Genomic DNA, 57296 nt, shown 5'->3' with positions numbered 1-57296 from the left:
GGAGCCCGAGCTCGCGGAACCGGTGGGCGACCTCGGCAAGGGGGCGTTCGCCGAGGACGGCGGTCTGGAAGACGCGGTACAGGTCGACCGACGGCTCCTCGTCCAGCCACTGGTACCCGTTCTCGTAGTCGTCGAGCATCCGCAGATCCTCGTACTCGATCTTGGCGAGCCGGTCCGCGCCGTCCGCCAGGCGCAGGCCCAGTGCCTCGAACCGGGACGCCACCTCCGCCGGCCGACGCCGCAACTGGGCGGCCGCGTTGAGCACATGGCTCAACGGCACCGGTTCGGCGTCGTCAAGCCAGGGCGCCACCCGGTCGATGTCCTCGCTGAGGATGGCCGCATCGTCCACTCCGACGGGCTCGGGCAGCACCGTCCCCTCGGCGAGGCGCAGCCCGAACTCCGCGAGCCGGGCGACCACGTCCGCGGGACGACGCTTGGTCCGCTCCGCCGCCGCCAGCACATGCCCCAACGGCACCGGTTCGGTCCCGTCGAACCACGGCGGGTCCCGGTCGAGCCTGCTGCTGAGGATCAGGAGGTCGTCGGCCCCGATGTCCTCGGGCAGCGTGACGCCGTCGAGGAGGCGCAGTCCGAGTTCTGCGAGCCTGGCCACGACCTGTGCGGGGCGACGTCTCGTCCGCTCGGCCACCGCCAGCACATGCCCCGGCGGAACCGGCTCGGTGAGACTCATCCATTCCCTCGCCCGGGTGGAGCCATCGGCGTCGAGCAGGCCGAAATCTCCGGGGTCCACGGCCTCGGGCACCACGGCACCCTCGTGCAGACGCAGGCCGAGCCGCACCAGCCTGTCCGCCACCTTCGGCGGTTCCCACCCGAGGGTGTGGGCGACCACGAGCACGTGTGCCAGGGGCACCGGCCTGTCGCCGCTCCACCACCTGGGAGCTTTCTGGGTGCCGCCTCGGCGCAGGATGACCAGGTCCTCCGGCTCCACGAACGCGGGCGGCACGGCCCCGTCCTGAAGGCGCAGTCCCCATTCCGTGAGCCTGGCCACCACGTCCGCGGGCCGGCGCCCCCATCTCTGCGCCACGGACAGCACACGGCCCAGGGGCACCTGGTCGCCCGGACCCAGCCACGGCGGCCTCCCCGGGAACTGCCGCTCGTCGAGGAGTTGGGAGTCACCGGGTTCGGCGGTCTCGGGCAGCGCGCCTGCGTCGGCGAGCCGCAGCCCGAGTTCCGTGAGCCTGGCCGCCACCTGGGCGGGGCGGCGCTTCGTCCGCTCGGCCACCGCCACCACATGCCCCAGGGGAACCGGGTCGGCGCCCAGCCACGGAGGCTCCCCGTCGACATCGCGGCTGAGGATGAGCAGATCGGAAGTCAGGACGTCGTCGGGCAGCACGGCACCGGCCGGCAGCCGGAGGCCGAGTTCCACGAGCCTGTCCGCCGCCTCGCGCGGACGGCACCCCACGACGCGCGCGAACTCCAGCACATGCCCGAGGGGCACGGCTGCCTCGGGCTCGAGCCACCCCGCCGAGTAGCGCGCGCTGGCGAAGCGTGCGGGGCCCTCCGAGGTGTCCGAGACCCTCAGCAGACCGGCGTCCGTGGGCCTCGCGCGCACCACCGGCTCCGGGGCCGTGGGCGTCACCCCCGCGAACGCCCCCGCCGCGGCCCAGGCCCCGACCCGCCATCCGACGACGGAACGCGGCACGTTCGCGACGGTGTGATCCGTCCAGATGGCGCCGGACATGATCTGCGGGTCGGGCGGGAAGCACCCCACCGCGGTGATGTCCAGCTCGTGCCCGCCCGTCTCCCAGGGGGCGTAACGGCAGGCCACCGCCGCCTCGGCGATCGTGTCCGCCAGCGCGGGATGGTGGCCTACGAGTTCCGACAACCAGTCATGGCCGAAGACCGGGGAGTTCGGCCGCAGCAGCGCCGGGATCTCCTCCGTCAGGCGGCGCGTGACATGAGCCGAGACATCGCTCAACGCGCGTCTGCGGTCGACGGTCAGCTTCGGCGTCTGCTCCCCGGTGAGGTTGACCACGGCTCCGAACAGCGGAACACCGATCCACACACCGTCCGCGAGGACACCGCCATCGGTGTTCGTCCACCACACGTCCGGGCGGCTCGCGGCGTCGACCACCGTGTCGGCAAAGCGCGACGCGTTGCCGTCGTGCGGGTCGGCGCCGCCCAGCGGCGCAACCGGCGACAACACGTCCGGCTCCCACTCGAACCGGTTCTTCGCGTCCTCGGCGACCACCGAGTACTCGGAGATCCACAGCAGCCGCCGCAGCAGATCGGTGCACGACGGCACCTTGGCGGACGGGCGGAGGTACAGGCGTACGGTCGTCTGCGCCTCGTGCCCCCGTCCCAGGTCCCGGATGCGGAAGAGGGAACCGGGACCGGCGATGTCCACCTGGAGGCGCCGGCCGGGGTGGCCCTCGCGGTCCATGCGGCAGGTGATCACCGAGATGTCGTCGGCGATCATGAAGTAGCTGAGCACGCCGATGCCGAACCGGCTGTTGGGATGGATCTCGATGTCCGCCTTGCGCCACTCGGCGCGTTCGTCGAGGTACTCGGGGAGGTCGGCGAAGCTCATGCCGGCGTGCGAGAAGACCTCCCGCAGCTCGCGTTCGCCCATCCCGATGCCGTTGTCCGTGCACTCGATGTACGCGCGCCCGCTGTCGTCGACGTCCTGTCGGAAGGTGATGCGTCCCGACCAGTCGGGCAGCTCGGGGTGGCACCGCCGCAGGTACGCGGTGCGGGCCTGCCGGTAGCGGCAGGCGTCCAGCGCGTTCTGGTACAGCTCCCGGACCGCCAGCGCGGGATCGCCGTACAGCTGCTCGCCCATGAGCAGTTCCTGGATGCGGTCGTCGGCGAGCCGGAAGCGCAGATCGGTCGACTCGTACGCGGGCTTGCCCGCGGCGTCGACGGCCGGCCGCACCTGGTCGGCGGTGGCGTGCGCGGGCAGGTCCTGGAGCGGCTCCAGCTGGGGTTCGCCGCCGGCCTGGATGTCGACCGCGCCGAGCAGCGCGTCCAGGGCGGCGGCCTGCTGGCGCAGGGCCAGGCCGATCGCCGGATGGTGGCAGTCCGCGTCGAGCACCCGGGTGCGGCCGTGCTGGTGCCAGCGTGCCGACCTGAGGGTCCGGTGGAGCTGCTCCATGTCCACCGAGTAGCTGATGCCCAGGTGTTCCACGACGACGTCCGGCAGCAGGATCGGGTCGATCGCCAGATGGTGCGCCACCGTCAGCAGGACGACCAGCAGCTGCTCCCGGACCTGCTGTTCCACCTCGGCGCCGCCGGCCAGCTGGCGCCTGGGCCGGATGGTGGTGGTGTCGAAGGAGGTGCGCAGCGAGCGCAGCAGCATCGGCAGGGTGTCCAGCTCGAACAGCTCGGTGATCAACGCGCGGTCGTCGTCGGCCTGGACGTCCTCCAGCAGGCTCTCCACCGGGCCGATCAGGCTGTTCAGGAGTTCGTCCTCGAATCCGCCGGGCTTGCGGGTCAGCCAGCGGCGGAACAGCCACCAGGCGATGCCGGCCGCGTGATCGTCCCCGCGGGGCGGCCGGGCCGCGAGGACGGCGCGGCGCGTCAGCCGCTGCCGGTTGTGGAAGAACTGCTCGTAGCTCGCGCGGGCCGCGCTCGGGCAGGTGACGTGGCCGAGATTCGTCGGTTGGACCTCCAGCGCCCGCACCGCGGCGCGGTTCGCGCAGGCCACGTAGAGATAGGGCACGGTGACCAGCAGGACGGCCTCGGCCGGGGACAGGGCCAGTTTCTCCGGGTTGAGGACCTTCGTCAGCAGCCAGCCCACCCCGCCGGCCATCCGCTCGGCGAAGCCGGTCGGCCGCCAGGGGTCCTCGGCCAGCAGGGCCTCGTCCCGGGCCGACTGCCGCGCGATCCTGGCGACGAGGGCCATGGCTGCCGCGTGCATGGCCTCGGCACCGTCGGCGTCGCCGACCTGGTGCCACGCCGGATGCTTGCGGGCCGCCTTCACCCAGCCGTGCTCGCCCGCGGCCCCGTGGGCGGTGCGGTCGGGGCGGACGAAGACGACGAAGTCGTCGGTCTCCGTCTCGGTGCGCACCCTGATCTGCTGGCGGTACAGCCCGTGCTCGGCCGTCAGCGTGTCGGTCGCGCTCTGCAGCCGGTCCTTGAGTTCCCGCAGCGTGCTCGGGCCCGCCTCGTCCGCCACCACGGTGCTGAGGGCACGCGAGAAGATGCTGAAGGTGCTGTTGCCCGCACGGGTGTAGTGGGCGCGCTCCCCCGGCGAGCAGGCGTACACATGGCAGTAGTGGCGCTCGCCGACCCGTCTGACCCGCATGTTGGACCAGCCGACGGTGTTGCCGACCGACATCGCGCCCTGGTCGACCCCCTCGCGGCAGGCGTCGACGAACACGACCACGTCTCCCGCGTGGCTGCGTTCGACGTAGTCGCTGAAGTCGAGCGAGAGGCACTTGCCGCGGAAGTCGTGGGACGCCAGCCGCGCTCCCTTGGGGACGAGGAAGTCCTCGCCGCCGTGGTGGATTCCGTGACCGCTGAGGTAGAGCAGCAGCGTCTGGCCCTCGGCGGCGCTCTGGAAGAACGCCTCGACGGCGTCGTCGATGCTCTCCCGGTCGGTCTCGCCGACGTCGTGCACCTGTACCTGGTACCCGACGGCGGTCAGCGCCTCCGCGAGTTCCGCCATGTCGTCCGTGACGAAGGGCAGATCGGTGATGCCGGGGTCGCGGTAGGCCGGTACCCCGATCAGCAAGGCACGGTACGAGCCGTTCATCGCGCCCTCCGGAGGGTCAGGAGCCGAAGGTCAGCGTGATCGCGCCCTTGGCGCCCACCTGCGCCGAGGTTCCCACGACGGCGATGCCCCCGGTCGCGGTGATCTCGAAGGAGACCTGTGCCTGCCGGAGCCGCATCCCGTCTTCGGGCACGGTGAGGTTGGCGAGCACCTCTTGCAGGGCGTCCACCGTGCGCTGGAGGTTCTCGCGCAGGACCGTGGTGGGGATCCGCCGGACCGAGGTGTCCTCGCCCCGGTTGCCGAAGATGCCCATGTCGCCCGAGCCCGGGGCGGGTTCGGGGCCGTCGAGCGACACCAGTACGTCGAGCCCCTCCAGACCGGCGTTCCGCTCGGCACCGACGGCCTCGGCCGACTCGAACATGGCTCCCCCTGTGTCTCGACCATGGAAATCGCAACATCATAGAGCAGCGGGTCGCCCGGCTGTCATCTACTGACTGGTACTCAACTCCTTTGATCGGCCGACGATTTCGTACTCGCTTCCCGCATGTCCCGGTAGGGGTGCGCACGCGCCCGCACCTGTCCTGTCCGCCACCGGCCGGCCGCCCGCACTTGTCCGCCACCGGCCGGCCGCCCGCGTCGTCGTACGACCGGACACCCACGCGACGGACGGACCGCGGCTCGCGCCTCGGATCCGACCGCCGGTCAGACGGGTGATCGGGTGTGTCGCCTCGGATCCGACCGCCGGTCAGACGGGTGATCGGGTGTGTCGCCTCGGATCCGACCGCCGGTCAGACGGGTGATCGGGTGTGTCGCCTCGGATCCTGCCGCCGATCAGACGGGTGATCGGGTGTGTCGCCTCAGATCCGCCCGCCGGTCAGACGGGTGATCGGGCCGTGCGTGCGGCGCCCCGCACGGTGACCCGCCAGGTACGACGTGGCACCCAGCACGGACAGGCCCGCACCCACCCCGGCGGCGAGCAGCTTGCGCTGGGCGATCGCCGTCCATGCCGTCCGGGCGAGGGTAGCGGCCTGCCCCGAGGCGGCGACGACGGCCTGGCGGCCCGCCTGGACCCGCTCGGCCGTGCCCCGTACCACCGCGCTGCCCGCCTCGGCCGTACGCTCGCCCGCGTCGCGGGCCGCTGCCGCCACGTCACCGGACTTCTCGGCCGCCTTGTCCGCTGCCTGCGACGCGGGGGCGGTCACCTTGGCCGTGACCTGCCGGGCCTTGGCGGACGTACTCCGGTCGTTTGCGGAATCTCGATTGGTGCCGCTGTTCGCTTGGCTCATGGACTTCGCGTTGCCGCTCGCGCGGGCGGCAAACACGCTCCGCGAGGAAGGTGCGCGTTTCCGTGTTCGGTCCCGGCGCTCGGTCCGCTGCGTCGCGCGGCCCGGTGGCGGACGATGGACGGGTGCCATGCGGTCGGGCCGACGTGGTGAGGAGGCGCGGTATGGCGAAACCGGTCGTCGTGGGGGTCGACGGTTCACCGTCCAGCCTGGAGGCGGTCGAGACGGCGGCGCACGAGGCGGCGCTCAGCGGGGTCGGGCTGCGGCTGGTGCACGCCTTCGGGTGGTCGTCGATCCATCCCCCGCGCGGTGGGCCGCCCTGGAACCGGGCCGAGGCGGGGGTGCGCGAACTGGTGGACGGCACACTGGTCGAGGCCGAACTCCGGGCACATCGGATCGCACCGGACACCGACATCACCCGGGAGGTCACCGCCGGCGAGCCGGTGGTGGTGCTGGAGATCGAGTCCCGTACCGCCTCGCTCGTCGTGGTGGGCAGCCGCGGGCTGGGCGCGTTCGGCGGCCTGCTCCTCGGCTCCACCGCCGTACATCTGGCCTCGTACGGCCGCTGCCCGGTACTGGTGGTGCGGGGCAGGCCGCATCCGACCGGTCCGGTGCTGCTGGCGGTGGACGGCTCCCCGGCGGGCGAACGCGCCGTCGAGTTCGCCTTCGCCGAGGCGTCGGTGCGCGGCGCGGACCTGCTGGCCCTGCACGTGTGGAACGCCTGGAGCGAAAGGTTCCCCGAGGGGCCGGACGACCAGCTGCGCATCGTGGTCGACGTCGACCGGCTCCGCGAGGAGGAGCAGCGGCTGCTGGACGAGACCCTGTCCCCGTGGCGGACGCGCTATCCCCGGGTCGCGGTGGAGCGTCGCCTGGTGCGCTCCCGGATCCGCCCGGCGCTGATCGAGGCGAGCCGCGACGCGCAGCTGGTCGTGGCCGGCGCGCGCGGCCGCGGCGGCTTCAGCGGCCTGCTGCTCGGCTCGGTCAGCCAGGCCCTGCTCCAGCACGCGCACTGCCCGGTCGCCGTGGTCCGCGGCGGCGAGTGACCACCACGCCCGTCCGCCGGGTGGCGGCCCGCAAAGTTTTCCACACCCCTGTGGACAACGTGCCGCCACGGTGACGGCCCGCAAGGGGCGTGGCAATGGGCATGGCACCCGGCAGGATCGATGCCATGGACTATCGACGTGCCGTTGCGGCCGATGCCCCGGCCATGGCCGAACTCTTCGCGGCGAACCACTATGACGCGCTGACGGAGCAGGAGCGTGCGACACAGGGCTTTGTACAAGGGAGTCTCGACGTCGACACCCTGCGGTCGATGGCCGAGGACGGCGGCCTGCTCGTCGCGGACGACGACGGACACCTGGCCGGCCTGCTCGGGCTGGCCTCCCCGGAGAACCTGCCCAGCCCGCCCCCGCCCGTCCAGGCACTGCTGGCCGCGCAGGACTCGCTGGAGTGGCAGGGACGCCCCCTCCGTGACACCCCCTTCCTGCTCTACGGACCCGTGGTGGTCGCCGGTGCCTACCGGGGGAAGGGCGTGGCACGGGGACTGTTCACCGCGGCGCTTCGGACAGCCTCAGGACGAGCCGATGCGATGATCGCCTTCATCGAACTGGCCAACCGGGCATCGTGGAAAGTCCACGTGGACGGCTTCGGCATGACCCCGCTGGGAGAGTTCACCCTCGGCGACCGTGCCTACGGCGTCGTCGGCGCATCCACCCGCCCGACGACACCGGGCACCTGAGTCGAGCATCCGGCCGAGGGGCGCGTGCGGGACCTTCTCCCGCGACACGGTCAACGTCTGCCTCGCGCTCCTCCTCCTGCCGCTCAAGGACCAAGTCGTGGCCCCCCGCTGGTCGCTGTCAGCATGGGTGGATTGTGGCGACCGGGTCTGACGGCGGGTGCCGGGGAATGCCGCTGCTCCACCACCCTCGGCGCCCTCGGCGATGGCTGCGCCGAGGGCCGACAGCCAACGTCGATGGGCGATCAGGACGACGACCCAGGTGCGCACTTGACCACGGCCCGGGACCGCCACGTGCCCGGACATCCGCGCGGGTGAGCTGAGCACGCCTTGCCGGTGGTGTGTGCCACGAGCGGCCGGGGTACTCGGCGGTGCACCCACGTGCGGGGCGCCCAGCGGGAACCCAGGCCGTCACGGACCCAGGCCGTCACGGCTCGACGGCAGAGGGGCGCCCGGCCTCCCACATCGCTTCCTGCGAGGCCTCCGATGAGCCGTCTCTTCTCGCCGCTCACCCTCCGCGGCACAACCTTCCCGAACCGCGCCTGGGTGGCCCCCATGTGCCAGTACAGCTCGGTCGACGGCTATCCGCGCGACTGGCATCTGGTCCATCTCGGCTCCCTGGCACGCGGCGGGTCCGGCCTGGTCATGCAGGAGGCCACGGCAGTGGAACCCGAGGGCCGGATCACCCCTTCCGACGCCGGCATCTGGGATGACGGGCAGGCCGCCGCGTACAAGCGGATCACCGACTTCGTCCACGGGCAGGGAGCCATCGCCGGCATCCAGATCTCCCATGCCGGCCGCAAGGCGTCGACGGCACCGCCCTGGGAGGGCGATGTGTACGTCGAACCGGAGGCCGGAGGATGGCAGACGGTCGCACCGTCACCGCTGCCGTTCGGCGACTGGCCGGCCCCGCGGGAGCTCGGCGCGGGCGACATCCGCGCTCTGGTCCGGGCCTTCGGCGACGCCGCCGCGCGGGCACTGTCCGGTGGCTTCGAGGTCCTGGAGATCCACGCCGCGCACGGCTATCTGCTGCACCAGTTCCTGTCACCGCTGTCCAACCACCGCAGCGACGAGTACGGAGGCGATCTCGACGGGCGCAGCCGTTTCCTGGTCCAGGTCACCGACGCCGTACGGGCGCAGTGGCCGGAAGACCGCCCGCTGTTCGTACGCTTCTCGGCCACGGACTGGGCCGACGGCGGCTGGACCCCGGAGGAGACCGTCGAGCTGTCGCGGCACCTGGTGGCCCACGGCGTCGATCTGGTGGACATCACCAGCGGCGGGCTCGTCCACAACGCCCGTATCGAAGTGGAGCCCGGCTACCAGGTGCCCTTCGCCCGAACCGTCCGCGAGGGTGCGGCCCTGCCCGTCTCCGCGGTCGGCCTGATCACCGCACCGGAGCAGGCCGACCAGATCCTCGTGGACCGCTCGGCCGACGCGATCATGCTCGCGCGCGAACTGCTGCGCAACCCGACCTGGCCGCTCCACGCGGCCCAAGTGCTGGGTGACGACGTCCCGTGGCCGAAGCAGTACCAGCGTGGCCGCCCACGTCATCGCTGAAGCCGCGATCAATGCACCAATGCAGCTTCCGCGGCGCCCGGGGGCGGGTCGATGCGGGCGCGGCTCACGGCCCGACCGCGTCGGCACGCTGCACCGGCCACGGCTGAGGGCGGACATCTGGCGATCTGCTGCGGGTCTTCCATCCGTACATAGACGCCTGGGTGGTGACGCCGACGTAGTGTCACGGCGCCTGGAACGGCGAAGGGCCAGCCTGGGAGGGGGATCCCTCCTGAGCTGGCCCTTCTCTCTGTGCCCCCGGCAGGATTCGAACCTGCGACACCCGCTTTAGAGTTCATCTCATTTGGCTGAGTAGGCTGTCGGCTGTGGTGGGGATCATTGAGCGGCTGGTGCCGGACGAGCTGTGGGAACTGTTCCAGCGGGTCGCGCCGGAGGCACCATCACGGCCTCAAGGTGGCGGCCGGCGCCGGCACGGCGACCGTGAGGTGCTGGCGGCGATTGTGTTCGTGGCGACGTCGGGCTGCACGTGGCAGCAGCTGCCGAAGTCGTCGTTCGGACCGTCCGGAGCGACAGCTCACCGACGGTTCACCGAATGGACGAAGGCTCGCGTGTGGGCCAAGCTGCACCGCCTGGTCCTGGACGAACTCGGAGCCCGCGGAGACCTGGACTGGTCTCGCTGCGCGATCGACTCGGTGAACTTGCGGGCCCTGAAAAAGGGGAGCTGACGGGTCCGAATCCTGTCGACCGGGGCAAGTACGGCTCGAAGATCCACCTGATCACCGAGCGGACCGGTCTGCCCCTGTCTGTCGGCATCTCCGGTGCCAACGTCCACGACAGCCAGGCTCTGATCCCGCTCGTGAAGGGCATACCGCCGATCCGGTCCCGGCGAGGCCCCCGTAGGCGTAAGCCCGGCAAACTGCACGCGGACAAGGGTTACGACTACTCCCACCTGCGGCGATGGTTATCCCAGCGGGGTATCCGGCACCGCATAGCCCGCAAGGGAGTCGAGACCTCGCAACGGCTCGGCCGACACCGCTGGACCATCGAGCGCACGATGGCCTGGCTCGCCGGCTGCCGCCGACTCCACCGCCGCTACGAGCGCAAGGCCGAACACTTCCTCGCCTTCACGAGCATCGCCTGCACCCTCATCTGCTACCGCAGACTCACCAAATGAGATGACGTCTTAAGGAGTTCGATGCGAGCCCGATCCGACCGCTGCTGGCGACTGGTGCGACGGTCAGACAGGGGTGCTCGTGTGCGTACCCGTCCGGCGTCGTTGATGTCAGCCGTGGATGTCAAAGGCTTCCTGATCCGTAGCTGCATGTGGATCGGTCAGCGGGAATCACTCCGGTCGCTTCACGGCCCCGGAGGGACGCTACCGGCCGGGCATGGCCTCTGGGTCTGCGACACTTCGCCGCTGTGCGCTGTCCTGGGGGACGGCCCTGGGCGCAACCAGGTCTACTTTCCTTGGGTGGACGAGCCCCTTGCTCTTGCCTCCTCTGTGCCCGACGGAATGGGGTGGCCCCGTATGGGAGGAGCGCGACAGCCGTGTTGTCGCCAGTCTCTGAAAAATGACCCTCAGCCAGTTCCTGAAAACTGACCCCTCTGATCATCCTGCGCGGCTCTATCGCGGCTCACAGCCGCGCAGGATGGACGCGATCAGGTCGTCCAGGCCGTGCTCGGCCACCTCGGTTGGCAGTACGCCGCTCACCGTCAGGTCGGCGTAGCCGTGCAGCGCCGCGAAGACCGGTAGCGCAACGGTTTCCAGCTGCCCCTCGCGCACTTCGCCGCGGCGTTGTCCGTCGCCGATCAGCTCTAGCAGGTGCTCGGACCACCGGTGGGCGGTCGCGCCCACCGCCTCCGATGCCTCCGGGCTGTGCTTGACCGAGAACATCAGGTCGAGCAGGGCGGCGTTGGCCGTGGCGAAGCCCACGTAGGCGCGGGCTGCAGCATCCAGCCGGTCGGCGAACGCCTCACCAGCGCCTTCCTGTGAGGCTGCGATGGCCTCGGCGAGTCGCTCGAACCCGGTCAGTGCCAGGGCGTCCAGCAGTGCCTGCTTGGACTTGAAGTGGCGACTCGGTGCGGCGGGGCTCACCCCGATCTCGCGGGCCAGCTCCCGCAGGGACAGTGCGCCCGATCCCTTCTCGCGCAACGTCTGCTCGGCCCGTGCGAGGAGCGCGGCGGGGAGGTCTCCGTGGTGGTAGGGGCGGTTCGTCATGCCCTCAGCCTAGCCGGGTGTGAGCGACGCCCACATTGTTAATGTTGCATACATTGTGATCAGTGAATACATTGGAGTCATGGCAAAGAACACGCACACCCAGCCCTGGAACACCACCGACATCCCCGACCAGACCGGCCGCACTGCCGTCGTGACCGGTGCCAACAGCGGCCTCGGACTCGCCACCGCCACGGCCCTGGCCGCCGCGGGCGCCCACGTCGTCCTCGCCGTACGGGACACCAAGCGCGGCGAGGCCGCAGCCCAGGCGGTGAACGGCAGCGTCGAGGTCCGCCGGCTCGATCTGGCCGACCTCGCCTCCGTGCGCGACTTCGCCGCCGGCTGGCACAGCGACCTGGACCTGCTCATCAACAACGCCGGCGTCATGAACGTCCCCGAGGGCCGCACCAAGGACGGCTTCGAGACGCAGTTCGGCACCAACTACCTGGGGCACTTCGCCCTGACCAACCTGCTGCTGCCACACATCACCGACCGCGTGGTGTCCCTGTCGTCGACCGCGCACAAGGCCCCGGGCAGTCCCCGCATCCACTTCGACAACCTCGACCTGACCGGCGAGTACGACCCGATGACCGCCTACAGCCAGTCCAAGCTGGCGATGCTGCTGTTCACCCTGGAGCTCCAGCGACGGCTTGCCGCAGCCAGCTCGCCCGTCCGCGCGCTGGCCGCCCACCCCGGCTGGGCCGCCACCAACCTCCAGGGCAACGACGCCAGCACCCTGCGGCGCCTGCTCTTCCGCCTCGGCAACAAGTTCATCGCCCAGGACGGCCAGGCGGGCGCGCTCAACTCCCTCTACGCGGCCGTCCAGGACCTGCCCGGCGGCAGCTTCGTCGGCCCCGACGGCATGTTCGAGATGCGCGGCAACCCCGCCCTGGCCGGCCGCTCGGCAGCGGCCAGCGACCCGGCAACCGCCCGCCGCCTGTGGACCGTCTCCGAAGAGCTGACCGGCGTCACCTTCCCGGAGCCGACCACGGCAGTTCAGTCCTGAGCCTCCGGGAGCTCGGTTGAATTCGCGAGGTGGCTCGAACTCGCTGATCACGTGGCTCCCGAATTGCCTGCTCAATACAAGAGGGTGCTGAAGGTGGAGGACTGGGCGGAGATACGTCGGCTGCATCGAGCAGAGGGCGTGCCCATCAAGGAGATCTCACGGAGGCTGGGGGTAGCCCGGAACACGGTGCCGGCCGCGTTGAACTCGGACCGGCCGCCGAAGTACGAACGGGCCCCGCGCGGACGGGTGGCGGACGCCTTCGAGCCGCAGATCCGAGGCTTGTTGAACGAGTGGCCGAGGATGCACGCACCGGTGATCGTCGAGCGGATCAAGTGGCCGTACTCGATGCCGCCGCTGACGAAGAAGCTGGCCGAGATCCGGCCGGGGTACGTCGGCATCGACCCGGTCGATCGGGTGGCCTACGAACCCGTCCAAATGAGATGGCTGAGATGGTTCGGCGGGCTCTCCGAGAAGCACACGCATGCAGTCGTCGTGGCGAATGGGGCGAAGGCCCGAATGCGTTCTTCGTGCAAGATCCGCTCCAGCCGCTGCTGCCCGGTCATCTGCCGTATCTCCTCAGGCACGCACGCGGGCCTGTCCCCGTTGCGGCCGGTAAAGTGATACAGACCGTCGCTCTGTGCGGGGCCGACCAACCCCAGCTCCCACTGCGTCAAAGCCTCCCCTCAGGTCGTTCCAGCGCTGCAGCTGCGCTGTCGCGCGAAAAAGCCCGCTCACTGGACTTCTGATGGTGCTACGAGACCGGGCTGGGGCTGAGCGGGCACAGACGGGCTGGTGGAGCTTGCTGCCGTCTGTTCGGCGAGTTTGCGGTAACCGGTCACGGTCAATGCGCGCCATGCCCGGAAGAAGCCGTAGGCGATCACGAGGCCGAGCACTGTGACAGTGCACAGAATGAGCAGGCGGTGGTCGAAGGAGTAGCGCAGCATGGCCAAGTCTGCAGTCAGTACCAGAGCCAGGCAATTGAAGAGCCAGCCGCGGCAGATGCGCATGCGGGAGCGGGCGTAGTCGGCTCGGGCGACCAAGACAGGGAAGGCGGCCAGTTGCAGGCGCGCCGTGGCATAGGCACTGTTAGTGGAAAAAAAGCGACTGCGCAGGCGGCGGCGGTACGGGGTAAGGATCGTGTCCGCAGCTCGGTCGAGAAGGATGCCAAGAGCGTAGGCCGCGGCGAGTGCCACTCCTGTGGCCGCTGACGAGCCAGCTACGGGCGCAAGTTTGGCTGTTGGTGCCGGCCCGATGAGGGCAATCAGCACAAGTACTGCCGCGGCGAGGCCTCCGATACCGATCACGAGGACCTCTACGAACATAGCAGTGGCTGCGACCAGCGCAGGAGATTCCGGCTGCGCAGAGTTCGTCATAGGGCGACCCCCCAAACCTGTGCCATGTCGGTGAGCATGTTGTCTGGTAGCTCGCTGCCGTCCCAGACACTGCGAAGACGGTAGCGAGCATTGTTGGACAGCCGTTCAAAAATGATCAGGCTCTCCGGCTGGCTGGCCAGCAGGTAGCGACCGTGCCTCAGAAAGTGAGCACTGTTGGGCCCGTAGTCGGCGTAGGCCCGCTCGATCCTGTCGCGGAAGCGTTCGGCGAACTGGGTCAGGTGTTCTCTGTAGCTGTCGAGGTCATCGATGGTCCGCGACAGGACGTCGATGACGTTGTAGGACAGCTCTGTGCTGAATGGGTGGCTGGTGAAGGTGCGGTAGACCTGCTCGACGACGTCGAGAAGCTGGCTACCTTGGGCGAGATCGGGGTGCTGCGCCATGGCTTCTACCCCCCGTTGAACCTCGAGGTCGAACAGTTCGACCAAGGCGATCAGACGGTACAGCGAACGACTGACATCGGCTGGAGGTGCGGCTCCGGGCTTGTAGAGAAGCTTGTGAGACATACGCGACCACAGGTCGACTGCTTCAGTACGTAGTTGGATCTCGCACTCGTAGGGCGTACCGTCGGGATCCGCCTCGTTCCCGACCATGATGGCCTGGATGTGAAGGCGTGGGTAGCGCAGACGGTCCTCATGACCGGGTGCGTGCCGGTCATCCTGAACCTCGACGACGAGAAGACAACGTTTGATCTCGTCCAGGGCAGGGTCGAGGAGACCTCCATGGGGCACGACGACACGCACGCCAGCTTTGTCGGTGATCTGCTTCCAGGGGTCGGTGTAGTTCTTGCGGTACACCTTCGTTTGGAAGCTGCTGACTTCCTTGGCGCGGGCGGCCACCTGACAGGCAATCCGCCGACGAGCAAGGTGCTCCTCAAGGTGGGTCTTCGTCGCCTCGACTGCCTCTTTGATCCTCGGCCGCTCCCGCTGGTAGCGCTGGAAGGCCTCCTCGACACTCAGAGGCATGTGGACTCCGCTGCGTAGGCTAGGAAGATGCCGTCGCTGATACCCATGCCTATGCCGACGACTGCTGGTTGCCCATGGTCGTCTGCATCGCTTGGGCCGACGCAGGGAGGACCCACTCAAGCCCCGGAATCATCTCTGCACCGGAAAGGGGACCTTCCGCACGGTTGACGAGTTTGGGCCGGCGGCCCGCCGCGGCACCGCTGCTGGCTTTGTCGAGAGTGGCGGTAACGGTGACTGTGGTCCGGCCGTCCCCGAGATCCTCCACAGTTACTGAGCCGTCCCTCACCGCCTCCAACGGCGCGACTAGGAAGGCCCCGTTGGACAGGTCCACCCGCACCTTCTCCATCCGGTTGCCGATGAGATCGGTGTTCTTGTCGAAGGCACGGATCGGTACGTCGTTCTCCGCCAGGAAGCCGGCAAAGTCGTCGCGGTGCGCTTCCTGCAGATGCGTTTGGATGAAGACGTTGGGGTCGAGCGTCGGAGCAGCGCTCTGAAGCTCAACCATGACGGCCATGACGTAGTCAACACGCACATCGGAGCTGGCGAAGCGGCTGTTGACCCAATCCATGGCTGTGTCATGGAAGCGGCGTGTGAGTTCCCTGGGGTCGTTCTGGTGCCGGCAGCCGAGGAACTTCTCAAGGAAGAAACGGGCCACGTCCTTGCCCGATGTCTGGGGGTCGGCGGCCCAGCCCTGGAGCCTCGGCTCGGCGATCCCCTCCTCGGAGAAGAGGGCCACTTTGTACACCTTAGACTTTTCGGTGAACAAGAGGTTGGCGAAATACTGCATGTCAAAGGTCCGCAGCCCGTCGGCGAGAATCCCGTTCGCCTGCATGCCGGTTTCCTGCTCCAACTTGACCATCAGAAGAGCTGGGTGACCGTCCAGGCGGGCTGCGGCAACGAGAAGCAGCCCTGCCGGGCTCTTCCCCGTCTGGCTGTCACGTAGGGCATGAGCGAGCTCACCGGATACCTGCACGAGATCCTGTTCACCACTCAGAAAGGCTCGAACAGCGTCTGGCAGGGGCGACTTCAGCTCAGGGTCCTCCACGACCTCGCGTCCCAGGCGGTCGAGCACGTCACGGAGCTTCGACTGCAGAGCTGTACGCACGTCATCGTCGAACCGGCATACCGTCTCGCTGAGCTTGAGGGGAAGAGATTCCTCGTCTTTGGCGCGCTGAGGCACCTCGTGCACGATGGCCTGGTCAACGACAAGGTCTCCGAAATCAGTCCGCACTTCCCACCCTACGTATCCCCGCCCGTACACCAGTGACGGACGTCCTGTCGCCAGGCGTAGTCCGGGGCGCTGAGGTCCCTGTCTGGCGCACACCTATGCTGCACTGCCTCGCACGAAGCACGACAGAGACCGCCGATTGCCGTGTCCGTGTCCGTGTCACATGTCGCAAACCGTGTCGCACATGGTAACGGGGCAGGCGGCAGATGCAGATGAACTATCAAGTCAGTGGCTGAATTCCAGCGGGCGACTTGTCCGGGCGAGGGCGCACACCAGCGACGTCTGGATCCCCTTGGCGGACACCTTCGATGCGGGTCGTCTGAACCTCGGCCGACGACAGCCAGCCACGACGGTGGGTGAGTCGACCGACCATGCGCGCGTATGCCCCGCTGCACCCCCATCGGTCAGCCACGCTGCCCTGCCGTCGACCAGAGTGAGGCCCGCCGACGGAGGCGTGACCGTGAGGCCTTTGGTGATGACATCTTCGTCCCGAAGCAACTTGGGTGGGTGTGCTGCTTGATGTGGCGTGCCTCTGACCTGCGCCGGTGGTTCATAGGTCTGAGCGCTTGTCCAGCGTTTGTTCGTGGGCGTTCTCACACGCTCACCTCGTGTCGCTCTGGGTGCGTGGGCTGGCGCGCCACAACTGTTCGCCAGAGGAGCCACCATGCTTCGCTGGCTGAGCGCCAGGCGCTTTTTATCCTAGCTTTTCGAGTGACCACGGAACTCGGCGTGCCTCATCTTAAATTTAGGGTATCTGGCTTCTTGGTATTTTGGGCTATGGATGGCCAATGCGTTGCGAGCTAGTCCCACATCTCCGAATCTGGAGGAGCCGGCCGGTGGATACTTTTTCTCATACTTAAGCACCGCTCCATGGTTCTCCTGAAGAATGCGCGCCAAGTCTCGAAGATCATTGAGGTTAATCAGTGAAAGCTCGGATATGAACTCTGCGATGAGCTTCTCTGACGCTCGGTCACGGTCGGGGTATTGGCGACGAAACAGGGCTGCGACCGTATCGGTATTGATTGCCGAGCTGAGAATCTCTCGGCTCTTAATGATATCTTGCTCTGCTTGGATCGCGGAATGTACAGCGCCTCGATTCAAATTCTGGAATTGTCTGTCTGCGACATACAGTAGGCCACTCAGGGCGTGAAAGTCACGGACCAAATCAGCTGGGATGCTCTCCTCGTTTTTGTATGCGAGATAGTGAGATATATTCGCCCAAGCGTCCATCAAGATCGTCCGGACCTGAATTTCGAACTTGATCTCCTTTATAGTGTCGTACCTTGGGCCTGAGTGGGCTGCAGAAAGTCGACAGATGAAATGATGAGACATATACCCGAAGGATGATGCCTCTCCTTCGTTCACTTTATCTTCCTCTGAGGCGACGTCGAAGGTGCTATGGAGTACGTCCTTAATGCCTGAGAGGTCGGCTATAAATAGGCAGACGACTCGTGCCCCTACTAAGTCCTCGGTTTGCTCGAATGGGGAGGTGTATGACTTCCTCGTTACCTTCTCGACGAAGCTGTCGATGGTCTTGACTCGGGCGGTAATGGAGTGAATCTTTATAGACTGGGGTGCCGAGAACGCCTTTTGTAGGCAGTAAAGTATTTCAGTCCTGAGATTTTGGTACAGTACTTCATTCTCCACGAAGCGCTTGCGAATTTCTGCTTCATCCTCACTCGTCATAGCCCCATGGTAGAGACTTGTTTAGGTCGGCGTGGCAACTTTGGGCGGGAGCTGTTTGGCGCGAGTGATCATGCCCCCGTAAAGTCGTGAAGTCGACTTGACCGCCCCGACCATGACGTACCTTCTCTCACGTCAGGCGGCTGGTTGCTGTGTGGGCGCGGCACGGGCGCCGGCCGGGCTGGAGCGGGACGAAGGCAGGAGCGCAGGCCCGGCTGGGGGCCGGGCCGCGCGCGGTGAGCGGAGCGAGCCGCCTTGAACCAGTAGAGAAAGTTGTAACTCAGTCTGTTGGGCGGGGCTTGAAGTCGTGCGCACACGCTGGGAGTTCGGCCGCCTGGCGGTGCGCGAGTGGCAGAAAGAGCACCGGTCAGTGACCCACGTGGGCGTCCCCAAGGGAGCTGAGACCGCGACGGGCGCCCTCGACCGCCCGCTGAAGTTCGCCGCCGAACTCGCCCAGCTCGACATCAGCGACCACGTCCGCCGCCTCATCCGAACCGCCTGGACCCTCGGCGCCCGCAAGGACCACGGAACGGCCACGCTCCTCACGGCGGCCGGAGTCGCGCCCCGCGTCGTGATGGAGATCCTTGGGCGCTCTCAGATCAGCATCACCATGGACGTGTACACGCACGTCCTCCAGGACACCCAGCGCGAGGCCATGAGCCACATGGACCGTCTGCTGCGGAGGCGCCCGGGTCGTCAGTGACCGCCGCCGTTGATGTCAGAAGTAGATGTCAAAGGGCCCTCACATACGGATCTCCGTATGTGAGGGCCCTTTTCCCTTGTGCCCCCGGCAGGATTCGAACCTGCGACACCCGCTTTAGGAGAGCGGTGCTCTATCCCCTGAGCTACGAAGGCGGGGAACGCCACCGGAGTGGCGGTCCATGACAGGGTAGCGGATCGGCGTGGGGTGCGGGTCGGCTGTCAGGCCGCGCTGGGCAGGGCGGGGGATGCCAGCAGGGTCCGGTAGCGGGCGGCCTCGGCCGCCAGGTCGGCGTCGGTGAGGGTGCGGGTGCCGTGGACCACGAAGGGTGCGGGGAAGTCCATGCCGCACAGGTTGGCCGTCGCCTCCAGCGGGCGCAGCAGTTCCCGGATGGTGAAGCGGTTGTAGCCGTCGGGGCCGTAGGAGGAGGCGGGGCCGCCCGTCGTCGTGACCACCTGAAGGGTGCGGCCCCGCAGTGCGGTGCCCTCGCTGCCGTAGGCGAAGCCGTGTTCCAGGACGTCGTCCAGCCAGCGCTTGAGCAGCGGCGGGACCGAGTACCAGTAGAACGGGAACTGGAGGACGATCCGCCGGTGCGCGGTGAGCAGTCGCTGTTCGGCCGGTACGTCGATGACGCCGTCCGGGTGGGCGCGGTACAGGTCGTGCACCCGGACGCCGGGTACGTCCCGCGCCGCCCGTGCCAGGGCCGCGCCGACGCGTGAGGGCTGCTCGCCCTCGCCGGCGCCGTCCCGGTTCGGGTGTGCCCACACCACCAGCGTGCCGAACCCGTTCATGGCTGTCTCCTCCATACGGCCGGGGCGGCGTGCGGCCGCGGTCCGTGCGGACCCGGCCACGACGGCCGCCGTCGTGTCCTCGGCGGCCGCCGGCGGCACCCGGCGCGCCGGCGGCCGCCTTCAGTGTCGGTACGGCGGGTCCGGTATCAGGAGTCGTTCGGGCCGGTTGGGGCCTACATGGCCAACTGGGGCAAGTCGTGACGGCCGGGGGCGCGTGGTTCGGTGGGCCTTCGTGGTGCTGTGCGGGGAGGGGGCTCCCGCTTGGGGGAGCGGGTTGCTTTGCGGTAGGGATCGTAGGGAGGGGGAAGGGGATCGGGGGCGTACCGGCGGTCCCGGGGAGGGGGCCGCGCCGTCTGCTCCTTCCCGGGGCCGTCTCCAGTGCGGCCGGGATCGTGGGAGGGCGGGGGGCACCGGAGGTCGCGAGGGCGGCGCCGCCGTGGTCCCGGCCCGCCGGTCTAGCCCGCCGCCCCGTCCAGTGCCTTCGCCAGCAGGGCCGGTTCCGGGACGCCGTGGAAGCCGTCCAGGCGTTCGCCCGCGACGGAGATCACCGGGACGCCGGTGATGGCCTCCCGGTCGCGGGCGTGGTCCAGGGCGTCGAGGTGGCGGCGGGTGTAGCGGGGGGAGAGGACGGCGTCGCGGAAGCGGCCGGGGTCCAGGCCGGCGTCGGCGGCCAGGCGGGTCAGTTCGACCGGGTCGGAGATGTCCCGCCACTGGTAGTAGTACGCGGTGAACAGCCGGTCGTTGTAGGCCTGCCCCGCCCCGCAGTCCAGCGCGTACTGGTAGCCGACGAAGGCCAGGCGCGCCCGGCGCAGCGGGTTCTGCGGCGCTCCGGCGAGCGGCACGTCGTAGCGGGCGGCGAGCGGGGTGACCAGCCGGTTCCAGGCGCCCGGCGGGTACTCCCCGGCCTCCTCGACGCAGTGCGGGTTGGTCTCGAACGGATGCCAGACGCAGGTGACGTCGCGCCCGGCCACGGCCTCGGTCAGCAGTTTCCGCGCGATCAGGCTGAACGGGCAGATGTAGTCGAACCACACGTGCACGGTGACGCTCACGGCACACCTCCCTGGGGCCGGGCAGTCCCTCTGCCGGGCCGCGACGGTACGCGCCCCGTCGTGGGACCGGTGTTCCGCGCGCGGGGCCGCGCACCCGCACGTGAGCATGCGGTCTGTCCTCGTCGCCGTCCCAGTCGAACGGGCATTCCCGTGCCCAGAGTCGGGAGATAGCAGAGTCTCGCGGAGCCGCGGTGCGCACTTTTAATTCGTTCTTGAGGGTATTATTTTTTGGATGTCTTCGCTCCTGCGATGACGCACCACAGAGCAACCGGCGTCCAGCAAGCTGACCTGGAGGGGACGTGCTTGACGAGCACCTGCACCACACCGTGTCAGTGCCACCGTCGTCCGTGTGGACGGCTCGGCTCCCGGGTGCGCCGCACGGGCCGGGCCGCCCGCTCACGGTCGCGGACTTCACCGAGGAGGTCTTCGCCCATCTGCCACGGGCCGACCAGCGCCGCTGGGCCGAGGTCTACCTCGCGGGCCTGCTCACCACCCGGGGCAAGAAATCCATCCGCAACCTCGCCCTGACCGTTCCCCGGTCGGCGACGGCGGCCCAGTCGCTCCAGCAGTTCATCAACTCCAGCCCTTGGCCGTGGGATCCGGCGCGGCGCGCGATCGCCGCCCAGGTGGTGGCCCGGATGCCGGTGGCGGCCTGGGCGACCGGTATCGCGGTCATCCCCAAGCGCGGCGAACACTCGGTGGGCGTGCACCGCCGGTTCGTGCCGGAGGCCGGCCGGACCGTCAACTGCCAGCTGGGCATCGGGTTGTTCCTGTCCTCGGGGGACACGAGTGTGCCGGTCGACTGGCGGCTGCTGCTGGACGAACGCTGGTGCGGCGACGAGCGGTTGCGCTCCCGGGCCCGGCTGCCGCTGTCCGCGGCGGCCGAGCCGGTGAGCCGGCATGTGCTCGGCATGGTCGACGCGCTCGCCGGGACCGGTCTCACCCCGCCCGTGCCGGTCGTCGCCGACCTGCGCTGCACCCCGGAGGCGGGCCCTCTGGTGGCCGGACTCGCCGAGCGTGGCCTGGACTTCGTGGTCGAGCTGCACCCCAGCCAGCCCGTTCTCCCCGCCGTGCCCGCCCCGTCGCGCGGCACCGAACAGCCCCGGCCGCTGCCCGCCGGTGAGTACGCCGGGCGGGGCGAGCGCGCACGGCAGCCGCGGGTGATCTCGGCGGCCCGGGCGGACGGCCCGGTGCGCCATCTCGTGGTCCATTCCGGGCTGGTACGGCTGCCCGTACCGCCCCAGCCGGGGCGCACCGCGCCACAGCCGGTGTACCGCCTGCTGACCCAGTGGTCGGCCGCCGAGCGCCGGCCGATCCGCTTCTGGCTGACCGCGCCGACGGACAGACGCGCCGACGAGGTCCTCTCCCTGGTGCGGCACTCGGTGCGCACGCAGGCCTCGTTGAAGTCCCTGGAGCGGGACTTCGGGCTGCTGGACTTCGAGGGCCGGTCCTTCCCGGGCTGGCACCACCACATGACGATGGTCACCGCGGCGTACGCCCTGCACCGCCTCGGGGGTGTGCCCGCGGACATCGTCGAGCCCGCGGATATCGCGGAGCCCGCGGCGGCCGACGGCCGCAGGCTGGCGTGACGGGTCGTGGAACCGATGGACCGGTGGTAGCGGCGGGCCGGCGGGGGGTCAGTCGCGTGCGGCCGGAGCCAGGACGGGCAGTGCCTGGATGATCTCTTCCGTCCGCTCCACGATGTCCGACCAGCCGTGCTGTACGCCGGAGATGTGCTGCGCACCGAAGAGCGCGGAGCGCAGCACCCGGGCCAGCGCCTCGGGGTCGGCCTCCGGCGGCAGAGCGCCGTTGGTCCGGCACTCCGTCAGCAGTTCGGCCAGCACCTGGGTGAAACCGACGTAGGGCGTGGGCAGTTCGGACTCGATCGCCCACTGCTGAATCTGCAGTCGGCTGCCGGCCTGGGTGAGCGGGTCCTCGCGGAAGGAGCGGGCGGTGTGCCGCAGCAGTTCGACGACCTTGCGCGCCGGGCTCGCGTCGGTGTCGAGCACCGGGCGCACGGACGCGAGGAGCGCGGTGTAGAACTGCTCGGCCACGGAGACCGCGACGGCCTCCTTGTTGGCGAAGTGGAAGTAGACGGCGCCCTTGGTCACGCCGGCCTGTTCGGCGATGTCCAGGATCGTCACGGACGGGTAGTCCCGCTGCGCGAAGACCTCCGCCGCCGCCTTCAGGATCGTGTTCCGGGTGCGCACGGCCCGGTCCTGCTTGAGACGGGGCTCCTGACGTCGGGTGCCGGTCCTGCGGGTCGAGGGAAGCGGGGGTGCCTGGTCCTTCGTCATGTGCGTCCTTCGTTCTCGGGGCGCTCTCCGAGAGTCCCCACACCCCCTCCTGCCTGGGGAGACGGCGACTTCGGGAAACGACTGCTTGCTAAATACCTTCTCAACGGTATATTTTTTCCGGCGAAGTTGATCTGTGCCTTCGAGCTTCTCGGAGTCAACCTTCTTCATCCAGGGGGACCATGATGCGCCAGCGTACGTCCGCGACAGCAAGTCCCTCGACGGCCACCTCGGCCTTTTCCGCGGGGGTCGTCGCGTCCACGCAGGCACTCCACTACGCACAGGCTATCCCACGCACCCTCGTCCACCGCGCCTCCGTCGCCGAGGTCTTCCTCACCGACGCGGCCGCGGACGGACCCGACCGTCTCCTGGTCGCCGCCCAGTGGCCCCGGGACCACGCCCTCTACCACCCCGACGCGGACGGCACCAGCGATCCGCTGCTGTTCGCCGAGTCCATCCGCCAGACCCTGCTGTACGTGGGGCACGGCCGGCTCGGCATCCCGCTCGGCCACCGTTTCGTCGGCCAGAACACCGGTTTCCGGATCTGGGACCGGGAGCCGCTGCGGGTCAAGGGCGCACCCGTCCCGGTGGTCCTGGAGACCACCTGGGACTACGACGGCAGCCGGGCGCCCAAGCGGTACGACGTACGGCTCGAGACGGCGCTGTCGGTCGACGGCGTGCGGTGCGGACACGGCCACATCGAGGCCTGTGTGGTGGACGAACGGCGGTACCAGCTGCTGCGCCGCCGGGTCGAGCGGCCGGCGTCCGGGCCGTCCGGGCAGCCGGGGGCGCCGCGGCTGGTGCCGCACCGCGTGGGGCGGCTGCGCGCCAAGGACTGCGTGCTCGCACCCGGGGGCGACCCCGACGAGTGGTGGCTGAGACTCGATCTGAACCACGCGATCCTGTTCGACCACCCCACCGATCACATCCCGCAGGCCGTCATGCTGGAGGGCTTCCGCCAGCTCGGGCACCTCTACGTCCACGAGCGCGGGCAGGGCGCTCCGGACGACACGCTCTACGGGCTCGTCGGCGCGCGGGTGGACTGCCTGGCCTTCGGTGAGCTGGACATACCGACCCGGCTGTCCGTGACCCGGGCCGAGTCCGCGAACGACGGCACCCGCGAACTCGTCATCAGCGCCGTCCAGGGTGAACGGCGCATCGCCGAGGCGGTGTTGAACTGGGCCCCGGCGCCGGTCGCCGCGCGCGCCGCCGAGCCGGTGCTGCAGCTCGTGTGAACCACTCCCGGCCCGGTGCCGCCCGGCGCGGCGCCGGGCCGGGCCACGCCGGGTCGCGTCGGCCGTGGTGGGCGGTCCTCTCCGGAGCCGGGCCGCGTCGACTTCCCGGGCAACGCGGACTTCCCGGGTCACACCGACCTCCCCGGCCGCCCCGACCGCACTGGACCGCGCCTGCGGCCCGGTCGCCTGTCGGGCACCGGGCGGCTCCGGGCACCGGCTCGCCTCCGGGCGTCGGCCCGCCTCTTGGGGCTGGCCGGCCTCCGGGCGCCGGCCCGTTCCCGGGCACCGTCTGCTCCCGGCCACCGGCCCGTTTGCGGCCACCGGGCGGCTCCGGGCACCGGCCCGCCCCCGGGCCCGGGCCCCCTCCGAAGCAAGGACTCGTTCCCAAGCGCCGACCTCCTCCCGGGACCGACCCACCCCCGCCGCCACCCCGTCCCCGCACACCGGTCGCCCCGGGTCCCTCAACTCCTGTCCCCTACGCCGCCGTTCGTGTGGGTGGCAGGGCGCGGGTGAGGATGTCCCACAGGGTGCCGAGCCGGGTCGGCAGGTCTCCGCCGTCGCGGGTGTAGTCCGTGCAGTGGGCGCCGAACAGCACCACCACGACGAGATCGGCCACCGGCTCCGGCGGCAGGGCGGGGTCCACCTGGCCGGCCTGCTGGGCGCGGAGCACCAGTTCCAGGGCGCGCTCGTGCACGCCGTCCATCAGCCGGGGCGGCTTGGCGGTGCCCCGGGCGGTCTCGGTCACCAGGCGCAGGGCCGCCCTCACGCGTACGTCCCGGCGGATGCGCACGGCCAGCGCCAGCAGCAGGGAGCGCAGCCGGTCCAGCGGCGGACCGCACTCCGCGCAGGCGCCGCCGAGCAGGTGGTCGGTGGCCGCCTCCAGATGGTCCACGAGCGCCGTCGCGAGCGCCCGCTTCGAGGGGAAGTGGCCGTAGAGGGCGCCCTTGGTCATTCCGGTGCGCTCGGCGATGCGCTGGAGATTGGCTTCCGCGTACCCGTGTTGTGCGAACTCCTGCGCGGCGGCGTTCAGGACCTGTTCATAGGTACGCAGGGCACGTGGCTGCTTCGCCATGCGTGACTCCGTAAGTCGTCAGGCGGCCCGGGGGCCGGAGTCGAAGGGTGCGGGAGCCCCAAAAAACATACCGTCATGATGGAATGAAACAAGGGGAGGGGTCCGCTCCCGCCGCGACTTGGGCAGTTCCCCGCGGCCACCCGGGCCCTACGCCCCCTCCGGAGCCCGCCCGGCCTTCTCCAGCAGCGCCACGATGTCGTCGTAGCCGTACCGGCGGGCCATGCCGAGCGGGGTCAGCCCGTCCCAGCCGGCCAGGTCGGTGCGCACGCCCGCCTCCAGGAGCACGCGGACCGTCTCGGTGTGGCCGTGCCACACCGCGTCGTGCAGCGCGGTGTAGCCGTTGTAGGGGCCCTGGGCGTCCAGCTCCACCCGGCCGTCCGCGACCAGTTCCCGCATCACCTCCGGGCGGCCCATGTACGCCGCCTTGTGCGCGGGCGTCGCCTTCATCAGGTGGTCGACCACCGTCGGGTCGGCGCCGTGCGCGAGCAACGCCGCCACCACCGCCGGGTGCCCCTCGCGGGAGGCGTCGAGCAGCGCGGTGTGCCCGTCGGGCGCCTTCACGTCGGCGTCGGCGCCCGCGGCGAGCGCCGCGCGGACTCCGGTCGCGTCCCCGGACAGCGCCGCCAGTCGCAGCGCGGCCCCGGCCGCCCGCGCGCGACGGGCCCGGGCCGCCTCGATCAGGCGGACGTACACCGACTGGTCCTCCTCGCACACCAGCGGGCCCAACTCGTCCGCCCGGTACCCGGCGTGCGCCCGCACATCGGGGTTCGCCCCCCGGTCCAGCAGCAGCTCCACGACCGGCGGGTGCTTGTACCAGACCGCGTCGATCAACGGCGTGTGCCCCGTGGTCGGCGCCTGCGCGTCCACGAACGCCCCGTGGTCCAGCAGCAGCCGCACCACGTCGACGCAGCCGCCCTGCGCCGCCTTGTGCAGCGGGGAGGTCCCCATCCGGACGTCGGGCAGCAGCGGGTCCGCGCCCGCGGTCAGCAGCAGCTCGGTCAGCTGGGTCCGGCCCAGCGCCGCCGCCCGGCTCAGGGCCGGGTAGCCCAGCGGGTCCCGGGCGTTCGGGTCCGCGCCGGCGTACAGCGCGTCCGCGGCACCGGGCAGGTCGCCCTCCCGCACCGCCCGGTGCAGCGCCTGCTCGGCCGCACCGGGGTGTCCGGACTCCGTTCGCCGTGTCCGCTTGTTCGACATGAGCCCTCCGCGTCGGTGTCGTGGTCGGTCGGGGCGTGCGCCCGATCACCTCACCACGGGGCGCCCGGACCGGCCCCCGGACGCCCCAACCCCACGGTCACTGAGGGGACTTGGACCAGTCGCATCGGATTGCCCGGGCCGGCTTGGTGAACCGCGCCCCGCGGGCGTTTTCTCGGTTGCGGACGTCACGTGGCCAGGCACGGACGCCCCCCAGCACCGCGACAGACCCACCCCTCAGCACCACCCCTCCACCTCGACCGCCGGACACCAGTCCGCCTCACCCGAAGGGGTTCCCATGCTCGAGAAGGCCGGCACCGAGCGAACACCCGCGCCAGCGGGCCAGTCGCGGCTGCCCTCGCTCACCGGCGCCCGCTTTCTGGCGGCCCTCGGCGTCTTCGCCTACCACCTCTCACGTGAGGGTGTCTTCGCCGACCCGGGCGTCGACAAGGCCCTGCGGCACTGGGCGTCGGCCGCCGGAGCCGTCGGCGTCTCCTTCTTCTTCGTGCTCAGCGGCTTCGTGCTGACCTGGTCCGCCCGGCCCGGCCAGCGCGCGCGCACCTTCTGGCGCCGCCGCGTCGCCAAGATCTACCCCAACCACCTGGCCACCTTCGTCCTGGTCGCCGTCGTCACCTGGAGCACCGGCGTCGTCGTCAGCGCCTACCAGGCGCCCCCCGCGCTCACCGACCCCTCCTCCTGGCTGCCCAACCTGCTGCTCCTGCAGAGCTGGTGGCCGGACGCGCGCGTCTTCATGACCGGCAACCCGGTCAGCTGGTCGCTCTCCTGCGAGCTGCTGTTCTACCTGTCCTTCCCGCTGCTGCACCGCGCGCTGCTGCGCCTGGACAGCCGCCGGCTGTGGGCGGTCGTGGGCGCCTGCACCGCCGTCGTCCTCCTGCTGCCGGCGCTGGCCGGGCTGCTGCCCGAGCGGCCGCAGCTGCCGTTCGCGCCCATCGGCGAGGCGCGGTACTGGTTCGTCTACGCCTTCCCGCTCACCCGCGCCGTGGAGTTCCTGCTCGGCATGGCCACGGCCCGGCTCGTCCTGGCCGGCCGCTGGGTGCGCGTCCCGGCGAGCGCCGCGCTGCCGCTGCTCGCCGCCGGGTACGTGCTCGCGCTGCACCTGCCCGTGCTGTACGCGCAGGCCGCCGCCACCGTCATCCCGCTGACGCTGCTGATCGGCGCGCTCGCCCGCCGCGACGCCGACGGGCGCGGCAGCGCGCTGTCCGGACGGACCTTCGTCTGGCTGGGCGAGGTCTCCTTCGCGTTCTACATGGTGCACCGCCTGGTGCTCATCTACGGACACCACCTGCTCGGGTACGGGCGCGGCTGGGCGCTGCCGCAGGCGCTCGCCCTCACCGCCGCCGCGTTCGTACTCGCCCTGCTGGGCTCCTGGCTGCTGTACCGGGCCGTGGAGATCCCGGCGATGCGCAAGTTCGGCCGGTCCCCGGCCACCGCACCGGCCGTGCCGCGGCCCCGGGCCGAGGTGCGGCCCCGTGTTCCAGAGAGGAATCCATGAGTACGACCGACTCCACCCAACGGTCCGTGCCCGCCGCCGGTGAGTCCGGCGGCGGGCAACTGCCCGATCCCAAGCGGTGGCTGGCCCTCGGGATGCTGCTGCTCGCCACGTTCATGGGCATGCTCGACGTGTTCATCGTGAACGTGGCGGCGCCGTCCATCCAGTCCTCGCTCGGCGCCTCCTTCGGCCAGATCCAGTTCGTCGTCGCCGGGTACGTCCTGGCGTACGCGGTGGGTCTGGTCACCGGCGGGCGTATCGGCGACGCCCTGGGACGCCGCCGGGTGTTCCTCATCGGGCTCGTCGCCTTCGGCGCCACCTCGCTCCTGTGCGCGGTGGCGCCCAGTGCTGCCGCGCTCATCGCGTTCCGCGTCGTCCAGGGCCTGGCCGCGGCGCTGATGCTGCCGCAGGTGCTCGCCATCCTCCAGGTGGTCTTCCCGCAGGAGGAACGCGCCAAGGCGCTCGGCCTGTACGGCGCCACGATCGGCCTCGGCTCCATCGCGGGCCAGATCGTCGGCGGCGCGCTGATCAAGCTGGACCTGGCCGGCTGGGACTGGCGGTCCGTGTTCCTGGTGAACGTGCCGGTCACCGTGGTCGCCGCGCTCGGCGCCGCCGCCTCGGTGCGCGAGGTGCGCGGCAGCAGCCGGGCCCGCATCGACTACCTCGGCGTCCTGCTGCTCGCCGCCGCCCTGCTGCTGTTGCTGTGGCCGCTGGTCGTCGGCGCCGACAACGGCTGGCCGGCCTGGGGCTGGGGCGCGCTGGCCGGGGCCGCGGTGTGCTTCGCGCTGTTCATGCTGTGGGAGCGGCGCATCGCCCGGGTCTCGGACGCCGGGCACGCGCTGCTGCCGCCGCGGCTGTTCGGGCACCCCGGCTTCGCCAAGGGCCTGCCGACGGCGCTGGTGTTCTACAGCGGCAACGCCGGGCTGTTCCTGATCCTGTCCTACTTCCTCCAGGACGGTCTGAAGCTGTCCCCGCTGGCCTCCGGTGTGGTGTTCCTGCCGCTGGGCGCGGCCTTCGCGGTGGCCTCGCTGCAAGGCAAGAAGCTGGTGGCGCGCTGGGGCAGCGCGGTGCTGGTACTGGCCGCCGTGGTGATGGCCGCGGGCCTGGTGCTGGTCCGGCTGCCCGTGGGCTCCGGTTCGGCCGCCCACCAGGCGGCGCTGGTCACTCCGGGGCTGCTGCTGTGCGGTCTGGGGCAGGGCCTGATCGCCCCCTCCCTGATCGGCCTCGTGCTCGGCGGGGTGGCCCCGGAGGACGCCGGCGCGGCCTCCGGCGGTCTGCTCACCGCCACGCAGATCGCCAACGCCCTCGGCTACACCGTCGTCGGCGGCATCTTCAACGCCCTGCGCGGCGGCGGCACCTACGGCTCCGCGTTCCAGGACACCCTGTGGCTGCTGTGCGCCCTCGCGCTGGTCGCCGGGACGCTGCTGTGGTGGCTGCGGCCCCGGCAGCAGGCCGCGGCGAACTGAGCGGGCGGGGCGGTCGGCGAGAACTCCCGGCGTTTTCCCGGGAGTTCTTTGCCGACTGCCCCAAGTCTCCTCGGGGAAACGGGGAACGATGGCGCGGCCGATGCGTCCGGAGTTTCATGGAATTCGTCAGCCCGCCTTTTCCGAAAGGGGAATCCGGATGCACGTCGCCGCCGTTCCGGAGAACATTCTGGAAACCATCAAGGAGTTCGGCCAGCCGGACATCGCCATCGCCGAGGAGGACCAGACCTGGGTCCCCTTCGACGAGCGGGCGTCCTGGAAGCCGCTCCGGTTCGACCTGAGCACCGGCATGTGGGTGGTCGTCACCCGGGTCAAGGGCGCCGGCGTCATCAGCCGCCACCAGCACACCGGCCCGGTCTCCGCGTACACGTTGCAGGGCTCCTGGTACTACCCGGAGCACGACTGGGTGGCGCGGCCCGGCACCTTCGTCTTCGAGCCGCCGGGCGACGTCCACACGCTCACCACGGACGACCCGGAGGGAATGACGACGCTCTTCATCATGAACGGCGTCATGCGCTTCCTCGACGACAAGGACCAGCTGATCGACCAGCACGACTGCTACTACTACCTCGACCAGTACGTGCGCTACTGCCGGTCGCAGGGCTTCGAACCGGATTCCCGGCTGTTCCACTGAAATCCCGGAAAAGAAATCACCGGACACCTCCCGAGGAGAATTCAGATGATCGTGGCACAGGAGAAGACCGAACTCACCGCGCAGGACGTGATCGACCTCGCCACCGAGTGGTTCCGCGCCCTCGACCGGCACGACACGCTGGAGCAGGTCACGCCCTTCCTGGCCTCGCAGGGGCTGCACATGGTCTTCCCGGAGATCACCGTGCGCAACCTGGACGACTTCCGCACCTGGTACGACAACGTCCTCAACCTGTTCTTCGACGAGACCCACGAGCTGACCCGTACCCAGGTGCGGCGGATCTCGGCGACCGAGTCCGAGATCTCGCTGACCGTCAACTGGCAGACGAAGACCTGGACCCCGCCCGCCGCCCACAGCGTGTGGAAGGGCTTCGACGCCGACCAGACCTGGACGGTGGTGCTGGAGGACGGCCGGCCCAGGATCCGGGAGTACAGCGTCGACAAGATCACCCCCGTGCCGGGGTCGCCCGGCCTGTGATCCACCACAGCGGCCGGACCATCCGCCGGTGCGGAGCCCGCGAGGGCCCCGCACCGGCTCTCGGCATGTGACGACACCCAACGGAAAGGAGCACCACGGAGTGCGCATCGGACTGACCGTCTCCCGCTTCACCTGGCCCGGCGGGCCGGAGAAGCTCGCGGAGACCTTCTCGGACATCGCCCGGGACGCCGACGAGGGCGGCATCGCCGGGCTGTGGGTCATGGACCACTTCTTCCAGATCGGCCTCAACGGCCCGCCGGAGCTGGAGATGCCCGAGGCCTACTCGCTGCTGGCCTACGCCGCCGCGGTCACCCGGCGGATCACCCTCGGCACCCTCGTCACGGGTGTCACGCACCGCCGTCCCGCCGTGCTGGTGAAGACGGTCACCACCCTCGACGTGCTGTCCGGGGGCCGCGCCTGGCTCGGTGTGGGCGCCGGCTGGTTCGAGGAGGAGGCCCGCGGCCTCGGCCTGCCCTTCCCGGCGCTGAAGGAGCGGTTCGCCGAGCTGGAGGACACACTGCGGATCGCCCACCACATGTGGTCCGGCGACACCGGCCCCTACCGCAGCGACCGCCACCACCTGGAGCGGCCCCTCAATTCGCCCGCCCCGCTGAGCCGTCCGCATCCGCGGATCCTGGTCGGCGGGGGCGGGGAGCGGCGCACGCTGCCGCTGGTGGCCCGGTACGCCGACGCCTGCAACCTGCCCGACGGGCCGGACCTGCCGGACAAGCTCCGGCTGCTGCGCGAGCTGTGCGAGAAGGAGGGCCGGGACTTCGGCTCGCTCACCAAGTCGGTGCTCAGCCGGCTGCCGGTGTCGGGCGAGGACGGATCGGTGGAGCGCGCGGTCCGCCGCTGCGCCGAACTGGCCGCGCAGGGCGCCGAGTACGTCGTCACCTCGCTGCCGGACGTGCACGACCCGGCGGCGCGCGCCCGCCTCGCCGAGGTGGCCGCGCGGGTCGCCGACCTGTAGCGGCGGCGCGGACGCACGACGAAGGGGAGACCGGGACGGTTCCGGTCTCCCCTTCCTTCCGCGGCCGACGCGGATCAGGCGGCCACGGGCTCCGCGTCGTCGACGTCCACCAGGCCGCGGGCCACGTCCTGCTGCGCCCGGGCGTACGCCGCGTGCGTGCCGACGTCCTCCCAGTAGCCCTCCGCGACATGGCCGTACACCGGGAGGCCCTCGGCGAGCAGCCGGGGGAAGACGTCCCGGGCCCAGTCGGCCGGCCCGGTGCCGCTCACGTACCGCAGGACCTCCGGCTGCATCACGTAGATGCCGGTGCTCGCGGTGCGGGAGAACGCCTCGCCGGGCCCCGGCTTCTCCAGGAACCGCTCGATGCGCCCGTCCGGGTCCAGCGTGGCGATGCCGAACTGGCTCGGGTCGGCCACCTCGGTCAGGCACACCGTGACCAGCGCCCGCCGCTCGCGGTGCCGCCGCACCAGCTCGGTCAGGTCGACGTCGGTCAGGGCGTCCCCGGAGATCACCAGGAACGGCTCCCCGCCCAGCAGCCCCTCGGCGGCCTTGACGCTGCCCGCGGTGCCCAGCGGCCGGTCCTCGTGCACGTAGGCCAGCGACATCCCGAGCCGGGTGCCGTCGCCGTACTCCCGCTCGATCAGCTCGGCCAGGTAGTGGACGGTGACCACGGTCTCCTCGATGCCGTGCCGGCGCAGCAGCCGCAGCACGTGCTCCATGATCGGGCGCCCGCCCACCGGCAGCAGCGGCTTCGGCAGGTGCTCGGTCAGCGGACGCAGCCGGGAGCCCTGGCCGCCCGCCATCAGCACGGCCCTCATGCGGCGGCCCGCTCGTCGAAGCCGGGCAGCTCCTCCACGACCGTGACGGCCCGGTCGAAGCCGCCCGCCCGCAGCACGCGCAGCACGTCCTCGCTCGCCCCGTCCAGCACGATCTCCGCGCCGCGCGCCATCCGCTGCTGCGCGAACGCCAGGCAGCGCACCCCGCCCGGGGACAGCGAGGTCAGCTCCCGCATCCGCAGCACCAGCACGCTCACCGGCCGCTGGAGCGCCTGGTCGATCAGCCGGCGCAGGGACGGCACGTGCCGGTCGGCGAGGTCACCGCTCAGATGCACGGTGACGGTGGAGCCGCTGTAGCCGAGATAGGCGTCGAACGCCATGTCAGTACCTTTCCGTGAGATCGGTCCGAGAGGAGAGGGGCCGGGCCGCGAGTACGGCGACCGCGTGCGCGGCCAGCGGCAGCCGGTCCCCGACGGGGCCGGGAGCGGGGGCGAGCTCCTGCCCCGGAGGCAGCCCGGTGTCGGCGAACAGCTGCCACCGGGTGCCCACGGGGGCCTCCGGTAGTTCCGCTTCGCCGTCCTGGGCACGGCAGTTGACGGCGACCAGGACGTGGTCGCCGGGCGCGTGGGCGAGGTGGACGACCACTCCGTCGTGGGCGGTGGCGAAGCGGCGGCGCGGATGGTCCGGCCGGGTCAGCGCCGGGTGCGCGCGGCGGAAGGCCAGCGCCGCCCGTACGAGACCGGTCAGGCCGGTGTGCCGCGCGGCGGCCGCCCAGTCGAGCCAGCTGACCTCGTTGTCCTGGCAGTAGGCGTTGTTGTTGCCACGCTGGGTGCGTCCGCACTCGTCGCCCGCGAGCAGCATGGGCACCCCCTGCGCGGTGAGGAGCAGCAGCAGCGCCCCGCGCACCAGCCGGTCCCGCAGCGCGCGCACGGCCGGGTCGTCGGTGGGGCCCTCGTGCCCGGCGTTGAACGCGGAGTCGTCGGGCGGGCCGTCGGTGTTGCCCTGCCCGTTGGCCTCGTTGCGCCGCCGCTCGTAGGTCGTCCAGTCGGCCAGCGGCAGGCCGTCGTGGCAGGCCACGAGGTTGACGCTCGCGGCCGTGCCGTACCCGGCGTACAGGTCGGGTGAGCCGGCCAGCCGTTCCGCCAGGTCGCCGACGGCCTCGGGGCGTCCGGCCAGGGCGCGCCGCACCGTGTGCTGGAAGCGGGTGTTCCACTCCATCCAGCGGCCCCAGCGCGGGAAGCGGCCCAGCAGGTCCAGCCCGGCCGCGTCGAACGGCTCGGCGATCAGCTTCCGGTCGGCCAGCACCGGATCGGCGGCGATCGCCTCCAGCAGCGGCGGCACGTCCAGCGGGGCGCCGCCCGGGCCGCGCGCCAGGATCGGGGCCATGTCGAAGCGGAAGCCGTCCACGCGGTACTCGCTCGCCCAGTGCCGCAGGCTGTCCAGGATCATCCGGCGGGTGCGCGGATGGTTGGCGTTGACCGTGTTGCCGGTCCCGGTCAGGTTGGCGTAGGCGCCGTCGGCGGCGCGCACGTACGCGGCGTCCTCGTCCAGGCCGCGCCAGCCCAGCACGGGCCCCTGCCGGCCGCCCTCGCCGGTGTGGTTGTAGACCACGTCGAGGATCACCTCGATGCCCGCCCGGTGCAGCTCCCGCACCAGCGTCTTCAGCTCCCGTGCCGGGCCGTCCCCGTACGGGTCGGCGGCGTAGGCGGCCTTCGGCGCGAAGAACGACACCGGGTGGTAGCCCCAGTAGTTCGGCAGCGGGCGGCCCGTGGCGGGGTCGCTGAACGGGTTGTCGGTGTCGTCGAACTCGAACACCGGCATCAGCTCGACGCAGTTGACGCCCAGCTCCCGCAGATAGGGGATCTTCTCGGTCAGGCCCGCGTACGTGCCCGGGTGCGCGACCCGCGAGGAGGGGTGCCGGGTGAAGCCGCGCACGTGCAGCTCGTAGACGACCAGTTCCTCGCGCGGGATGCGCGGCCGGGTCACGCCCTGCCAGTCGAAGCCGTCGTCCGCGGCGATCCGGCACCGGTACGCCGGGCGCCGCCCCCATGTCTCGCCGCCGGCCAGGGAGACCGCGTACGGGTCGAGCAGCAGCGGGCCCTTCGCCCAGCCCGCGGGCAGCCCGCCGGCCGCGGACTCCGCGCGGTAGGCGTAGTGCACGGCGGCCGGGTCCAGGCCGGCGACGGTCATGGTGAACACGCGCCCGCACCTGAACGCCTCCGGGAACGGCACCTCGGCAAGCGGCGTGCCCGTGCCCGCGTCCAGCAGCACCAGCCACATAAGGTCGGCCTCCGCGCCGTACACGGTGAAGGTGACCCCGCGCCCGGTGACCCGTGCGCCGAAGCGCAGCGGATCACCGGGCAGCACCGACAGCCGCGGCGCGGCCGGGTGCACGCCCGCCGCCGGGTCCGCGCCGGTCGGGCCGGTGGCCGTCATCTGCGTCCCGGTCACGTCCGCTCCACGGGCGTCAGCCGGGCCTTCACCCGGAGCCGGTGCTCGCTCCTCGGCAGCCGGACGGTCATCGCCTCCGCGTCGAAGTCGGCGTGGGGCGCGCCGTCCACGGTGACGTGGTCCAGGACGACCCGGCCGGGCGGCAGGATGTCCGGCGCGACCCGCAGCAGCCCGCCGTCGAAGTCGGCGTCCGGGCGCGGCGCGAACCACAGGTCCAGCGGCTCGCGGTGGATCAGCAGCCGCAGGTAGACCTCGGCGAGGTAGCACAGCTCGGCCTTGTGGTACATGGCCATCGCGTGGCTGCCCTTGAGCCGCTCGTTGCCGACCGCGAACGGCAGTCCCTGCGCCAGCACCGTGAAGTGCACCCCGCCCTCGTCGTGGTCGAGGAAGAAGGCGTTGTAGAAGGCGGAGGCCTCCCGGGCGTGCCGCAGGAACTCCTCGTCGCCGGTGTGCCCGGCGAGGATCAGGTAGGCGAGGATCGCCTGCTCCTGCTGCCACCAGGTCTTGCGGTCGTGCCAGACGAAGGCGTGCCGGCCGTTCTCCGCCTCCCGCTGGAGCACGTCGTACCAGCCGCCGCGCTGTCCGTCGCGGCCCACCGCGGGCATGGTGCGGGCCAGTCGGTCGGCCAGCTGCCGGTACTCCCGCTTGGGCAGGGTGCCCGCCATCCGGGTCAGGTTCCAGGCGATCTTCAGGTTGTGCCCGACGACCGCCCGGTTCTGCTGCCAGCCCCAGGTGTGGTCGGGTGTCCAGTCCGCGTGGAAGCGCTCGTTGACGAAGGGGCTGCCGCCGGGCGTGCGGTCCGGCATATACGTGACGATCATGTCGAAGGTGTGCTCCAGCATCCGCCGGAAGCGCTCGTCGCCGGTCGCCAGGTAGAGGTTGATCAGGTAGGCGGGCGCGTGGTCGCCGACCGAGTTCCAGTTCTTGCGGGAGTGGTTGGGGCCCAGGGCGTCGTCGTGCGGGCTGAGCGACACCGGGTCGATGTGCGAGTAGTAGCCGCCCAGCCGCCGGTCCCTGAAGAACCGTTCGAACAGGGCGACGGTGTCCTCCATGTCCCGGCGGATCACCGGGTTGCCGGTGAGCCGGTAGGTCTGGGCGAGCCCGACCAGCGCGTAGATCTGCTCGTAGGCGGGGATCGCCCGGTAGTCGTCGCCGAACTCCGAGGCGAACAGCTTGCGTTCGCGGGTCCCGGAGACGTCGACGCCGTGGTACCAGTACACGAGGTTCTCCGCCTCGTCGCGGAAGAGCATGTGGTCGTGCAGGTACTGCGAGCCGCGCTCGGCGACCTCCAGGAAGTCCTCGTCGCCGGTGAGCGCGTAGGCGCTCGCCATGCCGTAGACGAGGCGGGAGATGGTGTCGGTCTCCTGGATGTGCTGCTCGGTCTTGTGGCCGCTGGCGCGGATCTCGGTGCGGTAGTCGGCGAAGTCGACCGGCCCGTCGCCGAACTGGGACCGGCGGTAGAACCGGGCGAGCCGGCGCAGCTGCTCGGTCCACCAGCCGGCCTCCTCGTAGGGGTGGTCGGCGGGGGTCTCGGCGGTGAAGACGAGCTTGTCCGCCTGGAAGTACAGGCCGTCCGGATCGGGGTAGACGGGACCGTAGGAGAAGACGAACGCGCCGGGCACCAGCAGCTCGTCGATGCGGCCGGTGACGTCGTGGTACGGCTCCTGCAGATTGCGCAGCAGCTGCGCGGACGTGGTGTCGGTGAGGTGGACGGCGACCTCGCGGTCGTCGAGGGTCTTGACGGTGAACCGACGTCCGCCCTGGCGCCCGGTGACATAGCCGGCGGTGGTGTCGGAGAAGGAGAAGGGCACTTCGGCGGGCATGGCGGCCTCCTGGGTCTGCTGCGGGGTCCGGCGCCGGCCTCAGGCGGCGATGACGTCGCTGGGCAGGGACAGCCGCTCGATCACGGTCCGGGCCAGCAGGTGGCAGTGGTCGACCGTGCGGGTGGTGATCAGATCGCGGTCGACGGCGACGTCCTGGTTGACGTAGACCCCGCCCATGTTGCGGACGTCCGCGACGATGTTGTTGTGGCAGGTGACCGGACGACCCCGGACCAACTCGGGTGCGGCCGACAGCAGTTGCAGACCGTGGCAGGAGAACGCCTTCACCAGCGACGGCAGCCGGAACGCGCGGCGCATCAGCTCCAGCGCGGGCGGTACGGCGTCGACGTCCTCGCTGTAGCGCAGCCGGTCGGCGACCCCGCCCGAGGGCACGATCAGCGCGGCGAAGTGGAGCAGTTCGTGGTAGTCCAGCTCCTCCAGGTCGCCGTCGACGGTCAGCGGCGCCTGGTACTCGTGGCCGGCGAAGGTGAGCGAGGGCTGCCCCCACAACCGGGTGAGCAGGGTCACCTCGGCGCCCTCCTCGGCGAAGCGCCGCTGGTAGTAGGCGAGTTCGTCCTCGACGTAGCCGGACTCCAGCAGGATGCCGATGCGCTTGCCGGAGAGCCTTCCGGTCTTGAGGGGTATGACGGTTCCCATGGGATGTCCCGGTTCTTCTCGAAAGGGCTGGAGAGCTACTCGGTGATCAGGTCCACCAGGAACGGCCCGTCGTGGGTGAGCAGGCGGCGCACCGCGCACTCGACCTGCTCGGGCCGCTCCACCCGCATGCCCTCGACACCGAGGGAGCGGGCCAGGTCGGCGAAGCGGATGTCGGGGCGGGACAGGTCGAACGCCGCCGGATGGGCGTGCGGTTCGAGGCCCTGCTCGCGCCAGTACTGCTCGATGTTCAGGTCGAGGAGCCGGTAGCGGCGGTTGTTGCAGATCACGAAGCCCGCGCCGATGTGGTGGCGGGCCGCCGTCCACAGCGCCTGGATGGTGTACATGCTGCCGCCGTCGCCGGTGAAGCCGATCACCCTCAGGTCGGGGCGGGCCAGCTTCATGCCCAGCGCGCCGGGGATGCCGACGCCGAGCGAGCCGCCGCGGGTCTGGAGGAACCGGCCGGGCACCCGGGGCGGCAGGTGCCGCGCCAGCGGGCCCGAGGCGGTCAGCGCCTCGTCGAAGTAGGCGAGGTGCTCCGGGGCCTGCCGCGCCAGTTCGCGGGCGAAGTGCTCCATCGGCGTGTCCGGCGCCGCGGCCGGCACCGGCCGCGGCGAGGCCGCCGCCGGCACCGCGCCGCGGGCGCGCAGCTCGGCCGCGAGCGCCGCCAGCGTGAGCTTCGGGTCGGCCGCCAGGCCCAGGTCGACGGGATGGTTCTTGGCGATCTCGTAGGAGTCCAGGTCGACGTGCACGATCCGGGCGTCCTTGCGGAAGGGGTTGTCCAACCGCGGGAACACCTCGGGGAACACGTACGTGCCCACGATCAGCACGCTGTCGGCGTCCCGCACGACGGCCGCGCTGTCCTCGCCGAACATGTGGCCCAGCTGGCCCGCGTACAGCGGGTGCGTGGTGTCCATGTTCACCTCGGAGTGGTTCACCCCCCACACCGGGGCGCCCAGCAGCTCGGCCACGTCGGTCAGTTCGCGCTGCGCCGCGGACGCGGCGACGCCGTCGCCCATCAGGATCAGCGGGTGTTCGCCCTCCCGCAGCAGCTGCGCGGCCCGCGCGACCTCGGACGGTTCGGCCGCGGTCCGGGTGGAGGGCACCACCGTGGGCACCGCGTCCTCGGTGGTGATCTGGTCCAGCACATCGGCCGGCAGCACCACCAGGACCGGTCCGCGCGGCGGGGTCATGGCGATCTTCACGGCCCGGCGCAGCACCCGGAGCACCGAGCCGGGGTCCACCACACGGGTGGCGTACTTGGTGACCGGCTCCGCCATCGCGACGAGGTCGGCGGCCATCTGCGCGTCCATCGCGTCGTAGCGCACGCCGGCCTCGCCCACCAGCGTGACCAGCGGGGAGCCGCCCCTCTTGGCCTGGTAGAGCAGTCCGATGCCGTTGCCGAGACCCACCCCGCTGTGCAGCTGGACCACGGCCGGGCGCTGCGCCGCGCGGGCGTAGCCGTCGGCCATGGCGACCGCGACGCCCTCGTGCAGGGTGAGTACGTACTCGGTGGCACTGGAGTCCGTGAGATCGAGGAAACCCTGTTCGACCGTGCCGGGGTTGCCGAACATATGGGTGATGCCGTCGGCCGCGAGCTGCTCGAACAGGGCGGCCTTGCCTGGCCTTGCGGGCATGAGGAGGCTCCTCTGCAAGGGGAGGGGAGAGGGTTCTTCGTGCAGGGGGGAGGGACGTCGCGTCCGGGGACGGGAGCACCGCGGGACCCGTCCCCGGGCGCGGATACGGCCGGGCGCGGACGCCGGGGGCGCTACCAGCCGTAGCGGCGCAGGTCCTCCTCCAGGACCTTGACCAGGAGTTCGCCGGAGAGCGAGGAGTCCGGGGTGGACCGGGCGGTGATGAAGGGGAAGTCCACGATCACCGAGGTCTCCTTGCCCACGTTGCCGTGGAAGGCGCCGTCCGGGCCGGTGGCGTCGCGCAGGATGTACTCCAGCGGGTACGGCGGCGGACCCATGTTGAACTCGACGCCGAGGAAGCCGGTGCCGTCCTTGTAGTCGTACTCCTTGGGGTGGCCGGTGACGTGCTTGCCCCACAGCAGGCTGCGGCGGGACTCCCAGTCACGGGCGAAGGCCAGGGTCGCCACGCCGTAGCACTCGGCCAGCACCGGCTTGTCGGCGGCGACGAAGGCGAGCACCACCTCGTGCAGCCGCTCGTTGTTGGCCAGGTCCACGATGGGACCGCTGCCGCCGACGATGACCAGGGCGTCGAAGTCCGAGACCAGTTCGTCGGTGGCGGAGGCCAGCCGGCGGTGGTACTCCTCCAGCTCCCGCAGGTGGTTGAGGGCGCTGTCGTAAGGCCGCTCCGGGATCAGGTCGGCCAGGCTCAGCGGGTTGTCGAGCCGGTCGGAGTCGTCCACGGCACGCGCCTTGCGGGCCATGTCCCGGGTGGTGACCGAACGGCCGAGCGGCGGGTCGACGTACTCGGAGTCCAGGCTCGGCGGCAGCGCGTGCGCCCGCTTTCCGGTGGGCGTCATGAAGGTGGTGCGGTAACCGCGGGCGTCGAAGGCCTCCAGCGGGCCGACGAGTTCCTCGCCCCAGTACCCGTATTCGGAGAGCACCACGAGGATGCGTTTGGACACGGAATTCTCCTTCGGAAAAGGTTGCCGTGTGTCTGACGTGTCGTGACGTCGATCAGTGAAGCCGTACGCCGAGTGGCCCGGCAACGCTCCCGGACCGGCGCCGGGCAACTGTGCGGACTTGCCTCAGTAGACGAGCCGCACACCCTGGTGGGGGCTGGTCCGCGACTCGTCCAACTTTCCTCTGCGGCGGGCGCTGCCGGAGAAATCCTTGTCCGCCGAATTACCGCCGGGCAACGCTTCGTTCCGCAGTTGCCGACGCACATCTGGAGGAAGCGTTGGACGGTCGAATAGCAATCGAGGACGTACGGCCGGCGGTCGGCGGCGGGGCGTTCCCCGCCAAGGCCGTGACGGGCGAACCGGTGTCGGTGCGGGCCACCGTGTGGCACGAGGGACACGCGGCCCTCGGGGCGGAGGTGGTGCTGCGCGGCCCGTCGGGACCGCCGCGCACCGTACCGCTGCGCCTCGCCGACCCGGGACTGGACCGGTGGGCGGCGACCGTGGTGGCCGATGCGCCGGGCCCCTGGACCTTCCAGGTCGTGGCATGGCGCGATCCGTGGGCCACCTGGACCGCGGGGCTGCGCGCCAAGCTGGACGCGGGCCTGACCGGCCTGGACAACGAACTGGAGGAGGGCGCCCGTCTGCTGGACCGCGCCGCGGGTCCGGCGGGCGACGGCGCCGAGCGGCCCGGGACACCGGCCGGCCGGGGCCGGCTGCTGCGCTCGGCCGCCGCCGTACTGCGCCGCGCCGGACGCCCGCCCGCCGCGCGCGCCGAGGCCGCGCTGTCCGGCTCCGTCCAGGCGGCGATGGCCGAGGCCGCGCCGCGCGAACTGGTCACGCACGGGCCGGTGCGGCGGCTGCGGGTGGACCGGCCGCGGGCCCGGTACGGCAGCTGGTACGAGTTCTTCCCGCGCTCCACCGGCGGCCGGCGCGCCGACGGCACTCCGGTGCACGGCACCCTGCGCACCGCCGTCCGGGAACTGCCCAGGATCGCCGCCATGGGGTTCGACGTGGTCTACCTGCCGCCCGTGCACCCCATCGGCACCGTCCACCGCAAGGGCCGCGACAACGCCCTGACCGCCGCGCCCGGCGACGTCGGCTCACCGTGGGCGGTCGGCTCCGCCGACGGCGGCCACGACGCCGTCCACCCGGACCTCGGCACGGTCGAGGACTTCGTCCACTTCGTCGAGCGGGCCCGCGCGCACGGCCTGGAGGTCGCGCTCGACCTGGCGCTCCAGTGCGCGCCCGACCACCCCTGGGTGACCGAGCACCCCGAGTGGTTCAGCCACCGCCCGGACGGTTCGATCGCCTATGCCGAGAACCCGCCGAAGAAGTACCAGGACATCTATCCCCTCGACTTCGACAACGCCCCGGAATCCCTCTACGCGGAAATCCTGCGCATCGTACGGCTGTGGATCGACCGCGGTGTGCGCATCTTCCGCGTCGACAATCCGCACACAAAACCGGTGGCATTCTGGAGCCGTCTCATCGACGAGATCGGCCGGGAATTCCCGGATGTCTTCTTCCTCGCCGAGGCATTCACCCGGCCGGCCGTTCTCAAGGGCCTGGCCCGCCGCGGATTCGCCCAGTCGTACACCTACTTCACCTGGCGCGAGACAAAGCGGGAACTCACCGAATACCTTGAGGAACTGGTCGCCGACGGCGACTTCCTGCGCCCCAACTTCTTCGTGAACACCCCGGACATCCTGCCCGTGCACCTCCAGACCGGGGGGCCCGGCGCGTTCGCCGTGCGGGCCGCGCTCGCCGCGACGCTGTCACCGTCCTGGGGCGTGTACGCGGGGTACGAGCTGTACGAGGGCGAGCCGCTGCGCGCCACCGGGAACTGCGAGGAGTACGCCCACTCCGAGAAGTACGAGCTGCGTCCCCGCGACTGGGCCGCCGCCCGCGCCGCCGGCCGCTCCCTGGAGCCCTGGCTCACCCTCCTCAACTCCGTGCGCCGCGCCCACCCCGCGCTCCAGCAGCTGCGCACCCTGCGCTTCCACGCCACGGACAACGACGCCCTCATCGCCTACTCCAAGACCGACCCGGCCACCGGCGACACCGTGCTGTGCGTGGTCGGCCTGACACCGGACGCCCCCGAGAAGGGCACGGTGACCCTCGACGCCGAGGGCCCGCGGCTCCCCGACGGGCCGGTCACCGACGCCGTCACCGGCGAACGCCTCATCCTCACCCGGCGGTTCTCCGTCGGCACCGATCCCCTCTCGACCCCCGCCCGCATCCTCACCTGGAGCCGGAAGTGACCATCGACCACACCCCCGACTGGTTCAAGCGGGCCGTCTTCTACGAGGTGCTCGTCCGCTCCTTCCACGACAGCGACGGCGACGGCGTCGGCGACCTGCGGGGCCTGCGGGCCAAGCTCGACTACCTCCAGTGGCTCGGCGTGGACTGCCTGTGGCTGCCGCCCTTCTTCAAGTCCCCGCTCAAAGACGGCGGTTACGACGTCTCCGGCTACCGCGAGGTGCTGCCGGAGTTCGGCACCGTCGAGGACTTCCGGGAACTCCTCCAGGAGGCGCACGCCCGCGGCATCCGCGTCATCATCGACATGGTCATGAACCACACCAGCGACCAGCACCCGTGGTTCCAGGAGTCGCGCAAGGACCCCGAAGGCCCCTACGGCGACTACTACATGTGGGCCGACGACGACAAGGGCTACCCGGACGCCCGGATCATCTTCGTCGACACCGAGACGTCCAACTGGGCGTACGACCCGGTGCGCGGCCAGTACTACTTCCACCGCTTCTTCTCCCACCAGCCGGACCTCAACTACGAGAACCCGCGGGTGCAGGAGGAGATGCTCGGCCACCTGCGCCACTGGCTGGACCTCGGCGTCGACGGCTTCCGGCTGGACGCGGTGCCGTACCTGTACGCGCAGGAGGGCACCAACTGCGAGAACCTGCCCGCCACCCACGCCTTCCTCAAGCGGGCCCGGCACCTCGTGGACACCGAGTACCCCGGCCGGGTGCTGCTCGCGGAGGCCAACCAGTGGCCCGAGGACGTCGTCGACTACTTCGGCGACTACGAGCGCGGCGGCGACGAGTGCCACATGGCCTTCCACTTCCCGCTGATGCCGCGCCTGTTCATGGCGGTGCGGCAGGGCTCGCGCTACCCGGTCTCGGAGATCCTCGCCTCCACCCCCAAGATCCCCGCCGGCTGCCAGTGGGGCATCTTCCTGCGCAACCACGACGAGCTGACCCTGGAGATGGTCACCGACGAGGAGCGCGACTACATGTACGCGGAGTACGCCAAGGACCCGCGGATGCGCGCCAACATCGGCATCCGGCGCCGGCTCGCCCCGCTGCTCGACAACGACCGCAAGCAGATGGAGCTGTTCACCGCCCTGCTGCTGTCCCTGCCCGGCTCGCCGATCCTCTACTACGGCGACGAGATCGGCATGGGCGACAACATCTGGCTCGGCGACCGCGACAGCGTGCGCACCCCGATGCAGTGGACCCCGGACCGCAACGCCGGGTTCTCCACGGCCGACCCGGGTCGGCTGACCCTGCCCGCGGTCATGGACCCGGTGTACGGCTACCAGACCATCAACGTCGAGAGCCAGCTGGAGGCGCCCTCCTCGCTGCTGCACTGGACCCGGGAGATGCTCGCCGGCCGCCGCCGGCACGCCGCCTTCGGACTCGGCGAGTTCGCCGAGGTCGAGGCCGACAACCCGGCCGTCTTCGCGTTCGTCCGCCACTACACGGCCCCCGACGGCACCCGCTCCCAGGTGCTGTGCGTGAACAACCTCTCCCGCCACCCGCAGCCCGTCGAACTCGACCTGCGCGGCTACGCGGGCATCACCCCGGTCGAGGTGCGCGGCGGCGCCCGCTACCCCGTCATCGGGTCCGCGCCCTACCGGCTGAGTCTCGGCGGACACGGCTTCTACTGGTTCTGCATCTGCCCCGACGAGGACCGGAGGCCGGTGTGAGCGACACCGTTCTCGCGGACGCACCCCCGATCGACACCGCGCGGCTGGAACGGGCGCTCACCGGCTGGCTGCCCGGCCAGCGCTGGTACGCCGGCAAGGACCGGCCGCTGCGCACGGCCCGCGTCGTGGAGGTCGGCGCGGTCACCTCGCACGGCATGATCCTGCTGGTGGAGGCGGAGTACGCCGACGGCGGACCCGGACAGCTCTACCAGGTGCCCGTCGCCGTCCACCCGGCGCCGCGGCCACCGGACGGCGGGCACGTCATCGCCGTACAGGACGACGAGAGCGTCATCGAGGGCATGAGCGACGGAACGCTCGTACGGGAACTGCTGCACCTGGTGGCCGGGGAACGCGAGCACCCCCGGCTCGCCTTCCGCAGCGAGCCGCGCTGTGCCGCCTGGCCACCGCCCGGCCGGGTGGCCGGCTGCCGGCCGCTCGGCGTGGAGCAGAGCAACACCTCGGTGGTCGCCGACGAGCGCTACGTGCTGAAGGTCTTCCGCCAGCTGCACACCGGCACCAACCCCGAGCTGGAGCTGACCCGCGCCCTGCGGGCCGCCGGCAACCCGCACACCGCACCGCTGTACGGCGCGGTCGAGACCGAACTGTCCGACGGCCCGGTCACGCTCGCCGTGGTCCAGGGCTTCCTGCCCGGCGCCGCCGACGGCTGGACGCGCGCCCTGGCCGCCGTGCGCGAGGGCCGGGACTTCGCGGAGCAGGCGTACGCCATGGGCGGGGCGGTGGCCGCCGTGCACCGGGACCTGGCCGCGCGGCTGGGCTCCCGCCCGATGGACGAGGAGCACCGCACGGAGCTCGGCGAGGCCTTCCGCACCCGGCTGGAGCAGGCCCTCGCGCACGTGCCCGAACTGGCGCCGTACGCGGCGGACCTGCGCGCCGCCTACGCGGACCTCGCGGACCTGCCGCCCGGCCCGACCGTCCAGCGGGTCCACGGCGATCTGCACCTCGGGCAGCTGCTGTGCACCGGCGCCCGCTGGACGGTGATCGACTTCGAGGGCGAGCCGTCCTGCGCGATGTCCCTGCGGGCCGAACGCCACTCGCCGCTGCGCGACGTGGCCGGCATGCTGCGCTCGTTCGACTACGCGGCCGCCCACGGCGCCGCCCCCGACTGGGCGCGGGCGAGCCGCGAAGCCTTCTGCCGGGGCTACGCCGACACCTCGGGCACCGACCCGCACGCCCAGGAGGCGCTGCTGCGCGCCTACACCCTGGACAAGGCGGTCTACGAGACGGCCTACGAACGCCGCAACCGCCCCGACTGGCTGCACATCCCGCTCGCGGCCATCGCCCGGCTGACGGGACGGGACCCGGCCCCGGCCCCGGCACCCTAGGCGGCGGCGGTCAGGTGGGCGCGCAGCACCGGGTCGTCGCCCACCTGCACCGGGTGGCCCACCTCCGTCAGCATCGGCAGGTCCGAGACGTGGTCGCCGTAGGCGTAGCAGTGGGCCGCGCGGACGTCCGGGTGCTCGGCCAGGAGCGCGCGGACGGCCCCGCGCTTGGCCTCGCCGATCATGGGTGCGCCGAGGAGCGCTCCGGTGTAGACGCCCCGGTGCACCCGGGGCGTACTGCACAGCACCCGGCGGGCGCCCACCTGCTCGGCCAGCGGCGTGAGCACGGCCGGGAAGGAACCGGAGACCAGCACCACGTCCGCGCCGCGCCGCACGTGCTCGCGCAGGGCGGCCAGCGTCGGCTCGACGAAGAAGCCGGGGCCGGCCGCGCGCGCGGCGAACCACCGGGCCGCCAGGGCGTGCACCGCCGCGGCCGGTTCACCCCGCCAGGCCCGGTAGAAGCGGCGGTTGGCCTCGGCCCGACAGGCGCCCCGGGCCAGGAGACCGGCCAGGTCCGCGCGGACCCGCGCGGCCTTCAGGGCGCCCCGGCGGCCGTAGCGGTGCGGGAAGTAGTGGTCCAGGAAGTCGAGCATGCTCTTGGCGGTGATGAGCGTCTCGTCCACGTCGCTGAAGACCAGATAGGCCGGTCGGGCGCCGCTCATCCCACCGTCACCGCCGCGTAGGCCTGCGCGGCGGTGACGGTGCGCAGGGCGCCGTGCGCGGCGACCGTGTGCACGTCCCGCCAGCAGCGCTGGAGCGGGTCGGTGCCGCCCCGGGCCGCGCCGCCCCCGGCCCGCAGCAGCCGGTCGACGGCGGTGACCAGCGTCTCCACCCCGTAGGCGGCGTCCCGGCGGTTGCGGGCGACGGCCGCCGCGTCGGTGGGACCCGCGTCCGCCCGGCCGATGGCCCGGCGCCACAGCAGCGCGACGGAGTCGATCTCCGTGGCGGAGCGGGCGAGCGCGTCGGCCGCGGCCGTGGCGCCGCCTACCGGGGAGGCCGCGGGCATCCGCTCGGTGAAGGCGGCGAGGGCATGCCGGGCGGCGCCGAGGGCCGGTGCCGCGAACAGCAGCGGGCCCGGCAGGTGGGCCGGGACGGTGTGGCAGCGGGGGCCCGGCTCCGGCGAGCCGTCGAGCAGCGCGGCGAACGGCGCCGTGCGGTGGTCGGGTACCAGGACCTCCCGCACGCTGACGGCGTGGCTGCCGGTGGCCCTGAGCCCGGTGCCGTCCCAGGTGTCGTGCACGGTGACGGCCGTACGGGGCACGGCGAAGGCCCGTACGTCGCCTCGGGGTTCACCGGCCGGGGCGGCCAGCAGCAGCCAGTCGGACCACTCGGCGCCGCTCGCCATCGACCAGCGGCCGGTCAGCCGCCAGCCGCCCGCAGCGCGCTCGGCGCGGCCCGCCGGGGGCAGGATCGCCGCCGCGATCCTGGTGCCGGAGGAGCGGGCCCAGATCTCGGCCCGGCCCTCCTCGGGGAGGCGGGCCGCGTAGCGGGCGTGGACCGCCCACAGGGTGCCGCACCAGGCGGCGGAGGGACAGCCCTCGGCGACGGCGACGGCCGCGTCGAACAGCTCGGTGAAGGTGCCGTGGGCGCCGTCCGGGCGGCCGGGTGAGAAGTGCCGGGCGAAGCCGGCCACGTCCAGCGCGGCGAGCGTCTCGGCGTTCAACCTGCCTCGTTCATCGGCCTGTCGGGCGTACCGGGCGGACACCGTGGCGGCGTGGGCGACCTCGGCGGGGCGGAGCGTGGCGTGCCGCCGGGTCGTGTTCGGGGTTCGGTCAGCCAGGGCGAGAGCGTGCACGTACCGACTCCTTGGACCGGGGAGAGACGTGGAGCGGCGCGGACGGCACCGCCCGCTGAAATATACCTACGCACATGAATTTTTTCAGATGCTTTTCGGTCATGGTCCCGAAGTCGGTTCCCGGATAAAATACCGTCAAGAAGGTCTTCTTATTTCTTCGCGGGTTGCGCCCGCACAGGAAGCGAGGCAGCGATGGGCACGGACGACACGGTGGCCGGTTCCCGACGGACCGCGGCCGCCGCCGTGCGGGGCCGCCCGCGCCAGGAGCGGGCGCTGCGCACCCGGGAGCTGGTGCTCCAGGCCGCCGCGCGGGCCTTCGCCGACGGCGGGTTCCCCGATGTGACCGTGCTGGACATCGCCGAGTACGCGGGGATGACCAAGGGTGCGGTCTACTTCCACTACTCCGGCAAGGAGGACCTGGCCGCGGCCGTCTCGCAGGGCTTCTACGCCAAGCTGCGGGAGCTGGCCGAGGCGACCGAGGCCCTCGGCCTGCCGCCGCGGGAACGGGTCGTGGAGTTCCTGATGCGCACCGCGGTCGCCTTCCGGGACGACGTGGTCATCCAGGCGGGCGCCCGGCTCCAGATCGAGCACTCGCAGATCGGCTCGGCGCTGCCGGTGCCCTATCGCGAGTACACCGACATCCTGGCCCGCTGGCTGCTGGAGGACACCCGGGACGCCCGCCCGCCGCAGGCGCTCGCCCGGGTGCTCGTCTCCGCGGTCTTCGGCGCCCAGCACATCTCGTGGATCCTCGACGGACGCGCCGACATCGTGGAGCGGGTCGAGGAGATCGTGGCCGCCACGCTCACCGGGTGACCTCACGCCGGGCGGCGGACGGGGTCAGGTGCGGGTGACCCGGACCCGGTAGTCGCCGTCGTCGTCCACGCCCGTCACCCGCACCTCGATCCCGTGGCGCGGATCCTTGAAGGTCTCGCCGGGGGTGAAGGGGGCGTCGGAGAGTTCGGCCTGGACGTTGGGGCTGCGGGTGCAGCCGCCGGTATCGCGGTGCGAGTCGTAGACGGTGACCGGGCCGCGCCCGGTGTCGACCGTGGCGTCCACCTTGTAGACGAGGACGCCTGGACAGCAGACCACCTCGTCGTTGCCGCCCTGGGCGCGCACCTCCAGGGCGTAGGCCGTGTGGCCGTCCACCGGAACGATCACCAGTTTGCCGCCGCCCGTCCGGTAGAGCGGGGTCAGGGAGTACTCGACGCTGCCCGGCCGGGCGGCGCACCCCACCTGGGTGCCGTCCAGCCAGCCCAGCTTCCACTTGTCCCAGCCGAGCATGTCGTTGTTGGCGCCCCAGTCCTCGCTCATGATGCTCCAGTGCCCGACCGAGCCCCCGCCGTCCTGGGTGTACAGGTCGGGCAGGCCGAAGGTGTGGCCGTTCTCGTGCGGCAGCACCCGGAAGCCGGTGCGCGGGAAGGAGCCGGAGCCGTCGTCCTGGCGGGAGTAGATGAAGGAGGCGTTGGAGACCGGCACCCCGTCGGCCACCGGGGCGTCCCCGTTCCCGGCGAAGGTCACCGACAGCACCGTGTCCAGCGCGGGCGGGCCGGCGTTCGGGGTGATCAGCACGTTGAGCAGGTCGTACGAGCGGAAGTCGACCTTGGGATCGGCCGCGGCGACGATGTCCTGCACCAGCTGCCGGTAGCCCGGTTCGAAGGGCGCACCGCGCTCTATGCCGTACGAGGCGAACGGTTTCGGCATCCGCAGCCAGCCGGTGACCGGGGTCTCGGCCCGGTAGTCCAGGCGGCCGTAGGAAGAGGTGCGGAACCAGTCCTGGGTGCGCGGGAAGAACTCGTGGAAGCGGTCCATCGCGCTGCCCGGCCCGGGGGCGTCGGAGAAGTCGACCATCAGGGTCAGGGCGTGCACCGTGCCCGTGGAGCGGGCGTAGCCGTGCCGGGTGGGCACGCCCTCGGACATCTGCACGTCCTGGCCGCCGTGGATCATGCAGGGCGAGAAGGCGGAGGAGCGGGCCAGGCCGATCGGCCCGGCGGCGGAGGGCGCCGTGAGGCGGGCGGTCCCGGCCGAGGTGCTGATCGCGAGGGTCAGCGCGGTCACCGCGGCGAGAGCGGCCGTCCGGCGCGAGCGTATGCGGCGCGTGCCTATGCCGGCGGGGTCCGGGTCGGATATGCGGCGGGACGACTGCGGCTGCGGCTGCATGCATGGACCCCTTCGCTCCACGGCAGCCCCCGGTCTCCGGCTGCGCCCTTGCGATCACCCTGTGTCGGTGACCCGGCGGGCGCGCGCTGGGCGAGACCGATCGTGCGAAGGGCGGGACCGATCGTGGGAAGCGGGGTACGCGACGGGGTGAATCCCGGGACGGGGGAGCGTGTTCCAGGTCACACGCTTTCTTTCCGGGGGCGGGAAATAAGTGGGGACCCTTTCCCCGTTTGGAAGGGTGTCCGCCCGAAGCGGGGAGTCCTTCCCCGGATCGGCCGGCCCGAAGAACTTCGACATCCGAGGAGTACGCCGTGACGACCGCGACCCGCTGCGCGCCGCGCAAGGTGACCCGGCCCCGTGCCGACGCCCTGCGCAACCGCGAGCGGATCGTCACCGCCGCCCGGGAGATGTTCGTCGAGCACGGCCCCGATGTGCCGCTGGACGAGATCGCCCGCCGGGCCGGCGTCGGCAACGCCACGCTGTACCGCAACTTCCCCGACCGCGACGCCCTCGTCCGCGAGGTCGTCTGCTCCGTGATGGACCGCACGGCCGAGGCGGCCGAGCGCGCCCTGGCGGAGACCGGGGACGCCTTCACCGCGCTGGAGCACTTCGTGCACACCGCCGCCGACGAGCGGATCAGTGCCCTGTGTCCGATGGTCTCCAGCACCTTCGACCGCCACCACCCCGACCTGGAGGCCTCCCGCGAGCGTGTCGAAAGCCTCGTGGAGGAGGTCATGGGCCGGGCGGTGACAGCCGGTCAGCTCCGGCCCGACGTAGGCGCCTTCGACCTGCTGGTCGCCGTCGCCCAGCTGAGCCGGCCCCCGGCCGGCACGGACTGCCTGCGCGGCGACCGGTTCGTCCACCGCCACCTCCAGATCTTCCTCGACGGCCTGCGGGCCCCCGCCCGCTCGGCCCTGCCGGGCCATGCCGTCACCGTCGAGGAGCTGCGTCGGTCCTGCCCGACCGCGTAGCTCCGCGCGACCCGACTTCCGTTCACTGTCCCGACACTTTTCGTTCTCTGTCGATTTCTCGTCATTTTTCCGTCACGACGTCCTGAGTCCGTCGTCTCGAAGTCCCGAAGTGGGTACCCCCATGTCCGAAGCCGTCAAGGCTCCCGGCCTCACCGCGCGCAGCGGTGACGCCAACCGCTGGAAGGCGCTCGTCTTCATCGCGCTCGCCCAGCTGATGGTCGTCCTCGACTCGACCATCGTGAACATCGCCCTGCCGTCGGCCCAGAAGGACCTCGGCATATCCGACGGCAACCGGCAGTGGGTCGTCACGGCCTACGCCCTCGCCTTCGGCGGGCTGCTGCTCTTCGGCGGCCGGATCGCCGACAAGTGGGGCCGCCGGCGAGCCTTCCTCACCGGTCTGGTCGGTTTCGCCCTCGCCTCCGCGCTCGGCGGTCTGGCCACCTCCGGCCCGATGATGTTCGGCGCCCGTGCCCTCCAGGGCGTCTTCGGCGCGCTGCTGGCCCCAGCCGCGCTGTCCCTGCTGGCCGTGATGTTCACGGACGCCCGGGAGCGCGCCAAGGCGTTCGGCATCTACGGCGCCATCGCGGGCGGCGGCGGTGCCGTCGGCCTGATCCTCGGCGGTTTCCTCACCGAGTACCTGGACTGGCGCTGGACGTTCTTCGTCAACGTGCCGTTCGCCGTCGTCGCCGCGCTCGGCGCCACCCTCGTCATCCGGGAGCCGGAGGGCGGCCGCAACCGCTCCCCGCTCGACATCCCCGGCGTGCTCCTGTCCACCCTCGGCCTGGTCGCGCTGGTCTACGGCTTCACGCGCGCCGAGTCCGACGGCTGGGGCGACGCCGTGACCGTGTCCATGTTCGTCGCGTCCGTGGTGCTGCTGCTGGCGTTCGTGCTGGTCGAGTCGCGGGTCAAGGCCCCGCTGCTGCCGCTGCGCGTGGTCCGCGACCGCAACCGCGGTGGCATCTACCTTTCCCTCGGCCTCGCCATCATCGGCATGTTCGGCCTGTTCCTCTTCCTGACCTACTACCTGCAGATCGTGAAGGGCTACACGCCGGTCAAGACGGGCTTCGCGTTCCTGCCGATGGTGGCCGGCATGATCACCGGCTCCACCCAGATCGGCGCCCGGCTGATGACCCGGGTCCGGCCCCGGCTGCTGATGGGCCCCGGCTTCCTGGTGGCCGGCCTCGGCATGCTGCTGCTGACCCAGCTGGAGATCGGCTCCTCGTACGTCACCCTGCTGCTGCCCGCGATGGTGCTGCTCGGCCTCGGCATGGGCACGGCCTTCATGCCGGCCATGTCCCTGGCCACCCAGGGCGTCGAGCCCCGGGACGCCGGTGTCGCCTCCGCGATGGTCAACACCTCGCAGCAGGTGGGCGGCGCGATCGGCACCGCCCTGCTGAACACCATCGCCGCGTCCGCGAAGACGTCGTACTTCAACGACCACGTCGGCGGTGCCGTCACCAAGCCGCAGCAGCAGCTGCTCGGGCTGCAGAGCATGGTGCACGGCTACACCTCGGCGATCGCCCTCGCCGTCGGCATCCTCGGGGTCGCCTCGCTGATCGCCTTCACCTTCGTCAACGCCGGCCGTCCGGGCTCCGTCACGGTGGCCTCCGGCAGGGGCGCCGAGGACGAGGTGCCGGTGCCGGTGGTGGCCCACTGAACACGGCGGTGAGCCAAGGCCCCGCGCGGAGCGGGGGCTAGCGGGGGCTGGGGTCTTCCGTTCGGATCAGGCCGGATCAGCGAGCCCGGCACGATCCGAACGAGAGGCGCTAGCGCAGCCAGGGCAGGTCCGCGCCCGCCTCGTCCGGCTGCAGGCCCTCGGCGACGATCTCCATGATCTCGCCGAGGGCCTTCTGCTGTTCCGGGCTGAGCCGGTCGAACAGGGCCTGGCGCACGGCGGCGACATGGCCCGGCGCGGTACGGCCGAGCACCGCGGCGCCCTCCTCGGTGAGCACCGCCAGCTGGCCGCGCTTGTCGGAGGGGCAGTTCTCCCGGCGCACCCAGCCGCTCTTCTCCAGCCGGGCGACGGCGTGCGACAGCCGGGAGCGGGTGATCTTCGCCTTCATCGCCAGCTCCGTCATCCGCAGCCGGCGTCGCGGCGCCTCGGCGAGGGTGACGAGGAGCCCGTAGTAGACGTGCGGCATGCCCGCGTCACGCTGCAACTGCCGGTCGAGGTGGTCCTCCAGCAGGGTGGTGGCGTGCAGGTACGCGCGCCAGACGCGCTGTTCCTCGGCGGTGAGCCAGCGGTGTTCCGTGTCGGCGGAGTCCGGTGCCGTATTCATGTATCTACTTTACGAAGGGTCTTTTTGAAACTTGAAGCAGTGGCGCTTACGGTGGACACTGGAACTTGAGAGTTAAAGCATCCAGAAGCATCCGGCCCATCGGGACGATGGTCCGTCGGAACGACCGGGAGCCGCCGTCATGTCCGCAGCCACCCCCGCCGCCGGCCGGGAGCGCATGCCCGCCCTGTACCTCAGCCACGGCGCACCGCCGCTCGCCGACGACCCGGTGTGGCCCGGCCAGCTCGCCGACTGGGCCGCGGCGCTGCCCCGCCCGAAGGCGATCCTCGTCGTCTCCGCCCACTGGGAGGAGGCGCCGCTCGCCCTCGGCGCCGTGGAGACCGTCCCGCTCGTGTACGACTTCTGGGGCTTCCCCGAGCACTACTACCAGGTCCGGTACCCCGCCCCCGGCGCACCCGCGCTCGCCGAGTCCGTGCGCAGGCTGCTGCGCGCCCCCGGCACCCCCGTCCAGGACGTCCCGGACCGGGGCCTGGACCACGGCGCCTACGTCCCCCTGGTCGAGATGTACCCGGACGCCGACATCCCGGTGCTCCAGGTGTCCATGCCCACCCTCGACCCGGTGCGGCTGATGGAGATCGGCCGCAGGCTCGCCCCGCTGCGCGACGAGGGCGTGCTGATCGTCGGCTCCGGCTTCTTCACCCACAACCTCGCCGCCCTGCGCCACACCGGCCCAGGGGTCCCCGCCTGGTCCGCCGAGTTCGACGACTGGGGCCGGCGCGCCCTGGCCGACCGCGACTGGGACGCCCTCCTCGACTTCTCCGCCAAGGCCCCGGCCGGCCGCTACGCCCACCCCCGCACCGAGCACTTCGCCCCGCTCTTCGTCACCATGGGCGCGGCGGACGCGGGCGGCGGGCTGGACGCCCACGAGTCGGTGATCGACGGCTTCTGGATGGGCCTGGCCAAGCGGTCGGTGCAGTTCGGCTAGGGCCTTGCGGCCCGGCCTCGCCGGACACCGGCCGGGCCCGCTACAGCTCCTTCTCGTACCAGGCCACGTCCCAGTAGCGGCCGAACTTGCGGCCCACCTCGCAAAAGGTGCCGATGGGCCGGAAGCCGAAGCGCGCGTGCAGGCGCACGGAGGCCTCGTTCGGCTGGGTGATCCCGGCGTAGGCGCGGTGCAGGTCCTCGCCGGACAGGGCCGTGAAGAGGGCGTCGTAGAGCAGGGTGCCGACGCCGCGCCGGCCCGCGTCGGGGGCGACGTACACCGAGGTCTCCACGGAGGTCGCGTACGCGGGCCGCGCGCGGTGCGGTCCCGAGGTGGCGTACCCGAGTATCCGCGGGGCACCGGTGTCGGGGGCGGCCTGCGTGGCAACCATCAGGCGGTGCGGGCCGTCTTCCGGGTGGGAGAGCAGCCAGGGGCGGCGCTCCCCGGGAGTGAGGGCCACGGTGTCGAACGTGACGGGTGTCGTGCGGACGTAGTGGTTGTAGATCTCCGTGAGGGCGTCGAGGTCCCCCTCGACTCCCGGCCTGACCTGCACCTCTGTAGGCACGGACGTCCCCTTCCCTCGCGTGCGGCGGAACAGGGTACTGCATGATCAGAAAAATTGGTGGGCGGGTTGGGAATTCTGTCCGGATTCCAGTCGTTGTTTCCTTCGGATGCAGGGCACTCAGGGGAGAGTCCAGGACAGGTCCCCGAAGTGCCGAGCGTTCAACAGGACCACCCGCCAGCCCACCATCGCAAGGGAGCACGCATGGCAACCCGTGCCGTCGCCCGTCGTCAGTCCGCCTCCGGCGAGACGGCCGACTCGGCAAGCAGGCTTCGCGCTCATGGCGGCGAGATCGCGGACCGCGACCTGGTCGGCATGTACCTCGACGAGATCGCGCGTACGCCGCTGCTCGACGCCGCAAAGGAGGTCGAGCTGTCCCAGACCATCGAGGCGGGTGTGTTCGCGCGGCAGGTCCTCGACGGGTTCGAGGAGACGGCCTCGGACGCCACCCGCGAGGAGCTCCAGGCTCTGGTCGCCGCGGGTGAGCGCGCCAAGGACGTCTTCATCCGCTCCAACCTCCGCCTGGTCGTGGCCGTCGCCCGGCGCTACCCGCGCAGCGGCCTGCCCCTGCTCGACCTGATCCAGGAGGGCAACGCCGGCCTGGTGCGCGCCGTGGAGAAGTTCGACTACCGCAAGGGCTTCAAGTTCTCCACGTACGCCACCTGGTGGATCCGCCAGGCGATCACCCGCTCCATAGCCGACCAGTCGCGCACCATCCGGCTCCCCGTCCACCTGGTGGAGGAGCTGGGCCGCATCCGCCGGGTGCAGCGCGAGTTCAACCGGGAGCACGGCCGCGACCCGGAGCCCGCGGAGATCGCCGCGGAGCTGGGCTCGACGCCCGAGCGCGTCACCGACGTCCTCGACTGGGCCCGCGACCCGGTCTCCCTGAACATGTCGGTGGACGACGAGGGCGAGACCCAGTTCGGCGACCTGCTGGAGGACACCTCGGCGGTCAGCCCCGAGCAGTCCGTCCTGACCCTGCTGCGCAGCGAGGAACTGGACGACCTGATCGGCCGGCTGGACCAGCGCACCGCGTCCATCATCAAGATGCGGTACGGCATCGAGGACGGCCGCGAGCGCACCCTGACCGAGGTCGGCAAGGAGCACGGCCTGACCCGCGAGCGCATCCGCCAGATCGAGAAGCACGCCCTGCTGGAGCTGAAGAAGCTGGCCCGCGACACCGGCTTCGACGCGGCGGCGTGACCCGCCCGAGCGCCCGGGCCACGGCGGCACCGCGCACCGGTCCGCGCCCGTGGGCGAGGCGGCGTACGCCCGGTGGCGAAAGACGGCGCAAACACGGCGCCCGGCCGCCGCTTCAACTCCCGGGCCCGAGGGAACAACCCTTCCGGGCCCGGAAGCGGGCCCCTCGAACGGCCGCACTCCCCACGCAGGGCACCTTTCGCACGAACGCACCGCCCGAACCGCACCACCACGCACCACCCGGCCGACCCCCACGCGAGCCACGTCCCGACGCACATCCCCCCCGGCGTTGGGACTTCCCAGAGCCGGGCTCCGGCGCCCACACCCCCCCCGGGCGCCGGAGCCCGGCTCCTTTCGTGCTCGGCGCGCGTCCGCGCCGCTGCCGTGCGGGGGCGCTGCCGGGCGGGGGCGGTGCCGGGCGGTGCGGTGCGGTGGGAACCGGGTCGGCCGGCTCGTAACGGCACTTCCACGCCATCGAGCGGGGAGACGGACACCGTGCCCAGGCCCCGCCCAGGGGGCTTCCGCTGCGAGAGCGGACCGGTCCGTGTGACGCTGGGGGAGCGGCCCGGTGCGAGGGGGCGCGGGAGTGCGCGGAGCGGCGCGTCGGGCGGGCCGGAGCGGCCGAGGGCACGGCAGGTGGCGGCCCACCCCGTACCTGAACCCCGGGGTGAACCGCCGGATGGCAGCTTCTGCCACACCGTCATAGCCTGCCGAGATGAGCACCACCCCCCGCCCCACCCCCGGCTCCACCCCGCCGTCCCTCTCCCTCACCGAGCGCCGCAAGGCCGAGACCCGGATGGAGATCGCGCGGGCGGCGGCCGCCCTCTTCGTCCGCCAGGGCCTGCGGGCCACCCGCGCCGAGGACATCGCCCGCCAGGCGGGCATCGCACCGCGCACGTTCTACCGCTACTTCGCCACCAAGGAGGAGGCGGTCGCGCCGCTGTACGCCGCCGGTGCCCAGCGCTGGGCGGAGGCCGTGCGCACCGCCCCGGCCCGCCTCTCCGTCCCGCAGGCCCTGGAACACGCCGTCGAGCACACCCTCCAGCCCGGAGCGGGCGTCTCCGCGGCCTCCTGGGAGTGGGTGCGCACCCTGATCCGGCTGACCGACACCAGCCCCGCCCTGCGCAGGGTCTGGGCCGAGGTGGGTCAGACCTCGGAGGACGCGCTGGCGGAGATCCTGGCACGACGGCTGGCCTCCCCCGCGTGGGCCGAGCCGGTGCGGGAGACGGTTGCCGAGGAGGAGGCGGCAACCGGCGGGGAAGCGGCCACCGGCGAGGAGACGGCTGCCGGTGAAGGGGAGGCCGTCGGCGAGGAGGCGGTGCCGGGCGGAGCGCCCCTCCCGGTGATCACCCCCGATCTGCGCTTCGCCGCCGCGGTGGCCGGCAGCGCCGTCCGCGTGGCCGTGAAGTCCTGGGCCGCCACCGCGGCCCCGCCCGCCGGCCCGGACGGCCCCGCCGCCCTGGCCCTGCGCAACCTCAGGGCCCTGGACGCCTTCGCCTGGAACGGCGAACGCTAGGGCCTGCCCCCCGGCTCGTGCCGGGGCAGCCGGTGGCTTTCCTCCCGGACGTCCGCGCCGGGGCCGTGCGACCCGGCCGGGCCGTCCTCGGGCGCCCCGCGCCCCGCCCGGCTCAGCCGCCCGCCCAACTCCCGGACCGCCACCTTCAGTTCCTCCGGGGCCCGCACCGTGAACTCGTACCCGGCAAGCGCCAGCCGGACCGCCAGCCACTCGGCCGGGCCGCCGGCGTCGCCCCGCAGGACACAGCCGCCCCCGCCGTCGTCCACGGGCGTTCCCAGCCACGCCCGGACCCGCTCGGCGACCTCCTCGGCCGACGCGGCGAACCGCACCTCGAACGCATAGGTCTCCGGCCCCCCGTGGATGGACCGCCGCAGATACTCGGCGGCGCCACCGGCCGGGAACTCCCGTGCCGCGAACCGCACTCCGGTGGCGAACGGCTCGCTCAGCCGGTCCACCCGGAACGTCCGCCAGCCCGCGCGGTCCAGGTCGTAGGCGACCAGGTACCAGCGGCGGCCCGCCGACATCAGCCGGTACGGCTCGGTCAGCCGGCGGGAGTCGCCGCCGTCCTTGTCGCGGTAGGCGAACCGCAGCCGCTCCCGGCCGGTCACCGCCCCGGCCAGCGCGGTCAGCGTCTTTGGCGCGATGCTCGTGCCGTCCTCGCCGGGCAGCGGGGTGATCGCGGCCTGGAGCGTGGCGACCCGGTGGCGCAGCCGGGCCGGCAGCACCTGCTCCAGCTTGGCCAGGGCCCGTACCGACGCCTCGTCCACCCCGGACACGGCGTGCGCCGCACCGGCCCGCAACCCCACCGCGATGGCGACGGCCTCCTCGTCGTCCAGCAGCAGCGGCGGCATCGCCGTGCCCGCCACCAGCCGGTACCCGCCGTCCGCGCCCTTGGACGCCTCCACCGGGTAGCCCAGCTCCCGCAGCCGGTCGATGTCGCGCCGCACGGTACGACGGGACACCCCGAGCCGCTCCGCCAGCTCCCCGCCGGGCCACTCGCGGGGCGTCTGGAGGAGAGAGAGCAGTCGCAGCAGCCGGGCCGGGGTGGCGGTCGTCATGCGTACGAGGATGCCGCACCGCCGAACCGCCGTCCGGCCCCGCGACGGCCCGCGTTCGCTTCGCCCCCGCTCGGCCCTTTGGCGCGTTGTGTGTTGTTCACGGCACCTGCGAGATACATCACG

At 71.4% G+C, this 57296-nt stretch carries 46 protein-coding genes, 1 tRNA gene and 3 pseudogenes (1 of these 50 cut by a window edge); 23 read left to right on the top strand and 27 right to left on the bottom strand.

The window, feature by feature from the left end; all coding sequences use genetic code 11:
- The 3 genes from ACSP97_RS16020 to ACSP97_RS16010 all read right to left on the bottom strand — a co-directional run.
- Positions 1–4714: the 5' portion of a wHTH domain-containing protein gene (locus ACSP97_RS16020; RefSeq protein WP_440558021.1), read on the bottom strand. 38 nt of this gene lie to the left of the window's left edge; 4714 of the gene's 4752 nt are visible here — the first part of the coding sequence; it begins with the start codon at positions 4712–4714; its stop codon lies beyond the left edge, outside the window.
- A 16-nt stretch (positions 4715–4730) separates the two neighbouring features.
- A complete protein-coding gene (locus tag ACSP97_RS16015) occupies positions 4731–5093 on the bottom strand; it encodes a Pepco domain-containing protein (RefSeq protein ID WP_355321867.1) in 363 nt (120 codons plus the stop codon).
- 436 nt (positions 5094–5529) lie between these two features.
- On the bottom strand, positions 5530–5958 hold the full coding sequence (locus ACSP97_RS16010; RefSeq protein ID WP_355321869.1) for a hypothetical protein: 429 nt from the start codon (positions 5956–5958) through the stop codon (positions 5530–5532).
- A 161-nt stretch (positions 5959–6119) separates the two neighbouring features.
- On the opposite strand from ACSP97_RS16010, the gene ACSP97_RS16005 reads away from it, so the two are divergent.
- The 4 genes from ACSP97_RS16005 (at position 6120) to ACSP97_RS15990 (ending at position 10379) form a co-directional block, all read left to right on the top strand.
- Positions 6120–6998, top strand: coding sequence for a universal stress protein (locus tag ACSP97_RS16005; RefSeq protein WP_355321871.1), 879 nt, complete (start codon positions 6120–6122; stop codon positions 6996–6998).
- Positions 6999–7123: 125 nt separating this feature from the next.
- The gene (locus ACSP97_RS16000) at positions 7124–7693 is read left to right on the top strand and encodes a GNAT family N-acetyltransferase (RefSeq protein ID WP_391870347.1); all 570 of its coding nucleotides are present in this window, start codon (positions 7124–7126) and stop codon (positions 7691–7693) included.
- Positions 7694–8176: 483 nt separating this feature from the next.
- The gene (locus tag ACSP97_RS15995; protein WP_355147936.1) at positions 8177–9247 is read left to right on the top strand and encodes an NADH:flavin oxidoreductase/NADH oxidase; all 1071 of its coding nucleotides are present in this window, start codon (positions 8177–8179) and stop codon (positions 9245–9247) included.
- A gap of 332 nt (positions 9248–9579) precedes the next feature.
- Positions 9580–10379, top strand: a protein-coding gene (locus ACSP97_RS15990) for an IS5 family transposase (protein WP_259332577.1) whose coding sequence is annotated in 2 segments (ribosomal slippage) — positions 9580–9915 and positions 9918–10379 — 798 coding nt in all. Because the reading frame shifts where the segments join, the coding sequence is not laid out codon by codon here.
- A 450-nt stretch (positions 10380–10829) separates the two neighbouring features.
- Here the strand turns inward: ACSP97_RS15990 and ACSP97_RS15985 are convergent.
- Entirely contained in the window at positions 10830–11423 is a 594-nt protein-coding gene (locus ACSP97_RS15985) for a TetR/AcrR family transcriptional regulator (protein ID WP_440558018.1), read from the bottom strand.
- A 79-nt stretch (positions 11424–11502) separates the two neighbouring features.
- Here ACSP97_RS15985 and ACSP97_RS15980 point away from each other — a divergent pair, with 79 nt between their 5' ends.
- Complete coding sequence (locus ACSP97_RS15980; protein WP_440558016.1) at positions 11503–12426, top strand: oxidoreductase; 924 nt, start codon at positions 11503–11505, stop codon at positions 12424–12426.
- Positions 12427–12510: 84 nt separating this feature from the next.
- Positions 12511–12855: pseudogene (locus ACSP97_RS15975) on the top strand (IS21 family transposase); the annotation flags it as partial.
- Positions 12856–13157: 302 nt separating this feature from the next.
- Here ACSP97_RS15975 and ACSP97_RS15970 read toward each other — a convergent pair.
- The 4 genes from ACSP97_RS15970 to ACSP97_RS15955 all read right to left on the bottom strand — a co-directional run bounded on the left by ACSP97_RS15970 (position 13158) and on the right by ACSP97_RS15955 (position 17696).
- Positions 13158–13799: a hypothetical protein gene (locus ACSP97_RS15970; RefSeq protein WP_440558014.1), complete on the bottom strand. Its 642-nt coding sequence runs from the start codon at positions 13797–13799 to the stop codon at positions 13158–13160.
- On the bottom strand, positions 13796–14782 hold the full coding sequence (locus ACSP97_RS15965) for a hypothetical protein (RefSeq protein WP_440558013.1): 987 nt from the start codon (positions 14780–14782) through the stop codon (positions 13796–13798). The genes ACSP97_RS15970 and ACSP97_RS15965 overlap by 4 nt, the downstream gene beginning before the upstream one ends.
- Positions 14783–14831: 49 nt before the next feature.
- Positions 14832–16013: a nucleoid-associated protein gene (locus ACSP97_RS15960; protein WP_440558011.1), complete on the bottom strand. Its 1182-nt coding sequence runs from the start codon at positions 16011–16013 to the stop codon at positions 14832–14834.
- Between the two features lie 696 nt (positions 16014–16709).
- Positions 16710–17696, bottom strand: a complete 987-nt coding sequence (locus tag ACSP97_RS15955; RefSeq protein ID WP_440558009.1) for a GTP pyrophosphokinase — start codon at positions 17694–17696, stop codon at positions 16710–16712.
- A 388-nt stretch (positions 17697–18084) separates the two neighbouring features.
- On the opposite strand from ACSP97_RS15955, the pseudogene ACSP97_RS15950 reads away from it, so the two are divergent.
- Positions 18085–18396 (top strand): annotated as a pseudogene (locus ACSP97_RS15950) (hypothetical protein); the annotation flags it as partial.
- 79 nt (positions 18397–18475) lie between these two features.
- On the opposite strand, the gene ACSP97_RS15945 reads toward ACSP97_RS15950, so the two are convergent.
- The 3 genes from ACSP97_RS15945 to ACSP97_RS15935 form a co-directional block, all read right to left on the bottom strand.
- Positions 18476–18548: transfer RNA gene (locus tag ACSP97_RS15945), tRNA-Arg, on the bottom strand.
- A 66-nt stretch (positions 18549–18614) separates the two neighbouring features.
- Positions 18615–19184, bottom strand: a complete 570-nt coding sequence (locus ACSP97_RS15940) for an NAD(P)H-dependent oxidoreductase (protein WP_358276315.1) — start codon at positions 19182–19184, stop codon at positions 18615–18617.
- Between the two features lie 455 nt (positions 19185–19639).
- Positions 19640–20233, bottom strand: coding sequence for a DsbA family oxidoreductase (locus tag ACSP97_RS15935; RefSeq protein WP_355321885.1), 594 nt, complete (start codon positions 20231–20233; stop codon positions 19640–19642).
- Positions 20234–20532: 299 nt separating this feature from the next.
- Here ACSP97_RS15935 and ACSP97_RS15930 point away from each other — a divergent pair, with 299 nt between their 5' ends.
- The gene (locus ACSP97_RS15930) at positions 20533–21822 is read left to right on the top strand and encodes an IS701 family transposase (protein ID WP_440558006.1); all 1290 of its coding nucleotides are present in this window, start codon (positions 20533–20535) and stop codon (positions 21820–21822) included.
- A gap of 48 nt (positions 21823–21870) precedes the next feature.
- On the opposite strand, the gene ACSP97_RS15925 is transcribed toward ACSP97_RS15930, so the two are convergent.
- Positions 21871–22530, bottom strand: a complete 660-nt coding sequence (locus ACSP97_RS15925) for a ScbR family autoregulator-binding transcription factor (RefSeq protein ID WP_355147917.1) — start codon at positions 22528–22530, stop codon at positions 21871–21873.
- A 179-nt stretch (positions 22531–22709) separates the two neighbouring features.
- Here ACSP97_RS15925 and ACSP97_RS15920 point away from each other — a divergent pair, with 179 nt between their 5' ends.
- Positions 22710–23762 carry a ScbA/BarX family gamma-butyrolactone biosynthesis protein gene (locus tag ACSP97_RS15920; protein ID WP_355321889.1) on the top strand — a complete coding sequence of 351 codons (1053 nt, stop codon included), beginning with the start codon at positions 22710–22712 and terminating at the stop codon, positions 23760–23762.
- Positions 23763–24237: 475 nt separating this feature from the next.
- Here ACSP97_RS15920 and ACSP97_RS15915 read toward each other — a convergent pair whose 3' ends face one another.
- Together ACSP97_RS15915 and ACSP97_RS15910 are read right to left on the bottom strand one after the other, a co-directional pair.
- Positions 24238–24834: a TetR/AcrR family transcriptional regulator gene (locus ACSP97_RS15915; protein ID WP_355147913.1), complete on the bottom strand. Its 597-nt coding sequence runs from the start codon at positions 24832–24834 to the stop codon at positions 24238–24240.
- A 147-nt stretch (positions 24835–24981) separates the two neighbouring features.
- Entirely contained in the window at positions 24982–26028 is a 1047-nt protein-coding gene (locus ACSP97_RS15910; protein ID WP_358673130.1) for an ankyrin repeat domain-containing protein, read from the bottom strand.
- A 295-nt stretch (positions 26029–26323) separates the two neighbouring features.
- On the opposite strand from ACSP97_RS15910, the gene ACSP97_RS15905 reads away from it, so the two are divergent.
- The 5 genes from ACSP97_RS15905 to ACSP97_RS15885 all read left to right on the top strand — a co-directional run bounded on the left by ACSP97_RS15905 (position 26324) and on the right by ACSP97_RS15885 (position 31118).
- Positions 26324–27538: an acyltransferase family protein gene (locus ACSP97_RS15905; RefSeq protein WP_355147909.1), complete on the top strand. Its 1215-nt coding sequence runs from the start codon at positions 26324–26326 to the stop codon at positions 27536–27538.
- Positions 27535–29001, top strand: a complete 1467-nt coding sequence (locus ACSP97_RS15900) for an MFS transporter (protein WP_355147907.1) — start codon at positions 27535–27537, stop codon at positions 28999–29001. The genes ACSP97_RS15905 and ACSP97_RS15900 overlap by 4 nt, the downstream gene beginning before the upstream one ends.
- Positions 29002–29158: 157 nt before the next feature.
- Complete coding sequence (locus ACSP97_RS15895; RefSeq protein WP_440558002.1) at positions 29159–29653, top strand: 2,4'-dihydroxyacetophenone dioxygenase family protein; 495 nt, start codon at positions 29159–29161, stop codon at positions 29651–29653.
- A gap of 45 nt (positions 29654–29698) precedes the next feature.
- A complete protein-coding gene (locus ACSP97_RS15890) occupies positions 29699–30148 on the top strand; it encodes a nuclear transport factor 2 family protein (RefSeq protein WP_358673123.1) in 450 nt (149 codons plus the stop codon).
- Between the two features lie 100 nt (positions 30149–30248).
- Positions 30249–31118: a TIGR03560 family F420-dependent LLM class oxidoreductase gene (locus ACSP97_RS15885; RefSeq protein WP_355147901.1), complete on the top strand. Its 870-nt coding sequence runs from the start codon at positions 30249–30251 to the stop codon at positions 31116–31118.
- A 98-nt stretch (positions 31119–31216) separates the two neighbouring features.
- Here the strand turns inward: ACSP97_RS15885 and ACSP97_RS15880 are convergent.
- The 7 genes and pseudogenes from ACSP97_RS15880 to ACSP97_RS15850 all read right to left on the bottom strand — a co-directional run.
- A pseudogene (locus ACSP97_RS15880) lies at positions 31217–31936 on the bottom strand (nucleotidyltransferase family protein); the annotation flags it as partial.
- Complete coding sequence (locus ACSP97_RS15875) at positions 31933–32274, bottom strand: STAS domain-containing protein (RefSeq protein WP_355147899.1); 342 nt, start codon at positions 32272–32274, stop codon at positions 31933–31935. The pseudogene ACSP97_RS15880 and the gene ACSP97_RS15875, both read right to left, overlap by 4 nt.
- 1 nt (position 32275) lies before the next feature.
- Entirely contained in the window at positions 32276–34345 is a 2070-nt protein-coding gene (locus ACSP97_RS15870) for a glycogen debranching protein (RefSeq protein ID WP_440557999.1), read from the bottom strand.
- Complete coding sequence (locus ACSP97_RS15865; protein WP_355321896.1) at positions 34342–36168, bottom strand: AGE family epimerase/isomerase; 1827 nt, start codon at positions 36166–36168, stop codon at positions 34342–34344. Before ACSP97_RS15865 ends, ACSP97_RS15870 begins: the two co-directional genes overlap by 4 nt.
- 39 nt (positions 36169–36207) lie before the next feature.
- The gene (locus tag ACSP97_RS15860) at positions 36208–36822 is read right to left on the bottom strand and encodes a DJ-1/PfpI family protein (RefSeq protein ID WP_355147893.1); all 615 of its coding nucleotides are present in this window, start codon (positions 36820–36822) and stop codon (positions 36208–36210) included.
- 35 nt (positions 36823–36857) lie between these two features.
- Positions 36858–38456 (bottom strand): thiamine pyrophosphate-binding protein, encoded by a 1599-nt coding sequence (locus ACSP97_RS15855; protein ID WP_382075544.1) that lies wholly within the window; start codon positions 38454–38456, stop codon positions 36858–36860.
- Between the two features lie 131 nt (positions 38457–38587).
- A complete protein-coding gene (locus tag ACSP97_RS15850; protein WP_070023780.1) occupies positions 38588–39415 on the bottom strand; it encodes a type 1 glutamine amidotransferase domain-containing protein in 828 nt (275 codons plus the stop codon).
- A 275-nt stretch (positions 39416–39690) separates the two neighbouring features.
- Between ACSP97_RS15850 and ACSP97_RS15845 the strand changes: the two genes are divergently transcribed.
- The 3 genes from ACSP97_RS15845 to ACSP97_RS15835 are packed head-to-tail and all read left to right on the top strand — an operon-like array spanning position 39691 to position 44698.
- Complete coding sequence (locus ACSP97_RS15845; RefSeq protein ID WP_355321900.1) at positions 39691–41673, top strand: alpha-1,4-glucan--maltose-1-phosphate maltosyltransferase; 1983 nt, start codon at positions 39691–39693, stop codon at positions 41671–41673.
- Entirely contained in the window at positions 41670–43355 is a 1686-nt protein-coding gene (treS, locus tag ACSP97_RS15840; RefSeq protein WP_382014811.1) for a maltose alpha-D-glucosyltransferase, read from the top strand. Before ACSP97_RS15845 ends, treS begins: the two co-directional genes overlap by 4 nt.
- Positions 43352–44698, top strand: a complete 1347-nt coding sequence (locus ACSP97_RS15835) for a maltokinase N-terminal cap-like domain-containing protein (protein ID WP_440557995.1) — start codon at positions 43352–43354, stop codon at positions 44696–44698. The genes treS and ACSP97_RS15835 overlap by 4 nt, the downstream gene beginning before the upstream one ends.
- On the opposite strand, the gene ACSP97_RS15830 is transcribed toward ACSP97_RS15835, so the two are convergent.
- On the bottom strand, positions 44695–45357 hold the full coding sequence (locus ACSP97_RS15830; protein ID WP_358276336.1) for an HAD-IB family hydrolase: 663 nt from the start codon (positions 45355–45357) through the stop codon (positions 44695–44697). The genes ACSP97_RS15835 and ACSP97_RS15830 overlap by 4 nt on opposite strands.
- Complete coding sequence (locus ACSP97_RS15825; protein ID WP_440557993.1) at positions 45354–46490, bottom strand: hypothetical protein; 1137 nt, start codon at positions 46488–46490, stop codon at positions 45354–45356. Before ACSP97_RS15825 ends, ACSP97_RS15830 begins: the two co-directional genes overlap by 4 nt.
- Positions 46491–46682: 192 nt before the next feature.
- Here ACSP97_RS15825 and ACSP97_RS15820 point away from each other — a divergent pair, with 192 nt between their 5' ends.
- The gene (locus ACSP97_RS15820; RefSeq protein WP_358673105.1) at positions 46683–47303 is read left to right on the top strand and encodes a ScbR family autoregulator-binding transcription factor; all 621 of its coding nucleotides are present in this window, start codon (positions 46683–46685) and stop codon (positions 47301–47303) included.
- 24 nt (positions 47304–47327) lie between these two features.
- Here ACSP97_RS15820 and ACSP97_RS15815 read toward each other — a convergent pair whose 3' ends face one another.
- Positions 47328–48647 (bottom strand): M6 family metalloprotease domain-containing protein, encoded by a 1320-nt coding sequence (locus ACSP97_RS15815; protein WP_440557991.1) that lies wholly within the window; start codon positions 48645–48647, stop codon positions 47328–47330.
- A gap of 311 nt (positions 48648–48958) precedes the next feature.
- On the opposite strand from ACSP97_RS15815, the gene ACSP97_RS15810 reads away from it, so the two are divergent.
- Together ACSP97_RS15810 and ACSP97_RS15805 are read left to right on the top strand one after the other, a co-directional pair.
- Positions 48959–49618: a TetR/AcrR family transcriptional regulator gene (locus ACSP97_RS15810; protein ID WP_355147877.1), complete on the top strand. Its 660-nt coding sequence runs from the start codon at positions 48959–48961 to the stop codon at positions 49616–49618.
- Between the two features lie 121 nt (positions 49619–49739).
- A complete protein-coding gene (locus ACSP97_RS15805; RefSeq protein ID WP_355147875.1) occupies positions 49740–51275 on the top strand; it encodes an MFS transporter in 1536 nt (511 codons plus the stop codon).
- Between the two features lie 109 nt (positions 51276–51384).
- Here the strand turns inward: ACSP97_RS15805 and ACSP97_RS15800 are convergent, their stop codons facing one another.
- Positions 51385–51897 carry a MarR family winged helix-turn-helix transcriptional regulator gene (locus ACSP97_RS15800; RefSeq protein WP_355147873.1) on the bottom strand — a complete coding sequence of 171 codons (513 nt, stop codon included), beginning with the start codon at positions 51895–51897 and terminating at the stop codon, positions 51385–51387.
- A 139-nt stretch (positions 51898–52036) separates the two neighbouring features.
- Here ACSP97_RS15800 and ACSP97_RS15795 point away from each other — a divergent pair, with 139 nt between their 5' ends.
- Positions 52037–52840: a dioxygenase family protein gene (locus ACSP97_RS15795; RefSeq protein ID WP_355147871.1), complete on the top strand. Its 804-nt coding sequence runs from the start codon at positions 52037–52039 to the stop codon at positions 52838–52840.
- A 40-nt stretch (positions 52841–52880) separates the two neighbouring features.
- Here ACSP97_RS15795 and ACSP97_RS15790 read toward each other — a convergent pair whose 3' ends face one another.
- On the bottom strand, positions 52881–53402 hold the full coding sequence (locus tag ACSP97_RS15790; RefSeq protein WP_355321910.1) for a GNAT family N-acetyltransferase: 522 nt from the start codon (positions 53400–53402) through the stop codon (positions 52881–52883).
- Positions 53403–53603: 201 nt separating this feature from the next.
- Here ACSP97_RS15790 and ACSP97_RS15785 point away from each other — a divergent pair, with 201 nt between their 5' ends.
- Both ACSP97_RS15785 and ACSP97_RS15780 read left to right on the top strand, forming a co-directional pair.
- Positions 53604–54602 (top strand): sigma-70 family RNA polymerase sigma factor, encoded by a 999-nt coding sequence (locus ACSP97_RS15785; protein WP_146467373.1) that lies wholly within the window; start codon positions 53604–53606, stop codon positions 54600–54602.
- A gap of 712 nt (positions 54603–55314) precedes the next feature.
- Positions 55315–56115, top strand: coding sequence for a TetR/AcrR family transcriptional regulator (locus tag ACSP97_RS15780; protein ID WP_440557987.1), 801 nt, complete (start codon positions 55315–55317; stop codon positions 56113–56115).
- On the opposite strand, the gene ACSP97_RS15775 is transcribed toward ACSP97_RS15780, so the two are convergent.
- Complete coding sequence (locus ACSP97_RS15775) at positions 56112–57173, bottom strand: helix-turn-helix transcriptional regulator (protein ID WP_440557985.1); 1062 nt, start codon at positions 57171–57173, stop codon at positions 56112–56114. The two genes, ACSP97_RS15780 and ACSP97_RS15775, sit on opposite strands and share 4 nt — an antisense overlap.
- Between the last annotated feature and the right edge of the window lie 123 nt (positions 57174–57296).

Source organism: Streptomyces sp. SCPE 10 (assembly GCF_051980735.1).
Taxonomy (GTDB): Bacteria; Actinomycetota; Actinomycetes; order Streptomycetales; family Streptomycetaceae; genus Streptomyces; species Streptomyces misionensis.
This window is presented reverse-complemented; position numbering and strand designations above follow the sequence as displayed.

Coding starts and splice junctions, on each gene's coding strand:
- ACSP97_RS16015 (WP_355321867.1), bottom strand. CDS start 5,093: ATGTTCGAGTCGGCCGAGGCCGTCGGTGCCGAGCGGAACGCCGGTCTG.
- ACSP97_RS16010 (WP_355321869.1), bottom strand. CDS start 5,958: ATGAGCCAAGCGAACAGCGGCACCAATCGAGATTCCGCAAACGACCGG.
- ACSP97_RS16005 (WP_355321871.1), top strand. CDS start 6,120: ATGGCGAAACCGGTCGTCGTGGGGGTCGACGGTTCACCGTCCAGCCTG.
- ACSP97_RS16000 (WP_391870347.1), top strand. CDS start 7,124: ATGGACTATCGACGTGCCGTTGCGGCCGATGCCCCGGCCATGGCCGAA.
- ACSP97_RS15995 (WP_355147936.1), top strand. CDS start 8,177: ATGAGCCGTCTCTTCTCGCCGCTCACCCTCCGCGGCACAACCTTCCCG.
- ACSP97_RS15985 (WP_440558018.1), bottom strand. CDS start 11,423: ATGACGAACCGCCCCTACCACCACGGAGACCTCCCCGCCGCGCTCCTC.
- ACSP97_RS15980 (WP_440558016.1), top strand. CDS start 11,503: ATGGCAAAGAACACGCACACCCAGCCCTGGAACACCACCGACATCCCC.
- ACSP97_RS15970 (WP_440558014.1), bottom strand. CDS start 13,799: ATGACGAACTCTGCGCAGCCGGAATCTCCTGCGCTGGTCGCAGCCACT.
- ACSP97_RS15965 (WP_440558013.1), bottom strand. CDS start 14,782: ATGCCTCTGAGTGTCGAGGAGGCCTTCCAGCGCTACCAGCGGGAGCGG.
- ACSP97_RS15955 (WP_440558009.1), bottom strand. CDS start 17,696: ATGACGAGTGAGGATGAAGCAGAAATTCGCAAGCGCTTCGTGGAGAAT.
- ACSP97_RS15940 (WP_358276315.1), bottom strand. CDS start 19,184: ATGAACGGGTTCGGCACGCTGGTGGTGTGGGCACACCCGAACCGGGAC.
- ACSP97_RS15925 (WP_355147917.1), bottom strand. CDS start 22,530: ATGACGAAGGACCAGGCACCCCCGCTTCCCTCGACCCGCAGGACCGGC.
- ACSP97_RS15920 (WP_355321889.1), top strand. CDS start 22,710: ATGATGCGCCAGCGTACGTCCGCGACAGCAAGTCCCTCGACGGCCACC.
- ACSP97_RS15915 (WP_355147913.1), bottom strand. CDS start 24,834: ATGGCGAAGCAGCCACGTGCCCTGCGTACCTATGAACAGGTCCTGAAC.
- ACSP97_RS15910 (WP_358673130.1), bottom strand. CDS start 26,028: ATGTCGAACAAGCGGACACGGCGAACGGAGTCCGGACACCCCGGTGCG.
- ACSP97_RS15905 (WP_355147909.1), top strand. CDS start 26,324: ATGCTCGAGAAGGCCGGCACCGAGCGAACACCCGCGCCAGCGGGCCAG.
- ACSP97_RS15900 (WP_355147907.1), top strand. CDS start 27,535: ATGAGTACGACCGACTCCACCCAACGGTCCGTGCCCGCCGCCGGTGAG.
- ACSP97_RS15895 (WP_440558002.1), top strand. CDS start 29,159: ATGCACGTCGCCGCCGTTCCGGAGAACATTCTGGAAACCATCAAGGAG.
- ACSP97_RS15890 (WP_358673123.1), top strand. CDS start 29,699: ATGATCGTGGCACAGGAGAAGACCGAACTCACCGCGCAGGACGTGATC.
- ACSP97_RS15875 (WP_355147899.1), bottom strand. CDS start 32,274: ATGGCGTTCGACGCCTATCTCGGCTACAGCGGCTCCACCGTCACCGTG.
- ACSP97_RS15865 (WP_355321896.1), bottom strand. CDS start 36,168: ATGCCCGCCGAAGTGCCCTTCTCCTTCTCCGACACCACCGCCGGCTAT.
- ACSP97_RS15860 (WP_355147893.1), bottom strand. CDS start 36,822: ATGGGAACCGTCATACCCCTCAAGACCGGAAGGCTCTCCGGCAAGCGC.
- ACSP97_RS15855 (WP_382075544.1), bottom strand. CDS start 38,456: ATGCCCGCAAGGCCAGGCAAGGCCGCCCTGTTCGAGCAGCTCGCGGCC.
- ACSP97_RS15830 (WP_358276336.1), bottom strand. CDS start 45,357: ATGAGCGGCGCCCGACCGGCCTATCTGGTCTTCAGCGACGTGGACGAG.
- ACSP97_RS15820 (WP_358673105.1), top strand. CDS start 46,683: ATGGGCACGGACGACACGGTGGCCGGTTCCCGACGGACCGCGGCCGCC.
- ACSP97_RS15815 (WP_440557991.1), bottom strand. CDS start 48,647: ATGCAGCCGCAGCCGCAGTCGTCCCGCCGCATATCCGACCCGGACCCC.
- ACSP97_RS15805 (WP_355147875.1), top strand. CDS start 49,740: ATGTCCGAAGCCGTCAAGGCTCCCGGCCTCACCGCGCGCAGCGGTGAC.
- ACSP97_RS15800 (WP_355147873.1), bottom strand. CDS start 51,897: ATGAATACGGCACCGGACTCCGCCGACACGGAACACCGCTGGCTCACC.
- ACSP97_RS15795 (WP_355147871.1), top strand. CDS start 52,037: ATGTCCGCAGCCACCCCCGCCGCCGGCCGGGAGCGCATGCCCGCCCTG.
- ACSP97_RS15785 (WP_146467373.1), top strand. CDS start 53,604: ATGGCAACCCGTGCCGTCGCCCGTCGTCAGTCCGCCTCCGGCGAGACG.
- ACSP97_RS15780 (WP_440557987.1), top strand. CDS start 55,315: ATGAGCACCACCCCCCGCCCCACCCCCGGCTCCACCCCGCCGTCCCTC.
- ACSP97_RS15775 (WP_440557985.1), bottom strand. CDS start 57,173: ATGACGACCGCCACCCCGGCCCGGCTGCTGCGACTGCTCTCTCTCCTC.